Below are 53769 nucleotides of genomic sequence, written 5' to 3' on the forward strand. Positions count from 1 at the left end.
GGCACGCGCAACAAAGGAATGCTCATAGCCGACGATCGCAAAGCCGTCGCTTTGGATGCATTTGATCTTCTGCCAGTCGCCACGCCGGCCGGAGCGATACGGGCTCTCACGGTCTTTCGCGATGATGCCTTCAAGGCCGTGATCGCAGGCAGCAAAATACAGCCGGTCTCCGTCTGCCTCGATCTCCTCCGAAAGCCGGATGACATCATCCCTGCTCTTGATCAGCCCCTCCCAGGAGATGCCGTCGCGCGGTGAATTCCAACGGCCTAAGATCATGGCCGTCGAAATCGAGAAGGTCGAAGGCCATGAAGATCGCTTGGGCCGACCGTGGCACATTCAATTGGCGATCCATCCCAGCGACTTTGACGACATCGCAAACGCCATGATGAAGCTCGACAGAGAACGCGCGCTAAGGGCGTTTGCCAATATTGGAGTAGTTCTCGTTCGCTAGTCCGCCTGTGGAGAAGTCGAACAATGTGCAAAGCGTCAATGCAATCACGGCAGGCAAAAAGATATTGCTGATCTGCACTTGCGACTCGTATGCGTTCATCGTCATCTTCTGATGCAACCCAAAAGGAAACGCGCATGGCTAGATACGCTGTCTATTTGAGGCGCCCGGTTGAACAGGTCGGACATCTCACGATCGAAGACAATCGTTCGATGGCCGATTTGGCAAACACACTTCAGAGTGTCGGCTATATCCTCACAGAGGAAGTCACGACATTGGGTGGAAGACCCGCCAGAGCCAAGCAGTCAACTATATTCCTCCGCGACGTAAGCCGGATTCATCCAGAATAATGAAACGCCTCTCATGCCGTTCGTTTTCAGGACTGGCTCGGGCTAACCTTTGGAGGACGATGTATGAACCAAGACGATGAAGAACTTGCCGCCGTGCTGGCAGAGCACTTTACCCATCGCACCGAGGAGGACATCAAAGAGCAGCTAAGAGTCGTTTGGCAGTCGCGCAATCTTTCTATGACGAGTAAGTAAAATCATTTCTCTTGATCGCTGGCGCCTTCGCATTTCGCGATATGAATTTTTTACCAGATGGACGACACCGCATAGATGAGACACGCGGCAGCAACAGCACAGAGCAACGTGAGGACCGCACGTTCTGCACTGGGAGTCATAGCTGCCACCACATCGGCAGCGAACCCATGACGAAGATCAGTGCCACCAGACTGAGATAGATTGCCCAGATGAGAGCACGGCGGACACGACCAGGCAGCCGAGCCACAGAGCCTTGCAAGCGATATGCAGGGCCTGATCGGGCGAACGGCGTCCGCTCCCTAAACTTTGCCTCATCGATGACGATATCAGCCACTCTGCTAACCCGAGCTAAATGCTACCGGCGACTAACGTACACCGGTGCCCTAAATGCCACATGGGCAATCAGATGATAAACGCCCAGCGGGCCTATTTGTTTGGCAATCGGGGCGGCGCTTGCGCTCAGGCTCCTGTATCACCGTGAGGAGCTGCAACCGGTTTCGACTCCGGCGAACCTTTGAAACGCAGAAAGATAGAAAGCACGACGAGCACGCCGGTCGATAGAAATTCAGACTGCCAATTCTGGAATGATTCGAACCAGAACTGCGCGCTTGCAAGGTGATCAAGCATGGCCACCGTTTCTTGACCATGCCTGATAGCCTCGGCGTTCGCGGCATCTGCACTATATCGCAGGTGCAGGGCAAAGCTGAATATAAAAAGACCGGCAAGGGCGATGCCCAGTGAGTACGAGTAAAGCAATCCGGCCAGTCCGCCAACGCGGATCGGCCAAGGCGCATGTGGATTACCGCACTTGCCAGCTGGATCTTGATCCTGCGAAGCCGGCTCATCCGGGTCCTTCGATTCAGCTGATCCCCGCTGAAACAGCACGGCAGTCAGCATGACGTATGCGGACATCTGGAGGAACTCGCTCTCCCAATTCTCAAAGAGAGACGAAAGAAAGTGACCAGATGCCGCATAAGCGGTGATCGGGATTTGCCTGGTCCCATGTTCGACCAGCTCATGGTTGTACACTCTCCATCCCGTCAGCATCATGCCGACGACTGTCATCAATGTAAGGATGAAGAGCAGTATCGTCAGCCCATTGTCCCTCAAAACACGCATGCAGAACCTCGCCGGCTACATTCCGATGCTATAAACACGCCGGAAGAGCCTGTTGTTCCAGAGCCGCAGCAACAAGCTCGAATTTCGCGCCCGAGCCGAAGCCCCCATCCCTTCCGCACGCCCTCGGTCAATCGCAGGTGATAAGCCAGAAATGGAAAAGCCCCGCGCGATGGCGGGGCCGGCCGTTAGCTGATGAAACCCCTTAGGCAATATACCTTGGGGCAATGCTCCCCAGATCATGGTCTTGTCGCCGGTGGACAAGTCGGAGTTCCCGCTCCGTTCACGAAAGGATTAGGCGGCGGGCCACCATACCGGGAGCGTGGTGACAGCGAAGATCAGCGCCACCAGTATGTTAACCGCGCAGCGTTGTTTGCTCTGAAGAGGCTGCCGGTATAAGGTTGTGCCCATAGGCCAGGAACAAGTGCCGGAATCGCCCAAGGGAGGACTTCGATGCGCTACTTTCTAGCGTCTTTTTGTTTCATCGCACTCGTTATCGGCGCTGGTGAACCTGCCGGTGCCCAGACAGCCCAATCAAGCATAGAGGCGAACAATGCCGACTTCGTCGACAAGTTTGCCGCTAAGGATGCGAAAGGCCTGGGTCAACACTATACCGAAGACGCAGTAGCGTTTCCTCCCAACGAGAACCGGGTCGCCGGCCGCGAAAGCGTTCAGAAGATGTGGCAGACCTGGATTGATGCCGGATTGACCGATTTGACACTGAAATCGGCGCAGGTCGAGGAGAGTGGCAATCTCGCGTATGAGGAGGGCACCTACTCTATCAAGATTCCCGGCAAGGACGGCAAGACCAGCGAAGAAATCGGCAAATACATTGTCGTATGGAAGAAGGGCGACGACGGCGAATGGCGACTGCATCGGGATATCTGGAATACGAACCCTGCTAAGTAGGGTTCGTGCTCGCGTTGCCGCTCGGCTGTGGCATGCAAACGCTTCCTGCGCGTTATGTCAAAGCGATCTAGAGACGCGATGCATACAGTAGGTAGAAATGCGACTGTCTCCGCGTTTCACAAGGGCAGGGTCCGACCCACGCGGGCGCTCGGGTTCACATCGCCATTGCTTGGCTGAAGCTTGGTGCCGGGCTACCCTCCCGGCTCGGCCGCTGGCGCCGGTTGCATGCCCCGGCGCTCCACAAAGTCGGGGCACAGCGGCTTCCCCTCGTATTCCGACCCCCGGCGGGGCCGGATCATAGCGATCGAGGTAGCGACCCTCGAACCCATCCCCAGCCCCTTCTCGCGGGGTTATCCTATGCCGCCTGACGCTTGCGTTCGCGCCGACGGTTTGCCCTCTCCAAGCGTTTCACCAGTTCCGGGAGCCCGGGCTCAGCGGCGTCGGCGATCTGTGCCGCACTTTCCGTCAGGTCTTCAAACCGCAAGGCGCTGTTCTGGTTCATCGAGAATGCTCTCCAATCGATCGTAGATGTAGGTTCGGAGAGTTGCGCGTACTGGCCACGGACGGCGCGCTACGGCCTTTCCGCGCAAGATACCAAGGGGGATAGTGTCGAAAGCTTCCAAGACCTCTGAGGGGCGGTCTAATGCCCAATCCTGACGGTGGATGAGGATATCGGAGATTGCGCCGATCGTCTCGCTCCAAAGCTCGTCGCGGTTGTTGTTTGTCTGCTTGATGCACCGGAGAACGAAGAGATGGCCATCGCCGTATTGGTTGCGAATTTCATGCATCGTTCCCCCGCCTGTTCCGGTGCTGCCTGTCCTTCAACGTTTCGCGCCGAACGATTACGCCAGTCACATCGAGCAGTACGGTGACCGCCTCAAGTTCGGCATGTGGGTAAGCGACGGAAGAAAAACACCAAGGGCCATGTGGATCGCGAGGCTGTCTATGCCTTCGCCAATGGCGCGATCGAGAAAGGGCGTGGGGAATTGGCGGCGGCCGCGGTGAGAGCGGCCCGAGGGACAGGGTCGAGCGCTCTCAAAGCACAAGACTGCGGCGGCCCATCGTGGCTATGCGAAAGAGACGGAAAAGCGCGTCCTGGAAGCCACGAAAAAGCGTTTCCGCCATTCTGAACAGCCGAAAATTATGAATGAAAACAATGTCAGTAAAAAAGAGAAAAAGGCCCGATATGACGGCTCTTATTCAGAACGGTCATTGATTTTATTGGATTTGCAGTCCTCTGCGTCACCACTCCGCCACGAGGCCTCACAGGTTCCAGTAATCGAACCGTGGCGAGCGTTTAGAACCATCCTAGAAAAATCGCAAGAGGCCATTTCTGAAAAAAGTCCCCGACAACTTCTGAACGGTGTTCCGAACCTTTCTTCATACGCTCTTTTCCTTGGCTGCTCCATCAGCCTGCGGACGTGTTCCGTCTGTGCCACCAGATGGAGAATCGGCGGCGCCATCTGCGGGCGAACGGCAGGTCGTGCGAAAGAACGATGAAGCCGAGCGGTATCATCCAGAAGCCGAGAACAGGCAGAAAGCCTAGGATACCGCAGAAGATCAGCAGGACGCCTATGAACACGCGGGCAATCCGCGAGCGCGGCAGAGGGATGTGCAGGGAACCGAGAACGAGCTTTCCCGTTGTATGATTGATGCCGAAGCGCTTTTCGCGCGGGTTTATGCTATTGTCTTTCCCGTCAGTCATGCACAGGAGATGGGGACAAACGACGCAAATGCAAGCGGATGTCATTTTTTTGAAAAAACTGCTTGGCAAATCGAACAAGCATTTGTATTAGCCCACTCACGCCGCGCCAAGCGGTGATCCCTGGTAGCTCAGCGGTAGAGCATTCGACTGTTAATCGACAGGTCGCCGGTTCGAATCCGGCCCGGGGAGCCAGATTTCCAACCTAAGTGGTTGATGCTATTGCAGGAGTCGGTTCTTGATTGAACCGGCTCCTCATTTTATTCCTACTACTTATTTCCTGTTGATGGTTAAACTCCTGCTGTTGGCTCCGATTTTGTGCAGGAATATATCTCGCACGGCCTTCACAAACGTGGCGAAGAACTCAGGACTTTATATCGGCCATCCTCTCGCTCCCTACGCCGGCTGGTTTGAAGCGCCTCAAGCTATGTCGAACGCCAAGGGGACGCTTCTATCGGCCTACATTACCCGAGAACTGCATCGCATAATCTTAACGGCCGCCGGCATTCGCGCCGGCGGCCTGCCGATACATCGTCATCAGCGCTCGTCATTTAGCCCTTAAAAGTATCGTTGCAACCAACCTCGGTGCGACGCGTTCCTTCACGTGCGAAATCCGAGGATCAGTCATGAAACCCATCCTTTTCATTGCAGCCGTTACCTTGACATTGACTGCCGGCGCAAGCTTTGCCCAGCAGCCCACCGACACGCCGCGGCCGCCAGACAACGCAACAGCGGCGCCTGAATCCACTCCGCCCGGTCAGCAAGCAGCTCCCTCAGATGAGAATCGTCCTCGTCTTGGTTGGCGCAGGGGACGAATGCGTGACCGTCCGCCGCCTCCTCCCCCATCAAAGGCCGCGCATTTTCATATCCAGGATGGAGACGTTGAAATCGACATCAAGTGTGCCGATGACGAACCGACAAAGGTCTGCGCCGACCTTCTCTTGCAAATGCTGGACAGGTTGGAAGGGGCATCATCGTCCAGAGGCGATCGTGATGATTACCGGTAGGGGCCCATCTCAGGGTCTGTCCGATATCATTGGCCATCGATATTTCGGCGCCACAGCGGAAAAGCCATCTCCTTAGTACGCATACGCTGACGGCCGCAAGATATTGGGTCGCGGGCATGCTATCATTGGGTCATGGATATCGATGAGGACAAGATCGACGACGCTGTCCTGGCACTACTATGGCTGACGCTGCATGACGGACGTCGGGCGTGAAGGGTTTTGACTGGAATGCAACAGATCGATTGTTCAAGAAGGGCCCGATCGGCGATCCGGCGAGCAAAACGAAGTCATTGATCTTGACGGATGAAGGCCTCCAGCGCTCGGAGGAGCTCTTTCGGGCGTTGTTTACGCGGCCGCCGCGATAGCAGCGTTCACGGTCTCGTTTGCGCATCCGCGGCATCAAATCCGGCGTAGTAGGAGAATAGCGGGGAATCGACGACGCAAAGTTCGCAGTTTCGTTCGGCTCGGGGAGCCAGATTTCATCAGTATCAACCGATCAATTGAATGAGCCGGTTCTTCGTGAGCCGGATCGTCTTCCTTGGCCGCAGGCTGCACTGAGACACGTTACCCCAATCACTCCGCAGGATGCGGTGTCGCCGGATGGTGGCCGGACGAAGGGGGCGGATGCTTCCACCAGCGGGCAGAACGATTCACCAGCCGGAAGTAGAGGCCGTAGGGCATCAGCCGGAGGAGTTTCAGCATATAGGTGAAGCGCTTCGGAAAACTGACTTCAAAGCGATTGGACTTGAGGCCTGCCGCAATCTGTTCGGCGGCTTCCGCTGGCGACACGAGCGGTGGCATCGGGAAGCTGTTCTCGCGCGCTGCCGGGATATCGGCAAAGCCGGGGCAGATGATCTGGATGCGGATGCCCATCTTGTCGAGATCGAATTTCAGGCTTTCGGCCATGTTGATCAGCGCCGCCTCGGTGGCGCCATAGGCCGCGCTCGTGGGCAGGCCGCCATAGCCGGCGGCGGAAGAGACGATGGCGATCTGCCCCTGCCCCTTGGCCTTCATGTGCCGGATCGCAGGCAGGAGGCAATTGACGACACCGCAGAGGTTGACGGCGAAGCTTTTCTCGAAATCCGCGCGGTTCAATTCCTCGGCATGCACTGGCTGGTAAATTCCGGTATTGAAGATCGCCAGGGCGAGCGCGCCGTGCTCGTATTCGATCGAGGCGAGCACATGCTCCATATCCTCGGGATCGGTCACGTCGCCATCGAGAACGACGATGCTGCCGGAAAGGCCGCTTGCTTCGGTCTGAAGTTCGGCCAGCTCTTCATGATTGCCCGCGGTGACGGCGACTTTGTATCCCTCGCCTGCCAGTTTCAGCGCCAATGCCCGCCCGATGCCTGAATTCGCGCCGGAAATCCAGGCGATGCCATGTTCGGGACGGGCGATGAAATCACGCATGATTGACTTCCTCCAGACTGCCGATTCAGCACAAAACCAGGTCCGGAAGTTCCTCGCTGCCTCCCGGATTCATGCCTCTATCATGCTATTGTGGCTCATTTCAGCCGATCGGGCCGCCGATGATCCGGTCGAAGGGTTTTGGTGTGCTTGAGCGGGCAGCCCGACGCAAATTGCAAGTCAAGGGGGATTTTTGAAAGCGGAAGTCTAATTTTATCGTCGCAGGCGGGGCCATGGAATAGCATTTCTTGCCAACCCAGCCTTGTGAAGGGAAAAGACCGTTCCTAAACTACCAGTTCCACAGAGGCAGATTCCATGACCTTCCACCCATCCGTCATCGAGGCGATCGGCAACACTCCGCTCATCAAGCTCAAGGGCGCATCCGAAGCCACCGGCTGCACCATCCTCGGCAAGGCGGAATTCCTGAACCCCGGCCAGTCGGTGAAGGACCGCGCCGCGCTTTACATCATCCGCGATGCCGAGAAGAAGGGGCTACTGAGGCCGGGCGGCGTGATTGTCGAGGGCACCGCCGGCAATACCGGCATCGGGCTGGCGGTCGTCGCCAACGCGCTCGGCTACCGCACGGTGATCGTCATCCCGGAAACGCAGAGCCAGGAGAAGAAGGACGCGCTGAAGTTGCTCGGCGCCGAACTCGTCGAAGTGCCTGCCGTGCCTTACAAGAACCCCAACAACTATGTGAAGGTTTCCGGCCGCCTGGCAGAGCAGCTGGCAAAGTCCGATCCGAACGGCGCCATCTGGGCGAACCAGTTCGACAATGTCGCGAACCGCCAGGCGCACATCGAGACCACGGCCGCGGAAATCTGGAAAGATACCGACGGCAAGGTCGACGGTTTCGTCAGCGCCGTCGGCTCGGGAGGCACGCTTGCGGGCGTCGCGGCCGGCCTCAAGGCGTTCCGCAAGGACGTCAAGATCGGCATCGCCGATCCTGAGGGGGCGGCACTTTACGAGTTCTACAAGAACGGTGAATTGAAATCCTCCGGCTCCTCGATCACCGAGGGCATCGGCCAGGGCCGCATCACGGCCAATCTCGAAGGCTTCACACCGGATTTAGCCTATCAGATTTCCGACGCCGAAGCACTGCCCTATGTCTTCGATCTCGTCGAACACGAAGGGCTCTGCCTCGGCGGTTCGACGGGAATCAATATTGCCGGCGCGGTACGCCTTGCGAAGGATCTTGGCCCGGGTCACACCGTGGTGACGATCCTTTGCGACTACGGCAACCGCTACCAGTCAAAGCTTTTCAACCCCGATTTCCTGACCTCAAAGGGCCTGCCCGTTCCCACGTGGCTGACCACGTCGCAGGACATACAGATACCCTACGAACCAGCAGCGTGAGACCCATGCCAGTCAATGCCCTCTATCGTGACGATTTCTATCTATCGACATGCGAGGCGGTGGTCACCGCCATCCACGAAGGCGGGGGCATCGAGCTGGATCAGACCTGCTTTTATGCAGCGTCCGGCGGCCAACCGGGCGATACCGGCTTTCTCGAGCGCGCCGACGGTTCGAAGATCGAACTTGACCCGACGAAGCACGGGGCGACCAAGGATATCGTCGTCCATGTCCCGTCTGCGGGCCAGCCGCAGCCGGTGATCGGCGAAAGGCTCGTCCTACATGTCGACTGGCCACGCCGTTACCGGCTGATGCGCATGCACACGGCCTGCCACCTGCTTTCTGTTGTCTGTTCCTATCCGATCACGGGTGCCGCTGTTGGCGAGGACGAGAGCCGCGTCGATTTCGACATGAGCGAGACGATCGACAAGGACGAGGTGACGGCGAAGATGATGGAACTCGTTGCCCAGAACTATCCGGTTTATGTCCAGTGGATCACCGACGAAGAGCTGGCTGCGAACCCCGGCATCGTGAAATCGAAGAACGTGCGCCCGCCGATGGGACTTGGCCGCGTCAGTCTCGTCTGCATCGGCGAAAACTCGGCGATTGACAGCCAGCCCTGCGGCGGCACACATGTCTCCGAGACGCAGGAAGTCGGTCAGGTCCACATTGCCAAGATCGAGAAGAAGGGTAAGGAGAACCGCCGCTTCCGCATCCGCTTCGGCGTGCCCGGCAACGAAGCCTAAGACAATCAGGGAGAGATCAGAATGAGCGAAGAGAAGAGCCGTTTCGTCGTCTCGGCCGATTGGCTGCAGGGCGAGCTCGGAAAGCCGGACCTGCGCGTGCTGGATGCCTCCTTCTATCTCCCGGCGCAGAATCGCGACGCGGACGCCGAATATGCAAGTGGCCATATTCCGGACGCGATCCGCTTCGACCAAGACAAGATCGCGGATCATTCCACCGGGCTGCCGCATACCATCCCCTCGCCGGATTATTTCGCCGAAGAAGCCGGCAAGCTCGGCATCAGCGAGACGGACCGTATCGTTGTCTATGATGGTATCGGCATGTTCGCCTCGCCGCGCGTCTGGTGGCTCTTCCGGGTCATGGGCGCGAAAAACGTCTTCGTTCTCGACGGCGGACTTGACGGCTGGAAGGCGGAGGGCCGTCCGCTGAAAACGGATGTCCCGAACTATAAGCCGACGACGTTCAAGACGAATTATGATGCAGGCCGTGTCGTTTCCCTCGAAACCATGCGAGACATCGTTTCCAGCGGCGCGCTGCAGATCGCCGATGCGCGCAGTGCCGGACGTTTCGCCGCCACTGAGCCGGAGCCGCGGGCCGGCATGCGCTCCGGCCATATGCCCGGCGCCCGCAGCCTGCCCTCCGGCGTTTTTGCCAATCAGGGCCGTTTCAAATCGCTGCCGGAACTGAAGCAGACCATCGAAGGTGCCGGGATCGACCTTTCGAAACCGGTCGTTACCTCCTGCGGCTCGGGGATTACGGCCGCGATCATCACGCTGGCGCTCGAATCGATCGGCCATACCGACAACAAGCTTTACGACGGCTCGTGGAGCGAGTGGGGCAGTCGCGACGACACCCCGGTGGTGACCGGCCCGCCCGACCCGATCAAGGTCTGAGACGCATCATGGCGAAGTCCCCCTCCTCGCTCACGGCGCATATCACCCGGCTGGAAATGACGGCGGCGCCCAAGGCAAGCCTACCGGTGCCGGTCAACATCCAGACGGCGATCATGCGTGCGCCGGGCATTCCGCTGCCGTTCTACCGCTATCTCTACCGCCAGGTCGGCGCCCGCTGGCAATGGGTGGACCGGCTGCGGATGAGCGACGAGGCGCTTACGGAAACCCTGCACGACAAGCGCAACAATATCAGCGTGCTCTATGTCAACGGCGCGCCTGCCGGCTTCTACGAGTATTTCTGCGAGGACGAGGATACGATCGAACTTTGCCATTTCGGCCTGATCGAGCATGCGCTCGGCCTCGGCATCGGCAAGTGGTTCCTGCTGCAGGCGCTCTACGCGATCTGGACGCTGAACCCAACGTGCGTCACGACGACGACCAACAACCTCGACCATCCGCGCGCCCTACAACTCTATCAGATGTTCGGCTTCTCTCCCGTCTCAACCGGCACCGGCATCGTCCGGCCGCTCAGCGACAAGGAACTGCTGGAGATTGCCAGGAAGAGCTGAGCCGGCAGGAATCGGGTGGTTTCACCGGTTCGAAAAGCGCATTTCATGGCAATCACGAAGGAGATTTGCCATGTCAGCCATCCGTTTTTCCGCCATGCCGACCGCCGATGCCGAACACCTTTGGACCGGCGGGCGCGATGCCTATGACAATCTGCCGGAAACGATGGTTTCCGATGGACCAGGGCATCCCTGCCGTCATTGCCTGAAGAATATCGATGCCGGCGACTTGCTTCTTGTTTTCGCCTACCGCCCGTTTCCGGAATTGCAGCCCTATGCCGAGACCGGCCCGATCTTCCTGCACAAGAAGCGGTGCGAGCGTTATGAAGCCGAGGAAGAGCTGCCGCCGGTGCTGACGACGAGCCGGGACTTTATCCTGCGCGGCTATGGCGAGAGCAATCGCATTGTCTACGGCACCGGGGCCGTCACCGCCACCGCGGATATTCCGGGTTATGCCGAAGAGCTGCTGCAGCGCCCGGAGATCGCATACGTGCATGTGCGCTCGGCGCGCAACAATTGCTTCCAGTGCCGGATCGACAAGCAAAAGGCGCCGGCCTTCAGCGAGACCAGCGTCTTCATCTAACGCAGCGTGATGCGAACTACGCCACGTTCAATAAGCTTTCCGCTGCATGGGCTTCATAACCCAGCGCGTCGGCGACCGGCTTGTTGGTGATGCGGCCTCTGTGGACGTTGAGACCGTTGCGCAGATGCTTGTCCTCAGCGATGGCGCGCAGGCCGCGGTCGGCAAGCGCCAGGCCATGGACCAGCGTTGCGTTGTTCAGCGCATGCGCGGAAGTGACGGGAACCGCACCCGGCATGTTGGCGACGCAGTAATGCACCACGCCTTCGACCTCGTAGGTCGGCTCGGAATGCGTCGTCGCATGGGAGGTTTCGAAGCAGCCGCCCTGGTCGATCGCCACATCGACGATGACTGAGCCCTTCTTCATGCCCGACAGCATTTCGCGGGTGACGAGCTTTGGCGCGGCCGCACCGGGAATGAGCACGGCGCCGATGACGAGATCGGCGGTGAAGACCTCTTCCTCCAGTGCCTGGATGCTGGAATAACGCGTGTGGATGCGCCCGCCGAAAATGTCGTCGAGCTGGCGCAGGCGCGGCAGCGACTTGTCGAGGATACTGACATCGGCGCCCAGGCCGGCTGCCATCTTGGCCGCATGCAGGCCAACAACGCCGCCGCCGATGATTGCGACCTTGGCCGGCAGCACGCCGGGAACGCCGCCGAGCAGGATGCCGAGGCCGCCATTTGCCTTTTGAAGCGCCGTGGCCCCCGCCTGGATCGACAGGCGTCCCGCGACTTCAGACATCGGGGCAAGCAGCGGCAGCCCGCCGCGCTCGTCGGTAACGGTTTCATAGGCGATCGCGGTGACGCCGGACGCGAGCAGGCCCTTGGTCTGCTCTGGATCGGGCGCGAGGTGGAGATAGGTATAGAGAAGCTGGCCGTCGCGAAGCTGCACCCATTCCGAGGGCTGCGGCTCCTTGACCTTCACGACCATGTCGCACTTCTCGAAGATATCCTTGGCCGAGGCGGCTATCCTCGCGCCAGCGGCGATATAGGAGGCGTCATCGGCACCGATGCCGGCGCCTGCCTTTGTCTCGACCCAGACGTCATGGCCATGGGCGACATATTCACGAACCGAAGCAGGTGTCAGGCCGACACGATATTCATGATTCTTGATTTCCTTCGGGCAACCGACACGCATTCAGCGTTCCTCTCATTTTGTGTCCGCTTGGGCGGAGCGTTATGGATGACCCAAATCCAACCACCGGACGCGCGAAATGTCCTTGCAAAGAGCATTTGCCTGAGAACTATTTTTCGAGGATTATTGCGGAAACCACCCTCTTTTCGAAGGTTCTTCGAATGTCTGAACTCGATACCATCGATCGTGCGATTCTGAAGGCGCTTCAGGCGAACGCCCGCATCACCAATGCCGATCTCGCGAACAAGGTAGGCCTTTCGGCTTCCGCCTGTTCCAGGCGGCTCGACATTCTTGAGAAGAGCGGCGTCATAGGCGGCTATCACGCGCGCCTTTCACACAAGGCACTGGACTACAAGATGATCGCCATCGTGCACATCTCGCTCTCCGGCCAGTTTGCGAAGACCCTTGCGGAATTCGAGGCGGCAGTGAAGCGCTGCCCAAACGTGCTCGTCTGCTATCTGATGTCGGGCGAATACGACTACATTCTGCGCGTGGCCGCGCGCGACCTGGAAGACTACGAGCGCATTCACCGCGACTGGCTCTCCGCCCTGCCCCACGTCGTCAAGATCAATTCCAGCTTCGCGCTCCGGGAAATCATCGACAGGCCGAATGTCGGGCTTTGAGGCCTTGCAAAGCGGCATGAATCCTGGCCTAGCTTCAGTCGTATGCGGGCCTCTCCCGCCTTACGGCAAGGCATGAAATCCAAGACGCAAGGCTATATCTTCGTCCTTTTGGCGATCACCATCTTTTCTGTGCAGGACGGCATCTCGAAGCATCTGGCGAGCACCTATCCGCCGGTTTTCGTGACGATGATCCGCTACTGGGCCTTTGCCATATTCACGATCCTGCTCGCGTCGAGAATGCGCGGCGGCCTGAAGGCGACCGTGCGTACGAACCGGCCTTTGCTTCAGGTCACGCGTGGCGTGCTGCTTGCCGCGCAGGTCGTGCTGGCGATCACCTGTTTCGCGATCATTGGACTTGCGCGCACCCAGGCGATCTTTGCCGGCACTCCGATCCTGATCGCCCTGCTCTCCGTGCCGCTGCTCGGCGAGCGCGTCGGGTGGCGCCGCTGGACGGCAATCTGCGCGGGGCTCGCCGGTGTCCTTTTGATCTTGAAGCCAGAAAGCGGCTTTTTTGATCCGAAACTGCTTCTTGCGGTCTTGGGCTGCTTCCTTTTCGCCTTCTACGTCATCGCCACCCGCCTTGTCAGCCGCGACGATTCTTCGATGACGAGCTTCTTCTATACGGGCGTGGCGGGCGGCATAACGATAACACTCATCGGTCCTTTCTACTGGACCCCGATGTCGGCCAGCGACTGCGGCTGGATGGCCCTTCTCTGCCTAACCGGCATCTCAAGCCACTATTTCCTGATCCGCGCCTATGACATGCTCGATGCCGCAGCCGTTCAGCCGCTTACCTATCTACAGCTCGTCTACGCCTCGATCATCGGCGTCGTCATCTTTGACGAAGCCCTGAGCCTCAACACGATCGCCGGCTCGGTGATCGTCGTCGCTGCCGGCATTTTCACCATCTGGCGTGAGCATGTGGTGGCGCGCAGCGGCGCTGTGCGGAGATAGCCCCATCTCGTAATTTAGCGGTTTCTATAAAAGGATTTTCAATATTTTCGCGATAAGGTGCGCCAAGTATTCTATTGAGGGCTGCATGATGCGTAATCTGAATATCATTACTCGCAAGGCCGAACGCAAGTATTGCCGCATTTTCGGTAAGGTTCGCTATCTCAATAACGAAGTAGACGCCCGCATCCTCAATCTCTCGATAACGGGCGCTGCGGTGGAAATTCGAACGCCGCTTTATGCCGCATCGGGCAGCCGCGTACAAATCCTAGCGGAAGATCTTGGAACGCTAAACGGCATAATCCGGTGGAGCCACAATGGGCGCCTCGGTATCCAGTTCGACCCGAACTCCAACGCCAGGGCTCAGGTCGCATCCTACTTCCGCTTCTTCCACAAGGATGTGAAGCCGGTGTTAACGCGATAACATTCAAGGCCGGTTTGTCATTTTCCGGATGCACTGCCGTGCAAATCATCCTAGGCTCGCCGCCGGTTGAGCCATGCGTCATTTGCGAAGGAGTGTTCAATGTCTTCCATCCTTGATTTGCACCCGATTACCCGCCGGTCATTGCTTGGCGGCATTGCCGCGACGTCGGCGCTTGTTCTGCTCCACCCCTTCACGGCGCGCGCGGCCGCCAATCAAGCGCATCTGCGGCTGATGGAAACTACCGACATCCATGTCAACGTTTTCCCATACGACTACTATGCCGACAAGCCGAACGACACGATGGGTCTGGCGCGCACCGCGACGATCATCGATAACATCCGCGCCGAAGCGGCCAACTCGCTGCTGATCGACAATGGTGACCTGCTGCAGGGCAATCCGATGGGCGATTACATGGCCTATCAGCACGGCATGAAGGATGGCGACGTCCATCCGGTCATCAAGGCGATGAACACGCTTGGCTATACTGTCGGCACGCTTGGAAACCACGAGTTCAACTACGGCCTCGATTTCATGTTCAAGGCACTTGGCGGCGCGAATTTCCCGTTCGTCTGCGCCAACCTGACGAAGGGCCAGCTCGCCTCCGATCCGAAGAAGGACGATCTCTTCTTCAAGCCCTACGTGATCGTCGAAAAGCAGATCAAGGACGGCGCAGGCAACGAGAGCCCGGTCAAGATCGGGTTCATCGGCTTCGTGCCACCGCAGATCATGCTCTGGGACATCAAGAACCTCGAGGGCAAGGCGCAGACCCGCGACATCGTCGAGGCCGCCAAGGCCTGGGTTCCGGCGATGAAGGAGGAAGGTGCCGATATCGTCATCGCGCTTTCCCACTCCGGCATCGACGGCTCCGCCCCTTCCGAGAAAATGGAGAATGCCTCGCTGCATCTTGCCGCCGTGGACGGCATCGATGCAATCTTCTCCGGCCATCAGCACCTTGTCTTCCCCGGTCCGAAGAGTTGGGACGGGATTGCCAACGCCGATCCGGTAAAAGGCACGCTGCACGGCAAGCCGACGGTCATGGCCGGTTTCTGGGGCTCGCATCTCGGCCTCATCGACCTGCTTCTGGAAAAGAACGGCAAGAGCTGGGCGATCGTCGATTTCACCGCCGAGGCCCGGCCGATCTATCACCGCGACGATAAGAAGAAGGTCGTTGCCGACGTGGGCGACAAGAAGGACGTGATCGAAGCCGCAAAGGCCGAGCATGAGGCGACGCTCGCCTATGTCCGCACCCCGGTCGGCAAGACATCGGCGCCGCTCTATTCCTACTTCGCCCTCGTTGCCGACGATCCCTCCGTGCAGATCGTCAGCCAGGCGCAGACCTGGTACATCAAGCAGATGCTGGCTGATACCGAATTTAAGGATCTGCCCGTCCTTTCGGCCGCTGCTCCTTTCAAGGCAGGCGGCCGCGGCGGCGCGGATTACTATACCGACGTTCCGGCGGGCGATGTCGCGATCAAGAATGTCGCCGACCTCTACCTCTATCCGAACACTGTGCAGGCAGTGGTCATTACCGGCGAGCAGGTAAAGAACTGGCTGGAAATGTCGGCCGGAATGTTCAACGAGGTGAAGCCCGGCGCCATAGATGCGGAATTGATCAACGGTGATTTCGCGTCCTACAACTTCGATGTCATCGACGGTGTGACCTACCAGATCGACCTCTCGCAGCCGCGCAAATACGACAATGACGGCAAGGCGATCAATGAAAGATCTAACCGCATCCAGAATCTGCAGTTCGACGGCAAGCCGATCGACCTCAAGCAGAAGTTCGTCGTGGTCACCAACAACTACCGTGCGGGCGGCGGCGGCAAGTTCCCGGAGATCGCAGCCGACAAGGTCGTCTTCCAGGCTCCGGACACCAACCGCGACGTGATCGTCCGCTTCGTTCATGACCAGGGCACGATCAATCCGTCCGCCGACGGCAACTGGACCTTCAAGCCGCTGGCGGGCACGAGCGCCGTTTTCCAGAGCGGGCCGAAGGCCAAGCAATTCCTGGCCGACGTCAAGAGTGTCAAGCTGGAGGATGCCGGCGAAGGCGCGGACGGATTTGCAAAGTTCAGGCTGGTTCTCTAGCCGATGTGAAAGCCAGGCGAGGCGGCAGCGTCTCGCCTATTCCGCTGCAAGCGGCATTTCCGGTCCGCGAATCTCGTTCAACGCCGCCGTGAAATCGGCGTGGTTGGGGCATTGGGAAAGCCTGGTGCGGAATGCATCGATCATCCATGCCGCAGCTGGGCCCGGCGGATTGGCGAGGCGGCGCATGGCATAGATCGGATACTCGCCTTGCTCATAGGCCTCAAGGTCGAGATGCACGAGTGCGCCGCTCGTCAGGTCGTCACGGATGATCGATGCAGGCAGGCCGCCCCAGCCGAGGCCACCGCGGATCAACGCGTGCTTGGTCGCGATGTCGCTGACACGCCAGGTCTTGTAGGAAAGCACGTTGAAATCGCGGCCTTTCGTCAGTCCGGACGCGTCGGTGACGACGAGCTGTACTTCCTCGCGAACATCGCCAAGCGTCAACGGCCGACCTATCTGCGCCAACGGATGATTGCGCGAGGCCACCGGCATCATGAAGGAATGGCCGATCTTTTCCATCAGCATCGAATCGTCCTGCTTCAGGACGGCTCCGCCGATGCCGATCGTCGCCTTGCCGCTCAGGACGGCCTCCATGACCATGCCAAGCTCGCCGACCGTCAGATTGAGCGCAACGGACGGAAATTGTTCACGGAATTCCCGCAACACGTCAACCGTTGCCGGAGAGGGCACCATGACGCTGATCGCCACAGAGACCTCCGCTTCCAATCCTTCCTTCAGCCCTTTGATGCGGGCGCGCATCACCTGCAGATCGGTCAGCAGGCGGCGCGCATCTTCGAGCATGGCCTTGCCCGCATCCGTGAGCTTCGGCTGGCGGGCGCCGGAGCGCTCAAAAAGCGGCATCTCGAGCTGTGCCTCGAGGTTCGCGATCGTGTAGCTGATCACCGACTGCGCGCGGTTGAGCACGCGCGAGGCGGCGGAGAAGCTACCGGTTTCTGCCACGGTAAGGAACACCTGCAACTGATCCAATGTCGGGTTGGGAAGCATCTTCCATCCAATCTATCGATAATTTCGATCGACATTATCCCAGTTTTTTCGATAGCCGGCCAGACCTATTTTTCCTCTGAACGCGGCTCGAACCTCCCAAGCGAGCTCGCAGCACCCCCAATTCGAGAGGAAATTCTATTATGTCGTCCATCCTGCTCCTGACATCCAGCCCGCGCGCTGAATCGCTTTCGACCAGCATTGCCACCGATCTTGCCGGCAAGCTTCAGGCCCAGAAAGAGGGCAGCGTCATCGTCCGCCGCGACCTCGCCGCCAACCCGCTCCCGCACATCGATGACCTATTTACCGCCGCAATCCGTAAGCCTGCCGAAGACCGCACGGCCCAGGAAGCTGAAGCCGTGAAGACCTCCGACGCGCTCATCGACGAACTTCTCGCCGCCGACACCATCGTCATCGGCACCGGTCTCATCAACTTCAATATCTATTCGTCGCTGAAGACCTGGATCGACAACGTCGCCCGGGCCGGCCGCACCTTCAAGTACACCGAAAGCGGCCCGGTCGGGCTTGCAACCGGCAAGAAGGTCTATGTCGTGCTCGCCTCCGGCGGCGTCTACTCGCAGGGTCCTGCCGCCGGAATGAACCATGCCGTTCCGTACCTGAAGTCGGTTCTGGGCTTCCTCGGCATCACCGATATCGAAACCGTCTATGTCGAAGGCCTCGCCTTCGGTCCGGAAGCCGCAGAAAAGGCGATCGGCGCCGCCAAGGCCCGCGCCGAAGAGATCGCTCTCGCCGCCTAACCGCTTAACATCGCCCCAGAAGCGGCCGGCTCTGTCCGGCCGTTTTTTGTTTCCGCTGCGCCATACCCGGCGAGTCTGACGCTTGATATCCTGTCCGGAAAACCTTTTCCGGCCTGTTGCGGACGTTGTAGTTGCTCGGTTCGAATGACGCGAGGATAATGCGTTGGCAGCCCTCGTCAGCACTGACCAGGCGGTGTCAATCAAGCTTTCCCGTGCTTTCATTTTCCTGTTGGGTGCGCCTGATGAAGTCGAGCATGAGAAGTGGCTGGCGGGTTGCCGGGCGTATGTCCGGACTCCTCTCTTGAACCGTCTGGTGTCTAAGCCGAAGCAAGGTTCCAATGGGCGTCGCAACGGCCGATAGGCACTGCCAGGCCAGCACTGCAGACATAGAACAGCCGCTCGAGCACAATCCGGAAGTAACCGTTCTTCCGCTCATGGCCCATTGCATTCGTCGCAGCTTAATTGGCCGGGCGAGCAGGCTCCGGAACCAAGCGTCAGATCAGCTGACTTTGACCAGACCCGTACGGCCGAAGACGCAATTCCGGCCATTCTTCTTCGCTTGGTAGAGCCGGTCATCTGCAGTAGAGAGAACTGTCATGAAGCTCACGCCATCTTCGTCGGCGGTCGCAACGCCGATGCTGACGGTGACCGGTCTTGCATCTGGTGTCCTGACGCTCGTCGCAATTGTCCATCGGAGCCGTTCTGCGACCAACAAGCCCTCCTCATGGTCCGTGCCCGGGCAGATTGCAACGAATTCTTCGCCACCAAAGCGGAACACCCTGTCTGCAGAACGCAGGATCATCACCAGCCGGGCGGCGATCGACTTCAGCACCTCATCACCCTGCAGATGACCGAAGTTGTCGTTGACGTCCTTGAAGTGGTCGGCATCGATGATGATGACGGTTGTGAACTGCCCTTGCCGCAGGGCTTCCCGCATCATGACCGGTGCTTCGAACTCCATACGCGAGCGGTCGTAGACGCCCGTCAGAATGTCCCTGCCCGTCCGCTCCAGAAGATCGTTGTACCGCTCGCGGAATGTCAGGTCGCCGAACAGATCGCTGAGGGAGCGTGCTGCCGCCGGAACGCCGTTTCGATGAATATAGACCCGGTAGAAGGCAAAGAGCGCGGTATAGATGCACACCGCGAACATCTTTGCCCTCCAGCCGTCCCAGAAGGCTGCAAGCGGTACGTCGAGAAAATAGTGCAAGGCGCCGAAGAAGCCGATCTGGTCGAAGGTCAGAAGTGCGAAGCCGCACAGCATGAAACGAAGGATCACCTTGCGCTTCATCCAATGACCAAGGCGTTCGTACAGCAGAATGATACCGAGCGCATCGAGGTAGAGCAGCGCCGTACCCCAGACCATGAGCCAGCCCATCTCCTTCAGGAAGCTGAAATCGGCGGCGTTGCCGGGTGAAATCTCGACGGTTTCATGCAGCTGCAGAACCCACGCGATCGCGACGGTCAGGAGATTGCCGAGGAACAGGCCGTAGATCGGCTGGCGAACCGTCGAAGCATCCTCCGCCAGGTAGAGCATCAGGATCATCATCAGCTTGCCGGCGAAGAAGACCGACGATCCGGGCGAGGCGACGCCGAAAGGCAGCGACACGTAGAATACGGCGGCGAGATAGGTTTCCATGAAATGCATGACGCCGAGCGCCGTCATGAAAACGCCAAGACCCAGCCGGTGGCGGAAATGCAGCAGGCTCACCATCAGCGCGAAGTAGCCGACGGCTTCCACTACAATTAGACCGAGATTGACAATTGCCATCGCGCTTTCCGCTCTCCAACCGCTCCTTCATAGCGCGATACGGTTAAGAAACGGTCGCATGACGTCAGTGTAACGCGCGGTCTCAGGTATGGCAGCCGCCGCAAAGCCGCCCGGCGAAGGCGATGGGGAGAGAGCGGCTAGACCTGCCGCTCCTTTGCGCCGTCGCCGAAAAGCGAGGGGCCGTGCTGATCGATGATCTGGTGCGCTTTGCGCACCGTGCATTCGATCGCATCGTCCGAAGAGGAGAACATGTCGGCGCGGATGAAATTGCGCACCAAGACCTCGCCGCCGACCGTCTTTTCGATGCGGCCTGCCAGGCGGAACTGGCCGCCTTCCTTGCGCGGCTCAGCGTAGATGGTGCAATCGGCGTAAAGCTGCGGCTCGCCCTTCGGGCCTGCGCTCGCCTCGGCGGATTTGCCGCCACCGGAAAACATCGAGAATATGCTGGAAAAGATCGAAGCCATGTTCCGCCTTTAACACGAGCCGCTCGCGCCCGCAAAGTCAAATGATGAGGTTGGCGAGGATGTCGTTCTCGGTGATGTCCTCGAAGCCCATGCCGGCCTGTTCGAAATTCGAAATCAAGGTGGCGAAGTTCTCCGGCGCCTTGGTTTCGATGCCGATCAGGACCGAGCCGAAGTTGCGCGCCGTCTTCTTCAGGTATTCGAAACGCGCGATGTCGTCGTCAGGCCCCAAAAGATTGAGGAAATCGCGAAGCGCGCCGGGGCGCTGCGGCAGCCGCAGGATGAAGTATTTCTTCAGCCCGGCGTACCGCATCGCGCGCTCCTTGACGTCGGGCAGCCGCTCGAAGTCGAAATTGCCGCCGGAGACGACGGCGACGATCGTCTTGCCGCGAATGGTCTGCGGATCCATCGCCGCGATCGCCGTCAAAGACAAAGCGCCTGCCGGCTCCAGCACGACGCCCTCGACATTGAGCATTTCCGAGATCGTAACGCAGATGGCGTTCTCCGGCATCAGCATGACCTGCGCAGCTGCAAAGCCTTTGAGCGCTGAAAAATTCAGGTCGCCGATGCGGGCAACGGCTGCGCCGTCGACAAAATTGTCGACCTTGGAAAGCGTCACCACTTCGCCGGTCTCTATGCTCCGTTTCAGACTCGGCGCGCCTGCCGGCTCGGCGAAGACAAAGGCGGAATTCGGGACCGAGCCCTTGAGATAGCCCGCGATGCCCGCAGCAAGCCCACCGCCGCCGACCGGCAGGACCAGCATGTCCGGCACCCTACCGTCCGGCAGCTGCTGCATGATTTCGGCTGCGACTGTTGCCTGCCCCTCGATGATGTCCGCATGGTCGAAGGGCGGCACCATGACACCTCCGGCCGCCTCCGCATGGTCGCGGGCGGCCTGATAGCATTGATCGAAAAAATCGCCGTAGAGCTTGATGGAGATGAATTCGGCGCCGAACATGCGCGTCTTGTCGATCTTCTGCTGCGGCGTCGTCACAGGCATGAAGACCACACCCTGAACGCCGAAATGGCGGCAGACATAGGCAAAGCCTTGCGCATGGTTGCCCGCCGATGCGCAGATGAAGAGACGCTCGCCGCCCCCTTCGGCAATCGCCTTGCGGAAGAAATTGAAGGCGCCGCGGATCTTGTAAGAACGGACGGGCGACAGATCCTCCCGCTTTAGCCAGATTTCGGCACCGTAGCGCGCCGAAAGATGGTCGTTGAGCTGCAGTGGCGTTGCCGGAAAGAGGCTACGCAGCGCCTCTTCCGCGCGATCTACATCCTGTCTTGTGACGGTCATCGGTCCATTCCTGTCTCAAGACTTCGCTATGGCACAGGTCAGCTGGCAAAAGAAGTCCGTTTAACCGCCGTGCGGTTCGCTCTGCGGAAGCTTTCGTCATCGCGCTTGGCGGATTGCTGCAGCTCCCCCCGTGCGTTCGCTTTGCAATACTGCTAACGTAACGGGATGATGACTTCCCGTTTTATGCGACCGCTCGCTTGGCTGCTGCTTGCCGCCATCATTTTCGTCACCATTTCGCCGATCGGCCTCAGGCCGCATACGATGACCAGCGTCAACGCCGACCGCGCGCTTGCCTATGCCGTCACCGGCTTCGTTTTCGCGCTCGGCTATCCGAAGCAGTGGAAGCTCGTCGCACTGCTGCTGATCTTCGGCGCACTCGCGATCGAGTTCCTGCAATACCTGTCGCCGACACGTCATGCACGCCTGCACGACGCGGTCATCAAGGCAGCCGGCGCCATGCTCGGCATTCTTACCGGCCGCGCTGCCTACCGGCGCGGGCAGATGAAGCCGAGGATAGAGGCCCTTCCCGCTCCTAAGCCGCAAACCGGTGCCGCCGCCGGTGCTCTTGACTGAATCGCTCCGGTCGTTAATTGAGGATCGCGCGCGGGCGTGGCGAAACTGGTAGACGCAAGGGACTTAAAATCCCTCGGAGAAATCCTTACGGGTTCGATCCCCGTCGCCCGCACCAGCACGCAGCCGTGACGCGAAGCTTTTGCGACGCCGGGCAGTCTGCTCACCATTTCATCCGGGGGAAGTGCCAGTAGTCGGAGCCGGTTCGGCGGGAGATGAGCTTCAGCGTTCCATCCGGCTGAACGACGTATCTTTCGTAGATCCGGTATCCGAACTTGTCCGGAAACTCGTGCTTGACGGTGTAGCCCGCTCGCGCGGGAACGTGGACGACTCTGCCATAGGTGAGGCTGCCGCGGATGGGCTCCGGCGGAGCCGTGTTGCATCCGGCAAGGGTAAGGGCGACCAGCAGGGAAGCAATAACAACGCGCATCAAAATCTCCGGTCCGATTGGCACATAGGACGAATTGCAGGCCGCACAGCCGCGGCGGAAAGAACTATGCGTCTACTGGTCTCACCCCACCATCTTTATCAATCCCAATAAATATGATTTTATGCCGGCGTCTGAAAGGCGGCAGGGCTCGAAGGCGCCTTTGCGGATGCACGAATTACAGTGCCACGGTGCGTGTAAGCTTGTCTTGTGGGAGTAAGACGATGGTTTACGATTGGAGTGGAGAAAGGGCGCGGCGTCTCAAGTTTTACAAAACAGCCGCTGCGTGTTTGTTCGGGAGCATGCTTGCCGGGACCATGTTGCTGGTCATAACCCTGCAGTTTCACGGGTAGCGGGCGGCTTGGGCCGCGCGTGACTGCTGCTTCGGTTAAAATCAACGGAATTGCACGAAAGCCCGGCCTGGCGGCCAACCAATGGCGCAGCGATGAGCCGCGCCTTCTCTACCATTTGATCGGAAAGCGTCTTACCCGAGCTTCGCCGCGATCTTTGCGACGTGCGCGCCCTGGTATTTCGCGGCTACCGAAGCGGGTGCCCGCGCCGACGATAATCGCATCGTAGTCGGCAGTTCGTCGACGGTTGCAACAGGAGCTTTCTGATCGCGTTTGAAGCGGACTTTGCGACCTCTTCCGGAACCAGTTTCGGAAGGCGCTTTACGGCAACTTCCGCGCCCGCGGACTTGGCGCCTTCCGCAACGGCATATGCGATGGTTTTGATATGGCCACGGGCGAATACTAAAGAACAAGAATCTTTGTCATGACGAACTCCGCTGTGGCACGCGTTTGAATGGTTGACCACCCGAAATTCTATCAGCGCGCTTCCGTGAGCATACCCTGCCTGCGCAGAACTTAGCGTTCAATGCATGGAGGCGAAAATTCATTTGCCGATTCCATTTCGCCTTCTGCCGCGACCGGGTGCCGCCATTTGCAAGCCGGGAAAACGGCGCTACCTATAGCAAAGCCCCATCATCGGATATTTCTCATGAGCACTGAAACCGTCATCACCGCCGCCATGCTCGCCATCGGCGATGAGCTTCTGTCCGGCCGGACCAAGGACAAGAACATTGGCCATCTGGCGGATATGCTTCAGCTTTCGGGCATCGATCTCAAGGAGGTGCGGATCGTCGCCGATGACGAGGATGCGATCGTCGATGCCCTGAACGCCCTTCGCTGCAAATATGACTACGTCTTCACCTCGGGCGGCATCGGCCCGACGCATGACGATATCACCGCGGACGCAGTCTCGAAGGCTTTTGGCGTTCCCTGCGACCATGATGCAGCCGCCATGACACTGCTCGGTGACATGTACAAGCGCCGTGAGATGGAGTTCACCGAAGCGCGCAAGCGCATGGCGCGCATGCCGCGCGGGGCAGCACATATCGCCAATCGGGTGTCGACTGCGCCCGGCTTTATCATCGACAATGTCTACGTGATGGCGGGCGTGCCGCAGGTGTTCCAGGCCATGGTCGACAATGTGCTGCCGACGCTTCGCACCGGGCAGCGCGTGCTGTCGCTGGCGATCGCCTGTCCTTATGCCGAAGGCGATATCGGCATGCTGCTCGCCGCCATCCAGAAGGCGCACCCGGACACCAGCATCGGCTCCTATCCGCGCTATGTCGGCCAGAAATTCTCGACGGAGATCGTCGTGCGCGGCCGGTCGCAGGCGACTGTCGATGCGGCGGGCGCTGAGGTTCACGCCATGATCGAGAACATTCGCAGGACCAGGGAGATTGACGAAAACCGGTCCGCCGAAGCTTAGAGCAGCAACACACCGCCCCTCGAGCAACCAAGGAACCGTTCCACCGACAACGCATTTCCTGCTTACGAAACCATTTTCAGCCCGCCGAGGAGAATTGATATGCCTTACAAGACCATACTCGCCATTCTCGATACGGCCGACAACAGCCGTGCGGTCTCCGATTTTGCCTTTGCGCTTGCCGCCGAAAACGATGCCCATGTCATCGGTCTCCACGCCGAAAACATCTCGGCCGTGCCGCTGGTCGCTCCGATGGAAATTCCCGATCCAGTCGCCGTTCAGGCGCTGCAGGACATGGCGCATTCCGAGACCATGGAAGTGGAGCGCATCTTCCGCCAGAAAGCCGAAGCGTCCGGCGCATCGTTCGAATGGCGCAGCTTCGCCACCTCGGCGGGCTACGGCTCGGCGCCGCTGATCGAGAGCGCCCGCAGCGCGGACCTCTTGATCGCCTCGCAAGCGGATCCTTCCAAGCCATCTGACAGCCAGGTCGATATCGACAGCTTTCTTTTCGAAAGCGGTCGTCCGGTCCTGATGATCCCCTATATCTTGCGGCAACCGAAAGCGATCAAACGCGTGATGATTGCCTGGAACGGCTCGAAGGAAGCCGCACGCGCGACATTCGATGCCATGCCAATCCTGAAGGCTGCCGACGAAGTCGAGGTCTTTTCCGTCGATCCGGTGGATTCGGCGATGCAGACGGCGGGCCTGGCGGGAGCGGAAATCGCTGCCACGCTTTCCCGCCATGGCGTGAAGGCGACGCTTGCCGTCGCGGAAGGCACCCACAAGAGCGCCTCGAACGTCATCGAAAACCGCCTCTCCGACAGCAGCATCGATCTCCTGGTGATGGGCGCCTACACCCATTCGCGCCTCTGGCAGATGATCTTCGGCGGCACGACGAAGTCGCTCTTGCAGTCGATGACGGCGCTCACCCTCCTCTCCCGTTGACCAAGCACCGGCGGGACTTGCGTTTTGCCCGCAAATCCCGCTAATTGCGGCAACCGGTGACGGGCTCCGGAACTTCGTTTCGCGCGGGGTTGGGCCCCGCGCGCTTTGCGTTTGACGGATTGCGCTTGGTCGCCGGCGGGTTTTCCATTCATGCCGCGGAGCAGTTTCGATGTCTTTTCCCGATAAAGCCTTTCCCGTTTCGTGGGATCAGTTCCATCGCGATGCCCGCGCGCTTGCCTGGCGCATCGCCGGCCTCAACAAGGAATTCAAGGGCATCGTCTGCATCACCCGCGGCGGCCTGGTTCCTGCGGCAATCATCTGCCGCGAACTCGACATCCGCCTGATCGAAACGGTCTGTGTCGCTTCCTATCATGACTATGTGAACCAGGGGGATATGGTGGTGCTGAAGGGCATTGCGCCGGAACTCAAGGAAAATGGCGGCGAAGATATCCTCGTCATCGACGACCTCACCGATACCGGCAAGACGGCGGTGCAAGTGCGCGCCATGCTGCCCAAGGCGCATTTTGCCTGCGTCTACGCAAAGCCGCTCGGCGTGCCGACGGTCGACACCTTCGTCACGGAGGTCAGCCAGGACACCTGGATCTACTTCCCCTGGGACATGGGCTTCACCTATCAGGAGCCGATCGCCAAGGGTCCGCGCTGACAGCGCCGGGCCGTTCAGGCACGAATAAACTCCACGCGGAATTGTCATCTTAGTAATACTGCAGAGGTATGATGCGAGCCTGGCCTGCACGCGCGCATCCGAGCGCCATGCCAAAGGGCCGGGTCACGGATGGCGCGAGGGCGAAAACGCGCGGAGCAAGGAATAGGGGAATGGCATACCGGGGTTGGGTTAGAGCGGTCGTCGCTTCAGGGCTGGCGATCCCCTCTTTGTTGCCCGTGCCGGCCTTTGCCGAACCCGCTTATGTCGCCGTCGTCCGCGAATATGTGGATACCGTCGTCCGGCCGATGGTCAGCACGCCGATGGTTCTCGCTGCGATCAGAGAGCAGAACGCCAAATTGAGTGACGTCAGCAGCGCGGATATCCAGTTCCTTGATTCGACCTACCGATCCGAAGTGGAAACCGGCGCCCTGCAGATGGTGTCCGCCATTCTATCCACGCCCGTTTCGCGCTACCTGAAAGAAAAACAGGATGCGTCGCAGGGCGTTATCGTCGAGTTCTTCATTACCGACAGGAATGGGCTGAATGTCGGCGAGAGCAGAGTGACGACGGATTTCTGGCAGGCCGACGAAAATAAATATCTGCAGACCTTCGCGCGCGATTCGGACGAGACTTTCGTCGATCGCGCCGAGCGTGACGAGACCACGCAGATTCTCGAGGCGCAGGCCAGCTTCACCATCCGCGACGAGGCTGGAGCGGCGATCGGCATTGCCACCGTGACCGTCGCGCTCGATGCGATATGAGGTCTCCCGAATCGCGATGCTGATCCGGGCCGAAAATGCCATCCTTAGATTTGGATTCGGCTAACTTTTTCTTTTCGTCCTCGCTTTTCAGGTGCCTGAAGCCCGCAAAGCCCTGAAATTCAAGGCCTCCAGGCTTTTCCCCAGTCTTCACAGGGCCGTCCACAATATGTTGTGGTGAACGCTTCGTTAAAAACCACCCCTTGACGGAATCGCCCATTTCTCACTTAATGGTTTCCGATGTTGCGGCGGCAGCTGGACCGGGTTTAACGAGGCCGGTTCTCTTCAAAATTCGAGCGTGGAATCAGGGTGTTGCATCCATGATGGATGGCAGCCATGAGGGGACTTCTGCGCGTTTTTTGACCTCCAAAAAAGTGACATCCGGGGCTGGCGATAATAAGCTGTTAATACTATATTTAGTGTTTGCAGCCACCATCACCACAAGATACAGGAAAGACATCTCCGGATGACGCTCCTGTGACGGTACGGAAACGAGAACTGGCTGCGCATCTTCCGGCGCTGCCGGATGAGGAAACTTGCGCCCTGGTCAACGGGGATGGGGCGCGCAAACAGAGGTGCAAGGACATGCGCATAGAACGCCGTTTCACAAAGGCAGGCCAGAGCGCTTACGCGGACATCGAATTCCGCAAGGCGACGAGCGAGATCAAGAACCCCGACGGTTCGATCGTCTTCCGCCTTGAGAACATCGACGTTCCCGCGCAGTTCTCCCAAGTCGCGGCCGACATCCTTGCCCAGAAATATTTCCGCAAGGCCGGCGTTCCGGCAAAGCTGAAGAAGATCGAGGAAAACGACGTTCCCTCCTTCCTGTGGCGTTCGGTTGCGGATGAGGCCGCCCTCAAGGAGCTGCCGAAGGACCAGCAGTACGGCTCCGAAACCGATGCGCGCCAGGTCTTTGACCGTCTGGCCGGCACCTGGACCTACTGGGGCTGGAAGGGCGGCTACTTCTCGTCCGAGGAAGATGCCTCTGCCTTTCGCGACGAACTCGCCTACATGCTCGCCACCCAACGCGTCGCCCCGAACTCCCCGCAGTGGTTCAACACCGGCATGCACTGGGCCTACGGCATTGACGGCCCCGGCCAGGGCCACTTCTATGTCGACCCCTTCACCGGCAAGCTGACGAAGTCCAAGTCGGCCTACGAGCATCCCCAGCCGCATGCCTGCTTCATCCAGTCGGTCGAGGACGATCTCGTCAACGAAGGCGGGATCATGGACCTCTGGGTTCGCGAGGCCCGCCTCTTCAAGTACGGCTCCGGCACCGGCTCCAACTTCTCATATCTGCGCGGCGAAGGCGAAAAGCTTTCCGGCGGCGGCCGCTCCTCCGGCCTGATGAGCTTCCTGAAGATCGGCGACCGCGCGGCGGGCGCCATTAAGTCGGGCGGCACGACGCGCCGTGCGGCCAAGATGGTCGTCGTCGACATCGATCATCCGGATATCGAGGAATACATCAACTGGAAGGTCAAGGAAGAGCAGAAGGTCGCAGCCCTCGTCACCGGTTCGAAGATCGTCGCCAAGCACCTGAAGGCGATCATGAAGGCCTGCTTCAATTGCGAAGGCGGCGCCGATGCGGATTGCTTCGACCCGACCAAGAACCCTGCCCTCAAGCGCGAAATCCGCGCCGCCAAGAAGGACCAGGTTCCGGAAAATTATGTGAGCCGCGTCATCCAGTTCGCCCGCCAGGGCTACAAGGACATGGAGTTCAAGACCTATGACACGGACTGGGATAGTGAAGCCTACCTCACCGTTTCCGGCCAGAACTCCAACAACTCGGTCTCGATCCGCGACGACTTCCTGCGCGCCGTCGAAGCCGATGGCGACTGGAACCTGACGGCCCGCAAGGACGGTAAGGTCATGAAGACGCTGAAGGCCCGCGACCTCTGGGAGACGATCTCCTACGCCGCCTGGGCATCGGCCGATCCGGGCCTGCACTTCAACACGACGATGAACGACTGGCACACCAGCCCGGCCGCCGGCCCGATCCGCGCCTCCAACCCGTGCTCGGAATACATGTTCCTCGACGACACGGCCTGCAACCTTGCCTCGCTGAACCTCATGCAGTTTAAGGATGCGGCGACAAAGCGCATCAACATCGCCGATTACGAGCATGCCGTGCGTCTGTGGAGCGTCGTGCTCGAAATTTCCGTGATGATGGCGCAGTTCCCGTCGCGCCGCATTGCCGAGCTCTCCTACGAATACCGCACGATCGGTCTCGGCTATGCCAATATCGGCGGCCTGCTGATGTCGTCCGGCATTCCTTATGACAGCGACGAAGCTCGCGCCATCGCAGGCTCCCTGACGGCTATCATGACCGGCATTTCCTACGCCACCTCGGCGGAAATGGCCGCCGAACTCGGCCCGTTCCCAATGTTTGCGCCTAACCGCGAGAACATGCTGCGCGTCATCCGCAACCATCGCCGCGCCGCCTATGGCGAGACGTCCGGTTATGAAGGCCTGTCGATCAACCCGGTCGCCCTCATCCACGCCGAAAACCCGGACCAGGATCTCGCCGCGCACGCCAAGAGCGCTTGGGACAAGGCACTGGAACTCGGCGAAAAGCACGGCTACCGCAACGCCCAGGCAACCGTGATTGCGCCGACCGGCACGATCGGCCTCGTCATGGATTGCGACACGACCGGCATCGAGCCCGACTTCGCGCTCGTCAAGTTCAAGAAGCTTGCCGGCGGCGGTTACTTCAAGATCATCAACCGTGCCGTACCGGAAGCGCTGCGCACGCTCGGCTACTCCGAAAGCCAGATTGCCGAGATCGAAGCCTACGCCGTCGGCCACGGCAATCTGAACCAGGCGCCCGCCATCAACCCTTCGACGCTGAAGGCCAGGGGCTTTACCGACGAGAAGGTCGAGGCCGTCAACGCGGCGCTGAAGTCCGCCTTCGACATCAAGTTCGTATTCAACCAGTGGACGCTTGGGCTCGACTTCCTGAAGAGCACGCTGAAGGTCTCCGACGAGCAGCTTGCCGATATGAGCTTCAACCTGCTCGACCACATGGGCTTCTCGAAGAAGGACATCGAGGCTGCAAACATCCATGTTTGCGGTGCGATGACCCTGGAAGGCGCTCCGTTCCTCAAGAACGAGCACCTCGCCGTCTTCGATTGCGCCAATCCCTGCGGCAAGATCGGCAAGCGTTATCTCTCGGTCGAAAGCCACATCCGCATGATGGCGGCTGCCCAGCCCTTCATCTCGGGTGCGATCTCCAAGACCATCAACATGCCGAACGATGCAACCGTCGACGATTGCAAGAGCGCCTACATGCTCTCCTGGAAGCTCGGCCTCAAGGCCAACGCGCTTTACCGCGACGGCTCGAAGCTGTCGCAGCCGCTGAACGCTTCGCTGATCGAGGACGAAGGCGACGAGGACGCGATGGAGGAACTGCTGGCCCAGCCAGCAGCCGCCCAGGCCGTCACCGTCACCGAGAAGATCATCGAGCGGGTAATCGAGAAGGTCGTGCGCAGCCAGGAAAAGCTGCCGGGCCGCCGCAAGGGCTACACGCAGAAGGCAAAGATCGGCGGTCACACGATCTTCCTGCGCACCGGCGAATATGACGACGGCCGCCTCGGCGAGATCTTCCTCGACATGAACAAGGAGGGTTCGGCCCTTCGTGCCTTCATCAACAACTTCGCGATCTCGGTCTCGCTCGGCCTGCAATACGGCGTGCCGCTCGAGGAATATGTTGATGCCTTCACCTTCACGAAGTTCGAGCCGGCGGGCATCGTCACCGGCAACGACGCGATCAAGAATGCGACGTCGATCCTCGACTACGTGTTCCGCGAACTCGCCATCTCCTATCTCGGCCGCCACGATCTGGCGCATGTCGATACGTCCGACTTCAACAACACGGCGCTCGGCCGCGGCGTGTCGGAAGGCAAGGCGGACGTCGTCTCCAAGGGCCTGACTCGCGGCTATAAGCCGACGCTGGTTTCCGGAACCGCGACCGAGCGCCCGGCATCGGAGATCAAGGGTGCTGCAACCGCCGCCCCTGTTCGCGCCTCCTCGGGTGCGACGATCACGGCGATTGCCGGCAACACCGTGCGCAAGCTCGAAGCCGTCGCCTCCTCCTCCGAAGTCGTCGCCTTCAAGCGCGATTACGAAGAACGCGCCAAGGAACTGGCGGAGGAAATCGCCGAAGAGATCGCTGAGGAATCCAGCACGCTCTTCACCGACGCCGCCGCTGCCGACGCAGCCTCTGCCAAGACCGAAGCCAAGAAGGTCGAAGCCGAACGCCGCGCCCGCTCCATCATGCAGGGCTACACGGGCAACATGTGCACCGAGTGCCAGAACTTCACGATGGTACGGAATGGGACCTGCGAGAAATGCGATACGTGTGGCGCGACGAGCGGATGCAGCTGATTTCTGTGAATATCTGATGCTTGTTGAATGACATGACTTTGTCGTTTTGACATGAACTGGGTTGCAAACGGCCCTCACGGCTCACTCCAGGCGTTTCGACGCCTGGAGATGCTTTTCCAGAACAAACCGTGATCATATTTTGTGAGATGGGAGCACTTGCGGACGCAGCGCGTCGTCCGAAAACTCGACCCACTCGTCCTCGTTCTCGGGCAGGCACATGAAAATAGGTACGGCCGGGTACGGCGCCCTGCGAGCTTGTTGTAGGCCTTGGATTTCATGCTCCGGTGGACGTCTTCTCCGACGAATTTCCGTTGCTTCGAACACGTGAGCTGAAAGTCGATCGCGTGTCCCGCTTTGATGAGGTTCTGCTTGCCCGACGCCGCATCGATTTCGACCCTGGCGATCAGATCGAACTGACCGTCGAATCCATAGACGAATTCGACTTTCATGCTGAACCAATACACGGGCGGCCGACGACAGCGCCTGGACGTAGGCACGGCTCAGTCCTTCCTGCGCGTGGTTTTTCGTAAGCAAGATTCCCCGTCCGCCCGCTATGCGATCGGCGGCATGTTCGGTCGAATTCAAATGGCCACAGGTCTAGGGGACGTCTCTTCTCAGCGTCTCGATGAAGCGGATCACGTCGCCCACCATGCTGTCGTTAAAAATGTCGTTGTGACCCGAGCCGTCGTAGATCAGCATTCGCTTGGGTTCGGGAGCGATGCGGTATAACGCCTCGCCCGAAGATAAGGGAATGCTGTCGTCACGTCGACCGTGGATGAACAGCTTCGGTTGTCTCACCTTCGCGATCTTGAGGTCTGAACGGAAGGGATCCTTGATAAGAAGCGCAACCGGAAAGAACGGATAATGCGTCTGCGCCACTGACAGAACCGACAGGTATGGGGACACCAGAATGACGCCGAGGGCCGGCCTCTGCCCGGCCGTATTCACTGCGACGCCGGTGCCAAGCGACCGGCCCAGCACAATGATCTTGCTTTTGGAGCGTACTGAAAGCCAGTCAAACGCGGCGATGCCGTCGGTCAGCAGCCCTTTCTCGCTCGGCGAGCCCGTCGATTCCGGATAGCCCCGGTAGGAAATGGCCAGCATTCCAACGCCTCGTGCGGCCAGCGCCCGCGCGAGAAAGCCGTAATTGTCGACGAGGTCACCGTTTCCGAAAAAGAGCAGCACGCAGGGTTTGTCGAATTCGCCCTGGCTGTAAAGTCCATGAAGCGCCTCTCCGTCGGGCGTCTGGATAGATACGTTCTCACCCCAGCGCGCACGCTCTGGACTAGGTGTGGCGCTGGCACCGGGAAAGAGGAGAGCACGCTGAGAAAAATACACCAAGCCTACAAGGGCCAAGTAGACGAAAGCCGCCATCAGCGGCAGGATCAGTAGCAGTCTTGTGGCGCTCACGGCAGCATGTCCCCGCGTGCCCTTCATTTCATTCGGCCCAAGGCGCCACACCATGCATCGGGCTGATCCGCTCCGCAACCAGAGCCTGCAAGCGCCAGAGGTTGCGGTCGCGGATGCCTTGCTCTTCGAGATGCGCCACTGTGTTGTGGAGATACTCGGCGCCGGAACCCCAGTGACCGCAAGCTTCCGCCAGCACGTCGGCGACCTCCTCAGGTGGCCGTCTGCCCGTGTAGAAGCGCGACTGCCGGTTCATCACGAAGGCGATGGCGCGCAGCGATCCCTTATCCGTTTCGACAGTGACCCAGCGTGGAATGTTGTTGGGCGGCTTCACCGTGATCTCACGCCGCACCAGCTTGTCCAACTGACTTTCCAGATCCTCCGGTGGCAGTCTGAAGACGACGCCCCGACATTGACCGCCCCGGTCGAGCGACATCATCAGTCCCGGCTTGTGCTTGGTGCCCCGGAACCGCTCGATCCGAAAGCAGAAGGAGCGGTGCCACCCTCGGGCCGTAGCGCGGCGTGCCTCCACATGGACGAGCTCAGGTTTCCAGATCAGGGAGCCGTAGGCAAAGAGCCAGGCGTCCCGCCCGCCAGGATGCGAGGCCAGCAGGCCCCGCACGATGGTCTTATAGTCTTGGTCGGCGTGGTAGGACCAAGTTGGGTCCGGACCAGGATCCTCCAAGATGCGATGAACCTGAGCCAGATGCTCTGGTGTGAGCGCCATTTGACGGGTTCGCATTAGATCATCCCGCTAAAGTGACTGTTGCTGACAAATGATACTTCCAAGCAAAGCCCGTGTCGCGAGTTAATGCTTCGTCAGTAAGCATAAGCATCTTTCACCTCCAGATTCACGATGAAGGTTACTCTCGAACTCAAGTTGGATTGAGGTCAATAGGGGGCGATCGCGAAAATTCAGGATCATGTCGACGACGCGACGGCCAACGGTGTGGCCATAGTGGTCGATGGCAAGCTACGGTCCGGTCTATTCTATGAACCCACGGTCCTTCGCGACGCCACAGTTGCAATGAAGATCGCCAGGGAGGAGACCTTCGGTCCGGTTGCCCCGCTGTTCCGGTTTTCGACTGAAGATCAGGCTGTTGCAATGTCGAACGATACCCCGTTCGGTCTGGCATCCTATCTCTTCACGCGCGACATCTCACGCGCCTTCAGAGTGGCCGAAGCCCTTGAATTCGGAATGGTTGAATCAATCCTGGCTCGGTCTCGACAACTGCGGCGCCGTTCGGAGGCATCAAAGGGTCCGGTCTCGGCCGCGAGGGCTCTCACCATGGCCTTGAAGAATTCCTTGAGCTGAAGATGCTTCACCTCGGGGAGATGGAGTGAACGGGGATGGATCAACGACTTCCCCGCCTGATTACGAGGACCGGCCGAAATTGACAGCAAGAGGCCAGCTTGTCGCGGCGGTAGCGTTTGCGGCCTTCTGCCTCTCTGCAATTGCATTCATCGTGTGGCTTCAGTCATAGCCGCCTCGACTAAAGTTCAGTCCCCACAAGCATCCTATCGGGGGACTAATCGCGTGTGAGACAATGGTAGGCTTGCCGCAACGGCTCCTGCCGCTATTCGGTAGCAACCATTCAATCCGGCAATCCGGCCATGCGATAGCCTTCGACGAAGCGCTGGACTATCTCCATGTCGCGAGCGGGTTGTGCAACGGCCCAGTGAGAAATCCTGAAATTTGGCGTCGACGCCATAAAAAGAGCTGCCTCACGCATCGCCTCGTCTCCGCGTCCGAGCTGGGCAAGGCTAGCCGCCAGTATGCGGCGCGAGGCGCTGCGATAGGTTGCCTCCATGCGCAAAATCTTGACGGCTTCTTCATATTGGCCCGCCGCATAGTGAGCGAGCCCAAGCTCCCAATAATACCACCCTGCGGGATGCGGATTTAATCGAAGCGCCCTCTGGGTCAGTTCGATCGCTTCCGATGCGCGGCCAGCGTACGCCGCAAGCTCCGACCACATGACCAAGGCATCCGCATGATTTGGTTCCAGCGTGAAGGCGGCTGCGAACTCTTCATCAGACTCGGGCCAGCGCTTTTCATAGGCCAACAAATATCCGAGTATCCAACGACCGGCAGCGTCGTTCTCGTCCAATGCTACCGCCTTGCGGGCTAGTTCGACGGCTCTCGATCGGTTCTCTTCCGTCACGTCGATGCTGTGTGCCCACAATTGCCAATAAACAAAGGCCAGCCAGCGAAATGCCTCCGCATATTCGGGGTCGATCGACACTGCCTGGTTCAACAGGATCCGAGCCTCTCGGATCGCGTCTGGAAAGCTGGTGAACGCTGTGATTAGACTTCGCCCACGAACACAGATGTCATAAGCCTCCAGGCTCTTCGGGCGATTGCGTGCCGGTAACGACGCCAGCCGTCCGACAAGCGCCTCGACGATCTTATTTGTGACTTCGTCCTGAACGCCGAAGATGTCTTCGAGGTTTCGGTCGAAGCGTTCGGCCCAGAGGTGATCTCCGCCAACGGCGTCGATGAGCTGAACGTTGATGCGCACGCGACCCGCGGCGCGGCGGGCACTGCCCTCCAGGAGGTAGCGGACGCCCAAATCGCGTGCAATCAATCGAACGTCGACCGATTTTCCCTTGTAGGCAAAGGTCGAATGGCGCGCGATAACAAACAGGCCGGGATTTCTTGAAAGGTCGGTAATCAGGTCTTCGGTCAACCCGTCGGTGAAAACGTTCTGCTCGGCTTCCCCGCTCAAGTTGGTGAACGGCAACACGGCGATTGATGGCTTGGCAGGCAGCGGAAGCGCCGCTTGTCCTTCTCGACCCGTCGTGGCGGCGGGTTCATAGAGTACGCGATAGACATGAACCGGTTCGGCGATGTTTTTCAGAGATTTCGGTCCAAGATCGTCGAAGTCAAGTGCAAGCTTGCGTTTGACTTGATCACGGATGCCCGCCGACACGTAGATATCACCCGGCTCGGCCAGACTTTGTAGCCGTGCGGCGATGTTGAGCCGTCGCCATAGAGATCGCTGCCGTCTACGACGACATCGCCGAGATTGATCCCGATTCGCAAGAGGATACGGCGCGCCTCCGACAGGGCAGCATTTGAATCCTCCATCTTCCGCTGCAACTCGATCGCTCCGGACATGGCGTTGACCGCGCTTGGGAACTCCAGGAGAACCCCGTCTCCCATCACTTTGACGATGCGGCCGCCATGCGCGCGCACGATAGGCTGGAGAATTTTGGTCCGGCGCTCCTTCAGCACCGCCAGCGTCGCAACCTCGTCCTCCTCCATCAAACGCGAGTAGCCAACGACGTCCGCGACGACGATTGCTGCAAGACGGCGCTGGACGCGTTCTTCGGCCATTTGGGCAATTATACCCGAGGAGGTGGAACTGCGCCTATCGTATTTCCGCCTTACGTAGAAGTCCACTGAGCCGCTTCAGATCTGGAGATCCGGTTCCACCGTCAAGCGAAACTCCGACGTCGGTCCGCTGCCCCATGGATCGCAGCGTGCGAGGTTCGAGAACCGCGAGGTGATTGTCGGGGCGACGACATTCACGACTCATGCATGAGGGCAGTCGCTCGCTGTCGACGGCGCCGTCGCCATGACAAGGGCACAAATCTGAACAAGCTTCGTCAGAAAATCGGCATCGTCTTCCAGCAGTGGATTCGTTTTCCCACCCTACGACGTTGGAGGACGTCGCACTCGCGCCCCGCTTTGTGAAGACATGGGCCAAAGCGAATGCCGAGGGATGGCGGAAAAGCAGCTCAAGCATGTAGGTCTCGGCGAAAAGCTTGACGCCTTCCACCCTTGAGCTTTCCGGAGGCAGCAACGTTTGGCGATCGCGCGAGCGCTGGCGATGGAGCCTAGCTACATGCTTTTCGACGAAGCCGCCTCGGCTCTGGATCCGGAACCTGCCGGCGAGGTTCTCGATACTATTGCGTGCTCGCCTCACCGCCTTCAAATCGTCGGATGGGAAAGGACCCTCCGTTGTTGAGTTAGACCAAACCCTTGGGTCTCATACCAGACGATCGCGGCGAAACCTCTTTCAATCCTTTGGGCGGTGGGTGCCTCCGCTTTTGACGAGTCGCTCCACGAGACGAGCCGCCTCCTCTGCGAGGGCCGGTATGGTGCCTGATTGCCGCGTCGATCCGAAATCGAGGCCGGCGAAGTAGAGGCCTGGAACAGCACCGACTCCGTCGGCGTGGACAGGCTGGCCGGCTGCATCGAGCGCGCCGGGAAGGTGGACCCAAGTGAAGTCGCCGGTGAAGCCGGTGCACCACACCACCGATCTGATGCCGCACGCCCTCCAGTCCATGGAACGGATCAGAGGATCAGGTATGCGCGGTTCGACCGTCTCGGCTGGATCGCCCTCGGCTGGCGGCGCATCAAGGCCGACGCGCTCAATGTACTCGTCAACGAGGCGCTTGGTGTTTGCGGAGACTTCGTCGGCAAATCGTATATGGGCGTGGAGCTCATCGCTGAAAACGAGACTGTCGTTCTCCACGCCTTGGAAGCGGCCGAGCAAGACGACGCCTTGTGCGCTCAGCGATTGAAGGCTGATCGTGTGCGTCGCACCGACAAGCGCGCGGGCCGGCACCTTGCCGGAAGGGAGGACGAGTTCCTTGCGCGGGACGTCGAGAAACCCGGACAGCGTCAGCCAATTAAGTATGTTGCCTCCGCGATAGCGTCGCACCCAACGGCCGTTGCGGCTGGTCGCCAGAAACACGACGCGTCCAGCGAGCGCCAGATCCTCAGCAATCTGGCCGCCCGACTGACCGCTGCCGACGACCAGCACCGCGCCATGCTCAAGCTGGGCCGCGTTGCGATAGGCCGAAGAGTCCACCTGGCAAAGTTCGACCGGCAAATCCGCCGACGCCGGCGGCCGGACCTGTCGATTCTGGTCGCCAGTGGCGATCACAACGTTGCGCGCCAGAAGAACGCCGGGAGCCGTCGTTAGCCGAAACAGCCCATTTTCTCGCGTCAGTTCCTTCACCGAGGTTTGAGTGCATACCGGCAAGCAGTGTCGNTCCGCATAGTCTTCGAGGTAAGAGACGAACTCGTGGTGGGTTATCGNGCCCCAAGGGTCCGGTCCCCGATAGGAATCGCCGGGCAATACGGAGCGGATAGTCGGCGAGTTCAGTCGAAACGAGTCCCATCGCTGCGTTCGCCACGTCTCACCGATTCGACCTCCATCAAGCACCTTGTGTTCGCGGGCTTCGCGCTTCAGGAAGTAGCTGATGCCGAGCCCAGTCGAGCCAGCGCCAATCACGACTACGTCGAGAACTTCGCCCATGCGTCCCCCGCCTAAAGGTCTGGTGCATCCTACGCCTCGGATTCAGGCGAGACTAGAGGTCCGGCTAAAGGTTCCTTCAGAGGCCCCATGGTGGCAAAGCGTGATCGATTCTCAGGGTCTGCTTGGGGGGTCGTGACGGGACCTTCGTGGCATCAATATCCAAGTACTGGATGTGGCTCGAAGCGAGCCAATCTCAAAATAGCTCGTAGCATTTGCTACCGAATTCTGGAAAAATCTAATGCGATAGCCTCACGTTCGTCGGCAGATATGGGGCTGAGTCGTGGACACGAACGCATAGGTTTCACGCTTGGATCCTGGACACGCCGGTCGTCGGTTCTATCGTCGGTCCGGGGGCAATCCTCTCCGTGGTGGCGGCGGTCGCGATCTTCCGGTTCAAGGCCTCGGTGATCACGACGCTGCTGTGCTGGCGCCCTGGCCGGCATGATCTGGACGCTTGCGAGGTGAAGCTGGCGTCGATGCTACGACGCTTGGAGGGATTAGATCGTGACAGCGTCCTTGGCGAAACGAGCATACTCTCTTGTCTCGCTTCCCGCGAGCGCGGATCCGATCGCCGGTCGCCTCCTCGCGTCGCGTGGAATGCGCGCGTTTGCGGACGGCCTCGTCAGCCTTTCATTGCCGATCTACCTCGCGTCCATCGGCTTCGATCTGTTCGAGGTAGGTGTGCTGACCACCGCGACGCTCGCCGGGTCGGCCATCCTCACTTTGGCGGTGGGCATGCTCTCGCACCATTTCTCCCAGCGCCGGATGCTACTGTCAGCCGCGATGCTGATGACGCTGACGGGTCTCGCATTTTTCCTTGTGAAGGACTTCTGGCCGCTGGTGATCGTGGCGTTCGTCGGAACGCTGAATCCGTCTTCCGGCGACGTGAGCGTCTTCCTGCCTCTGGAGCATGCTAGGCTCGCTCATAGTGTTTCAGACAGGGACCGCACCGCAATGTTCGCGCGCTATAGCCTGGTCGGCTCGCTGTTTGGAGCTCTCGGAGCCCTCGCTGCGGGACTACCGGAGCTTCTCCAGATCGTGATGGGACTTAGCGTCGGACAGGCCTTGCAGCCCGTGTTCCTGCTCTACGCCGCCGTGGGACTTGCGTCGTTTCTGTTGTATCGGCGCGTGCCGCGCGAGCGGGCCGACGTCCAGCCATCCCCGCCACAGCCGCTGCACAAATCGAGGACGCTCGTCCTGACGCTAGCAGCCCTCTTCAGCATCGACGCCTTCGCCGGCGGTCTGATCGTGCAGTCTCTTCTGGCCATATGGCTTTATCATCGGTTCGGGCTGTCTCTTGCGGCGACCGGAGCGATCTTCTTCTGGTCCGGAGTTCTTTCGGCGGCTTCCTACCTGATCGCGGTCCGCCTCTCCAATAGGATCGGACTCGTGAACACGATGGTCTTCACCCACCTGCCTTCAAGCCTCTGCCTTTTGCTGATCCCCTTCGTTCCCGATCTTTCGACGACCATCGTTCTGTTTCTTATTAGAAGCGCCCTGTCACAGATGGACGTTCCGACCCGCACCTCCTACGTCATGGCGATCGTCACCCCAGGTGAACGGGCGGCGGCTGCAAGCGTCACGTCCGTTCCACGGAGCCTGGCCGCAGCGTCGAGTCCCCTTCTTGCAGGCTGGCTGATGTCCGTTTCCAGTTTCGGCTGGCCGCTTGTCGCCGCAGCGGCACTGAAGATCCTCTACGACATCCTGCTGCTCTTCATGTTCCGGAAGCATCGTCCGCCGGAGGAGCGCTGACTGCATCAATCGCCTTGAACCGACCAATTAGCTTCATGCCAGGGACGAGCGCTGTCGTCCAAGCCCCATGGCGTTACATACATCATTGCCGTCGATATAAGCGGCCTCGAAGGCAGCTTCTGCCACCCAGGCCCGCTTCGTGATCAGACGCCGTCGGGAGGCGCAAAAAAACAGTTCATATGGTACCGTCCACCCCGTCCTATCCCATCCGCCTCATTGGGGTCGTCCGTCGGCTGAAGGCAGATGTGAAAATCACCGTCCCCCGATGGCTTCTCATCTCCATAAGGGATCAGGAACAACTGGTTTCTCGTCACCAGGTGATGGTCTCCCGGATGAAGTATGACCGAGAATCCGCCGGCGCCCTTTCTCACCTGAGATTTGGGTATGGCCTCGCAGTCTCCACCGAAATCTTGACCGTTGCAGCACCATGGCGGGTATGACCAAGCGCTGCGGGATTGGTGGGCATCGCTCTGTGTGAAAAGACCCGCCGATATAACTGCGAAAGACACGATAGAGGCTGTTGAAGGTGTGAAAGTCATCGACGCCTCCGAACGAACATTTCGCCACCAGCAAAGAATTATACGCCGATTACTTAGACATGGACGGAAAACATCCATGTCTTCAGGGCTGCCACTTGGAGCAAAGTCGGGTCTGCCGGAAGGCAGGGATTTAGGACGCGACCTTTTACAATTGGCGGGGAGAGTTATGCCGGACTGCTGCCCTAGGAGATGAAGCGCTCACGCCAGCTCGAAGGAGAGAATGCCAAGCTCAAGCGCATCGTCGCCGATCTCAGTCTCGACAAGGCCATACTTCAGGACGTCTGTAAAAAAGCTGTGCAGCCTATTTGCAGGCGCCAGCTTGTCGACGAGATAAAATCGGTCTGAGAGTGTCGGCGCGTCCGGCGTGTTCGACGCTCAGGATTGATCGAGCTCTCTACGAGGGCCGCGTGCAGGCACGGCGGCCGTTTCAGCTATCGAAATAAAGGGCGCAAGGCTGCCAGACGCGGTACAGGCATACTCGGACGTGGAAGCGCCGGCGAAAACTTGATTGTTCGCTGGGAACTTTTTTGCGCAGCCTTGACGCACGGAGCTGCGCGCGCAAGGGCTTCTGCATTGCCCTGGCACGCTAATGTGGTGCATTCACGAAAGTGCGTTACGCCCGCAAGGCATCGACGATGACTCTGAAGGCTGGCGAATTCTGTCGCCTGCTTGGATAGTAGAGATAGTAGCCGGAAAATAGCGGCGACCAGTCATCAAGCACCTGGACCAGCTTACCAGACCCGAATCCTTCTCGACGATGTCTTCGGGCACGTAGGCAATGCCGTGTCCGGCTCAAGGAGGGCGTCGACCATCGCGTAACTCGCGCTGAACGTCAGTTGCCCTTCTACACGCACCCGAAGTTCTCGATTGTCTTTGGCGAATTCCCATGCATAGAGGCCGCCTGACACAGGTCTAGGGGATGTCTCTTCTCAGCGTCTCGATGAAGCGGATCACGTCGCCCACCATGCTGTCGTTAAAAAGCAGGGTGCTCTCGACGAAGAAATGGGCGGCAAGACGCGGAGCCGTGCCCTCATAGTTGCCTTGAATCTTCGACTGCACTCAGCTGAGGTACCAAGTTTCTCGAGCGGGTGTTCAGTTGAGTTCGAGCAGCACGATCTCAGGCGGCGCCATAAGGCGGAGCGGTAAACCCGTGCAACCGAGACCCCTGGAAATTATCATGTGCCTGCCATTCTCTACGACATGTCCCCCGACGTAACGCGAGCCAAAGTTTGATGGCACGATCGGCCTCCAGCCGAAGATATTCACTTGGCCACCGTGTGTGTGTCCACAAAGCGTGATCGAGACGCGGTCTGTAACCAATGGAAAGATGTCTGGTTCATGAGCCAATAAAATAATGGGCGCGGCGTCAGTAATCTGTGAGAGCGTACCGGGAAGGTCGTCGATCCCCAATTTCACGGCAAGCAAGTCGCCAAGACCGGCTAGCCAAAAGGGATTTCCATTCTTCTCGAGGCGGATGGATTTATTCACGTAGACCGGAATGCCCACCTTGGTCAGTGCTGTTTGCGCGAGCGGTTCCACTGAGGTATCGCGTTGGAACGCGGCGTCATGCCAGTAGTCATGATTGCCAAGGATCGCGTGGACACCGAGCGGTGCTCTTAGACCAGACAGTGCAGGCGCCCAATCGTCCGGCGCAATTGTGTTTGTCAGCATCCGCATCGCTGTCGAGAAATCACCCAGCAGCAAAATGATGTCGGGGTTCAGCGCATTGGTCTGCTCGCATATTTCGCGTATCCGATCGACCGTCATCCATGGACTGGCGGCATGTAGGTCTGCGAGTAGTGCCGCTCGGAGGCTAAGGCCAGGAGTCCATCCAGGTGGTTTCAATCGATAACTGGCAACGATCGGTCGAGCCATCGCTTCGCCTACGGGGTAGCTCAGAAACGCCGCAGCAGCCGTTGCTCCTCCTAAAGCAAATTTCAGAAATTCACGCCGGCTTAACATCGATCCCGCCTTAATAGTGCGCGCCGCGCACAGAACCTTTCCCGATTACAAGTTGACCACATGTTCATAAGAAAAAGCGTAGCCCTTTTAAGATCGGCATATCCCGCGCGCCTTCAGTATGAAACGATGGTGAACTGAATTTAAATAGAGCTCAAATTGAGACAGAAATAGGATAGATAACCCTTCCAGTCATAAGCTTTTCGAAGTAGTTCAATATCAGATTTATCAACTGGAAAAGTTACAGCTTTTTTCTTTACTCAAACTCTCCGGGCGGGTCAGAGGCGGTCGCATCCGAGGAAGATTCGGATCGACACGCCCCGCCCAGGTGACGCGCACCCGTCCTCATCTTCGAGGGCCGCCGCGCTCCCGCCTCAGCGTGAGCGCTGACCGTTTGCGCTTCGTCCGCTCACAAGGGCGGTAGGCAATAGCTGTCAGTGGCTGTTGTAAAGCGGCGGCGACACGTCTTCGGCGGCCAGATCGGGATAGAGTCTGCGCCTGATGCGTTCCAGCTCCTCCACGTTCCGACGCTCCCGCTCCATCACCTCGATCGTCACATTGCGCCATGGGGCGCCGGCCGGCTGGTCCCATACCGTTCCGCCGGATGCAATGAACTCGCAGAACCTCCTGCCTGATCTGATACGGCTGGTGATCTCTACGTAGTGGTTGAGACGGTGATCCATGGAAGCCTCTCACGCTCGTCCATGCCAAACGGTCGCTCTTAAAGATGACGAGATGATGACGCATCCGGTCAACGCTATTCGTCGATCAGCAACAAGCCTCGCTTTTTGTCACCATCCATGGTGTCCATCGCAGAAAAAAGGCGCTCGCGCTCGATCAGCCAGGGCTTGAAGTCTTCATTCACATCGAGAACGAACACCATGTCCTCGGTTTCCAGATAGCCGCCGATTGGCGAGTGGTGGCCGACGCCCGCGCCAAAAATCCTCTCACGGCTGAAATTGATGATGTAGCGGCGACCGGGATCGTTGGCTCGCCTCATATGCTCGTGAAACGCCTCGCTCGTAAGGTCGCGGAGGACCGAAACGTCCCTTGTAGTCTGTGCCTTTGCGACTTCGGCGAGCTCATCAAGCGTCAGCCCCATGACGCAGATGCCCGTCCAGCATTTTCCGGTGCCGTCGAGGACCTCGGCTTCCGTCGTCTCCTCCTCGCCGATCGATCGGAACACATTCGCCACGCTCGCCGGGCCGCAACGCGAACCGTTCGATTGCCATGTGACGTTCGACTTGAAAGCGGCGGCTACCGGGAGCATCCAGGCGCGGTTGATCAGATCTGGCGCTTGGGTGACCGAGGCATGGATCGCATCAGGCGAAACCCTGGACGGGCTGATGAGATACAGCGCGGCTGCGGCCGACAGGCCGACGCCAGCAAGCAAACCGAAAATCCATCCGCGCTTCATCGCCGAACCTCGCCGTGGATGAGCACCAGACGATACTTCAGAGCAGCCGCAACAGCAACGAGACGCTAGAGGCAGGCAAGCCGTGGCTGCCCAAATGCGCGGAAATTTGCCGAACGTACTTCAATTTTTGCTCGCGGTAGCCTAACATCAGGCGGTGACTCCAGTTCCCCTGGGAAGACCTCCCAACCTTGGCCCGCTCCGGCGGGCTTCTTCTTGTCCCGGCTGTCCGGCTTGCGATGGCCGCTCCGGGCTGCGTCGCACGCCGTCAGCCGCCGCAGTTTACGCGGGCGGTGAAGCGCCCTAGATAACGAAAACGGCGGCGGTTCTTCAGTGCGGAGAGGCGAGCATGGATGCCGACACAGTCTGCCTGACCTTCAATGCCGGATCATCGACGCTCAAGATCGGCATCTTCGATGCCGGCAAAGGCGCCGCCCGGCCGATCGGCAAGGGAAAGATCGACTTCGACGACAGCGCGCTCGTCCTGCGCTATTCGCTGGGGGACGACAGCTTCGAGCGCCCGCTTTCGGGCAACAATGGCGAGCGGTTTGCCGAGGTCATCGAAGGGACGCTGGATCACCTGCTGGCTCAACTTCCGCCCGGCTCCCTGAAGCTCGCCTCCCATCGCGTCGTCCATGGCGGCCTTCGGTTTCGTGGGGCCGCAGCGCTCGACGCGCAGACGATCTGCGAGATCGAGGCGATGGTTCCGCTAGCCCCACTGCACCAGCCGCAGGCGCTGCGGGTGATCCGCGCGCTGCAGGATCTGCGACCCGACATGCTGCAAACGGCATCGTTCGACACCGCCTTCCACGCGACGCAGGCCGATCTCGTCCGGCGCCTGGCGATCCCGCGATCGCTGCATGACGAAGGCGTGCGCCGCTACGGCTTCCACGGCCTGTCTTACAAATTCATCGCCGGCGCGCTCAAGCGGCAGGCGCCTGAGGTGGCCGGCGGAAAGGTCGTGGCCGCCCATCTGGGCAGCGGAGCCAGCCTCTGCGCCCTGCAGGGCGGCGTCAGCCGCGATTGCAGCATGGGGTTCTCGGCCCTTGACGGCATCCCAATGGCAACGCGGCCAGGGTGGCTCGATCCAGGCGCCCTCCTCTATCTGATGCGGAAGGTAGCGCGCGATCCCAGCGAGCTGGAACACTTCCTCTATCATGCCTGCGGTATGCTGGGCGTCTCCGGCATCAGCGGGGATGCCCGGGATCTACTGAGGGACGAGTGGCCGGAAGCTGCCCAGGCCATCGACCTCTTCTGCCTCCGCATCGCCGGCGAGATCGGCCGCATGTCGGTGACGCTCGGTGGCCTGGACGCGATCGTTTTCACCGCCGGCATCGGCGAAAACCAGCCGGAGATCAGGCGCCGCGTCGCCGCCCATCTGCGCTGGATGGGCCTTCATCTCGACGATGGCCGGAACGAGGCTGCCGGCATGACGGTCATCAGCACGCCGGACAGCAGGATTGCCGCGCTCGTCATTCCCACGGACGAGGAGCAGGTTATTGCCGACGAGGCGCTCGCTATCCTTCGTGCGGGGTGATCCAGATCAAGAATCGGCCCGGCGCAAGCCGCTAGAATTGAACTCGAACACGTTTCGAACGGGTGAAATCCATGGAACAGCACGCCTCGAACACCGCCCCTTCCACGCTTTCCGACGCCGACCTCGCTTTGCTCGACCGCTACTGGCGGGCCGCCAATTATCTTTCCGTCGGCCAGATCTACCTCTTGGATAACCCGCTTTTACGCGAACCGCTGAAGCCCGAGCATATCAAGCCGCGTCTGCTCGGCCACTGGGGCACGACGCCGGGACTGAACTTCATCTATGTGCACCTCAACCGCATGATCCGTGCCCGCGACCTCGACATCATCTACCTGTGCGGACCCGGCCATGGCGGGCCGGGCATGGTCGCCAACACCTATCTCGAAGGCACCTATAGCGAGATCTATCCGGATATTTCCGAGGATGCGGACGGGATGCGCAAGCTCTTCCGCCAGTTTTCCTTTCCCGGCGGCATTCCAAGCCATGCAGCACCCGAAACGCCCGGCTCGATCCATGAAGGCGGCGAGCTCGGCTATGCCCTCGTCCACGCCTATGGCGCCGTCTTCGACAATCCGGAGCTGATCGTCGCCTGTGTCGTCGGCGACGGCGAGGCCGAAACCGGCCCGCTTGCCGCCAGCTGGCATTCGAACAAGTTCCTGAACCCTGCCCGCGACGGCGCGGTACTGCCGATCCTGCATCTCAACGGCTACAAGATTGCCAACCCCACGTTTCTTGCCCGCGCCAGCAACGATGATCTGCGAGATCTCTTCCAGGGATATGGCTACCAGCCCTTCTTCGTCGAGGGACACGAGCCGGCCGACATGCACCGCAAGATGGCGGCCACCTTCGACGCGGTGTTCGACCGGATCAGGGACATCCAGGCGAAAGCGCGCTCAGGCGGCGCCGGCATGCCGCGCTGGCCGATGATCGTGCTGCGCAGCCCGAAAGGCTGGACGGGGCCCAAGGAAGTCGACGGCAAAAAGGTCGAGGGCTTCTGGCGCGCCCACCAGGTGCCGGTCTCCAACTGCCGCGGCGACGACGGCCATCGGAAGATCCTCGAGGACTGGATGCGCAGCTACGAGCCGGAAAACCTGTTCGATGCGGACGGACGCCTGAAGGACGACCTGCAGGCGCTGGCGCCCGAGGGCAACCGCCGGATGGGGGCTAACCCGCACGCCAATGGCGGCCTGCTGCGCATGGAGCTCTCCGTCCCCGATATCCGCGATTACGAGATCAAGATCGGGGACCGCGGCAGCCAGGCCGTGCAGTCGACCGAGATTTTCGGTCAGTACCTGCGCGATGTGCTGAAGCTCAATGCCAAGAACGCGAATTTCCGCATCTTCGGCCCCGATGAAACGGAATCGAACCGCCTCGGCAAAGTCTTCGAGGCGACCGACCGCGTCTGGATGGAGAACATCGAGTCCTATGACGTGCATCTTTCCCGCGACGGCCGCGTCATGGAGGTCTTGAGCGAACATCTCTGCCAGGGCTGGCTGGAGGGCTACCTTCTGACCGGTCGGCACGGCCTGTTCTCGTGCTACGAAGCCTTCATCCACATCATCGATTCGATGTTCAACCAGCACGCCAAATGGCTGAAGGTCACCCGCGAACTGGAGTGGCGAAAGCCGATATCCTCGCTCAACTACCTGCTCACCTCGCATGTGTGGCGGCAGGATCACAACGGCTTTTCTCATCAGGATCCGGGCTTCGTCGATCTCGTCGCCAACAAGAAGGCCGATACTGTCCGCATCTACCTGCCGTCGGATGCGAACACACTGCTCTGGGTCGGCGATCATTGCTTGAAGACCTACGACCGCGTCAACGTCATCGTCGCAGGCAAGCAGCCGGAGCCGCAATATCTGCCGATGGATGAGGCGATCGAGCACTGCAAGGCCGGGATCGGCATCTGGGAATGGGCCAGCAACGAGGACAACACGATCGCGCCCGACGTGATCATGGCCTGCGCCGGCGACGTGCCGACGATGGAAACGCTTGCCGCCGTCAGCCTCCTTCGCGAGATGATCCCCGAACTGAAAATGCGCGTCGTCAACGTTGTCGACCTTTTGGCGCTGCAGGCCAAGGAGCAACATCCGCACGGCCTGGAGCACGATGAATTCGACCGCATCTTCACAAAGGACAAGCCGGTGATCTTCGCCTATCACGGCTATCCCTATCTCATCCACCGGTTGACCTACAAACGCACAAACCACGAAAACATCCACGTGCGCGGCTTCATAGAGGAAGGAACGACGACGACGCCTTTCGACATGACGGTGCTGAACCAGCTCGACCGCTTCCATCTCGCCATCGAAGCCATCGAGCGCGTGCCGGGATTGAAGGAGAAGGTGCCGGACGTTCTCGACCGGCTGCATGTGAAACTCGCCGAACACCACGCCTACGTCCGGGAGTATGGCGAGGACATGCCCGAGGTCAGAAACTGGAAATGGCCGGCGTCATGAGCCGGGCGGCGGCGCCTGCCATTTTGAGGCTCCGCCGAACGTCAAGGCACGCCGGCGTGCACAAAGACCGTCTCGCAGATTGCCGTCCGCGTTTTTCCGCCTATCCTTCTTGCATCATAGAGGAGGATCAAGCCATGCCCTTCATCCACACCCCCGATGCGTCCGCCAGCGAGAAGACCGCGTCCATGTACGCGTCCGCCGAGTCGAATTACGGCTATCTGCCAAACATGTACCGCGCCTTCGGGCACCGGCCCGAGGTGATGGAGAACTGGGGTGCCCTGCTTTCCAGCATCCGCAGTCATATGAGCCCCAGGCGCTACGAGCTGGTGACGCTGGCGGCGGCAAAGGAGCTCAAGTCCTCGTATTGCATGCTGGCACACGGTTCCGTCCTGTTGCGCGAGGGCTTCACCAATGACGGACTGGCGGCCGTTGCGAACGAGACGGAAAAGGCGCCGATCGATGCCGTCGAGCGCGCCGTCATGGCCTTTGCCGCCAAAGTGGTGCGCGACGCGACCTCGGTGACGCAGCAGGATGTCGACGGGCTGAAAAAGCACCAGCTCACCGATGCCGAGATCTTCGACATCACCGCGGCGGCGGCAGCCCGTTGCTTCTTCTCGAAGATGCTGGATGCGCTGGGTGCGGCACCGGACCATGTCTATGCCGAACGGCTCGACCCCAATCTCCGAAAGGCACTCACCGTCGGCCGCCCGGTTACAGGGCTCGCCTGAGGCAACCTGCAATCGCCCCGCCGCTTTACACAACCAGCCGCCTGCAACCGTTTGGTCCGCAATGGCACGGCTGGCCAACATCGGATGACGAGGAAAAGCCCTCGAAATCGGCGGGGCAGACTCGCCGGCACCATCGAGGGCAGCGCGCATGAGCCGCCGCTCTCTCCTCTTTCCAGCTGACTTGATGAGGTCACCGCGGCAAAACGTGCCCCCGAACCCAGAACCCCTAGCGCTATTCCGCCTTCATCGCTTCGATCACTGCCCTGAACCCCGCCGGCATGTGGCGCCGGCTGGGGTAGTAGAGGTAGAGCGGCTCTTCCGGCTGGCACCAGTCGTCGAGGACCTGGATGAGTTCGCCGGCCGCGATGATCTTCTCCACGCGGTCTTCCCAGACATAGGCGAGCGCCACGCCGCCAAGGGCCGCTTGGGTCATCAGCTCGTGGTCGTCGAGCGAAAGCGGGCCGGCCGGGTGGAAGGTAATCGCCTGCCCGTCCTTCTCGAAATCCCATGGGTAACGCGCGCCGGAGGGAAACATATTCTGGATACAGAGATGGCGCTTCAGGTCGTGCGGTGTCACCGGCTTCGGCCGCCGCTCGAAATAGGCGGGTGAACCGACGACCACCAGGCGCAGCCGAGGCTTGATGCGCAAGGCGATCATGCCCTCCGTCACCCGCTCCCCAAACCTTATCCCGCCATCGAAACCCTCCTCGACAATATCGATCAGGCGGTCGGTGGCACTGATTTCGAGCTGCAGGTTCGGGTTCTTTTCGAGCAGCGGGCCGATCACCCGGCCGATCACGAAAGGCGCGATCGAATTCGGAACGTTGATCTTGACCTTGCCAAAGGGCGTGTCACGAAACCGGTTCAGTGCGTCGAGCGCTGCGGTGATCTCACCGAAGGCCGGATCGAGATGCGACATCAGGAGTTCGCCCGCCTCCGTCAGCGAAACGCTTCGCGTCGTGCGGTTCAAAAGCCGGACGCCGATCCTGTCCTCGAGATTGAGGACCGCATGGCTGACGGCGGAGGCCGTCACGCCCCTCTCCTCGCCCGCCTTTCTGAAGCTCCGGTGCCGGGCAACGGCGGCAAAAGCTGCCAGTTCGGAAAGCTCGGTGGCGCGCATTGCTGAATTCCACTCATCATCGTTTCGATAATAACAAATCTTATACAGCAGCGCATTTTCGGTCAAATTCCTTTCGTCGGCACAGAGATGCAGACACCAAGAACCTAAAGAGCCTGAAAGGAACGTGTCATGAAAGTCTGGTTCATCACCGGTGCATCCCGCGGCTTCGGCGCGCTGATGACGAAGGAAGCGCTTGCCGCCGGCGATGCGGTCGTCGCCACAGCCCGCAATCCGAAAAGCGTCACCGACAAGTTCGGCGAACACCCGAACCTTATCGCCGTCGCCCTTGACGTCACCAATGAGGGACAAGCGAAGGAGGCCGCAGCAAAGGCCGTCGAACGCTTCGGCCGCATCGACGTCCTCGCTAACAATGCGGGTTACGGCCTGCTCGGCGCCGTGGAGGAAGCAACCGCCGAGGAAGTCGAAAGGCTTTACGCCACCAATGTCTTCGGCCTCCTAAAGGTCACCCGTGCCGTCCTGCCCTACATGCGCCGCCAGCGTTCGGGACACATCCTGAACTTTTCCTCGATCGGCGGCTATTTCGGCTATCCCGGCTGGGGCGTCTATGGTTCGACCAAGTTCGCCGTCGAAGGCCTGTCGGAATCCCTGGCCGCCGAGCTCGAGCCCTTCGGCATCAAGGTGACAATCGTCGAGCCCGGCTTCTTCCGCACAGATTTCCTCGCCGACAACTCACTGGCGGTCAGCCCGGCCTCGATCCCGGACTATATCGGCACGCCGGCCGGCAACATGCGCGATTTCGCAGCCGATGCAAACCATGCCCAGCCGGGCGACCCGGCAAGGCTCGCAGCCGGCATCATCACTCTTGCGAACGCGGCAAACCCGCCGCTCCGCATGCCCTTCGGAAGCGATACAGTCGCGAAGATCGAGGAGCAGAATGCGAGCGTTGCCAAAGAGCTTGCCGAATGGCGCGAACTCGCCGTCTCGACGGATTTTCAACGAGACGCGGCCGCTTGACGGAACTGCTGCCAGTAATTTTGCTCCGCCTGCCGAAAAGCCGCGGGCGGAGCAAAATCGCGTCTTATTGAAGCGTGCGCGTATGGATCTGCTGAGCGGCGGCATCCGGTGCCGATGCGGAGAGCTCAGCGTCAAGGCCCGTTGCGACGACGGACACGCGGAACTTGCCGTCGAGATTGCGGTCGAAGATCGCGCCGACGACGATGTCGGCGTCGTCCTGCACCTCGTCGCGGATGCGGCTTGCGGCCTCGTCCACTTCGAAGAGCGTCATGTCCGAACCGCCGGAAATCGAGATCAGCACGCCCTTGGCGCCCTTCATCGAGATGTCATCGAGCAAGGGATTGGCGATCGCCGCTTCGGCCGCCTTCAGAGCGCGCTCGTCGCCGGATGACTCACCCGTCCCCATCATCGCCCGGCCCATGCCGCGCATCACGGATTTGACGTCGGCGAAGTCGAGATTGATCAGGCCTTCCTTGACGATCAGGTCGGTGATGCAGCCGACACCGGCAAAGAGTACACGGTCGGCGGTCATGAAGGCGTCGGCGAAGGTAGTCTTCGCATCCGCGATGCGGAAAAGGTTCTGGTTGGGAATGACAATCACCGTGTCGGCCGCCTGGCGCAGCGCCTCGATGCCGATATCGGCCGTCCTCAGGCGCCGGTTGCCCTCGAAGGTGAAGGGCTTGGTGACGACGCCGACCGTCAGGATACCGGCCGAGCGTGCCGCATGCGCGATCACCGGCGCAGCACCCGTGCCCGTGCCACCGCCCATGCCGGCGGTGACGAAGCACATATGCGAGCCTGCCAGGTGATCCATGATCTCGTCGATCGATTCTTCGGCCGCTGCACGGCCGACTTCCGGCAGCGATCCGGCACCGAGCCCCTCGGTCACGTGCGCACCGAGCTGGATGCGGCGCGACGCCTTGGACGTCGCCAGCACCTGGGCATCCGTATTGGCGGCGATGAAGTCGACACCTTCCAGATTCTCGGAGATCATGTTGTTGATCGCATTGCCGCCGCCGCCGCCAACGCCGATCACCGTGATCCGCGGCCGCAATCCCGAAATCCCGCTCTTGGCGTCCGTCATCATATTCTCCTTTGATGCCATCTCTCGTCCCCGCCCTCGTTGCGGCAAACCGAATCGAGTGTCAGGCTAAGCGAGCAACAAGGCAGAGGCAGGGCGAAAGAACAAGCCGTATGCTTTCTGAAATACCCCATGGAACTTTTTTCCTGGGGGCATAGTTGTATTGATTCATGAATCATTTGCCGGGAGGAGAACTGCTGAGATGCCTTTGTCAGCCGCAAGCCAGACTATCGCCTCGCCGCGCGAGCATATTCTGACAGTCCAGGAAGCGCTGGAGCCGCTCTTTCTGGCCCTGGAGCAGGAGGTGGAGGTGAAGATGATCGCCGCCGCGGTCCGCGCCGGATGGTCGGCAAAGGACGCCGTTGCAGCGATCGATGAGCTCCGCCGCCATGAGCTTGTTGCGGACGTCACGTCCCATTGATGCGGGCGTCAAAAATCGGTTCAGTAAGATAATTTCGCTCGCCATCCCATAAGGGCGTCCTAAGTCTAGCGCGACAGCAATGATCGCGGAGCCTTCTCTATGCCTTTCAGGACCATCTGTATCTATGGCGCAGGCGCGCTTGGCGGCGCCATGGCGGTGAAGCTTGCAGCCGGACTCGGCACCGGAGCGACGATATCCGTGGTGGCGCGAGGCGCCCATCTCGATGCGATGAGGAAGAATGGCCTTGACCTCTTCGAAGCCGGCTCCGAGACGCCGATCAACGCCCGCATCACCGCAACGGATGATCCATCGGCGCTTCCGCCGCAGGATCTGATCGTTACGGGCCTTAAGGGCCATCAGCTTGGCCCGGCAGCCAAAGGCATCGCGAACCTGTTGAAGGACGGCACGCGTGTCGTCATGATCTTGAACGGCATTCCGTGGTGGTATTTTCACCGCGACAGGCAAAGCCCGCATGCCGAACTGCAGTTGGAGGAACTCGATCCGGGCGGCCGGCTCTGGCGCCTGATCGGTCCGCAACGCGTCATCGGCTGCGTTGCCTATCAGGGCGCGGAAGTGATCAATCCCGGCCAGGTGAAGCTCTCGAACGATGGCCGCTTCATCCTGGGCGAGCCGTCCGGTGAACCATCCGCCGACCTCGAAGCGATTGGAGCGCTCTTCTCCCGCGCCGGCCTCAGTATTACGGTCACGCAGCGCATCCGCGACGAAATCTGGAACAAGCTCACTGGCAACGCCGCCTTCAATCCGATCAGCGCCCTGACGCGAGCCCTGATGACCGACATCATGACCAATCCGGCGCTTGCCGAAACCGTCGGCAAGGTGATGACCGAAGTGCGCACCGTCGGCCGCGCGCTTGGCGCCCGCTTTGACAGCACCATCGAAGAGCGGCTCGAGCAATCCCGACACGTAGGCGCAGTGCGCACCTCGATGCTGCAGGATCTTTTGGCTGGAAAGCCGCTCGAAATCGTGCCCCTCACAGGCATGATCGTCACGCTGGGACGGCTTGTGTCGGTGCCGACGCCGATCTCCGAAACGGTATTCGCGCTGGTCTCGCAGCTCGATCGGGAGAACCAGCGCTAGACTGTTCCGCCACCTGCCAGGCGTCTTTATGACATTCTTATATCTTCGCCCGTGAGCGCGAATGGATTTCCTATCCGCATCGGCGGTAGCCTTTGGCATCATGCAAAGGTGAAATGCCATGCGTCTGATGTTTCCGCCCTTTTCGTTTCCTCCTTCGCGCCACAAGACCGGAGCGCGCCAGATGCGCGAACGCCGCACGGCGCAAATCCTGATGATCTTCAGCATCGTGCTTGCTTTTGTCGAACTCTACGTCGTCATCGCCAATCTCTGGCCGTTGTCGTGAGGTACCCGAAGGACTGACTGCGCTGTTCCCGCAGTCTTAGCGCGGGAGCGTCCAGCACTTCACACCCTGGCGCAGCCCAACTCTTCCTTAACCGGCGTCCCCTAACATTAGCGGCAAGAGACATTTAATCCACAAAGACCGATGCCGAAACCGAACTTCCGCTTTACCCATTATGATCTTCACGAGCAGCGCGCCGGAACCGTTATCGAGGTGACGCTGAATGCTGTGAACAATGTGCGGCTGATGACGGCGCCGAACTATCAGCGCTTCACCGAGGTTCTCGATTTCAAGTATATCGGCGGAGTTGCCAAGAAATCGCCCATCAGGGTCGTCCTTCCCGAAAGCGGCCACTGGCATCTGATCGTGGACATGGAAGGCCATCACGGGCTTGCCGAATCCGCAGTGAAGGTGATCGCTGCGCCGGCGGGCCAG

At 59.9% G+C, this 53769-nt stretch carries 54 protein-coding genes, 2 tRNA genes and 7 pseudogenes (1 of these 63 only partly in view); 37 read left to right on the forward strand and 26 right to left on the reverse strand.

Annotated features, from left to right (window positions below; genetic code table 11):
• Positions 1 to 325 (reverse strand): annotated as a pseudogene (locus A3C3_RS39620) (ATP-dependent DNA ligase); the annotation flags it as partial.
• Between A3C3_RS39620 and A3C3_RS46265 the strand changes: the two are divergent.
• The gene (locus tag A3C3_RS46265; RefSeq protein WP_022718304.1) at positions 275 to 451 is read left to right on the forward strand and encodes a hypothetical protein; all 177 of its coding nucleotides are present in this window, start codon (positions 275 to 277) and stop codon (positions 449 to 451) included. The pseudogene A3C3_RS39620 and the gene A3C3_RS46265 sit on opposite strands and share 51 nt — an antisense overlap.
• A 410-nt stretch (positions 452 to 861) precedes the next feature.
• Positions 862 to 990 carry a hypothetical protein gene (locus A3C3_RS48010; RefSeq protein ID WP_022718307.1) on the forward strand — a complete coding sequence of 43 codons (129 nt, stop codon included), beginning with the start codon at positions 862 to 864 and terminating at the stop codon, positions 988 to 990.
• A gap of 136 nt (positions 991 to 1126) precedes the next feature.
• Here the strand turns inward: A3C3_RS48010 and A3C3_RS45575 are convergent, their stop codons facing one another.
• Together A3C3_RS45575 and A3C3_RS0130210 are read right to left on the reverse strand one after the other, a co-directional pair.
• Positions 1127 to 1324 (reverse strand): hypothetical protein, encoded by a 198-nt coding sequence (locus tag A3C3_RS45575; protein WP_145611858.1) that lies wholly within the window; start codon positions 1322 to 1324, stop codon positions 1127 to 1129.
• A gap of 125 nt (positions 1325 to 1449) precedes the next feature.
• On the reverse strand, positions 1450 to 2109 hold the full coding sequence (locus A3C3_RS0130210) for a DUF6766 family protein (protein ID WP_022718308.1): 660 nt from the start codon (positions 2107 to 2109) through the stop codon (positions 1450 to 1452).
• Between the two features lie 450 nt (positions 2110 to 2559).
• On the opposite strand from A3C3_RS0130210, the gene A3C3_RS0130215 reads away from it, so the two are divergent.
• A complete protein-coding gene (locus A3C3_RS0130215) occupies positions 2560 to 3015 on the forward strand; it encodes a YybH family protein (RefSeq protein WP_022718309.1) in 456 nt (151 codons plus the stop codon).
• Positions 3016 to 3370: 355 nt separating this feature from the next.
• Here A3C3_RS0130215 and A3C3_RS45580 read toward each other — a convergent pair whose 3' ends face one another.
• The 3 genes from A3C3_RS45580 to A3C3_RS0130235 form a co-directional block, all read right to left on the reverse strand.
• A complete protein-coding gene (locus tag A3C3_RS45580) occupies positions 3371 to 3517 on the reverse strand; it encodes a hypothetical protein (protein ID WP_022718310.1) in 147 nt (48 codons plus the stop codon).
• Positions 3489 to 3803 carry a hypothetical protein gene (locus A3C3_RS39625; protein WP_022718311.1) on the reverse strand — a complete coding sequence of 105 codons (315 nt, stop codon included), beginning with the start codon at positions 3801 to 3803 and terminating at the stop codon, positions 3489 to 3491. Before A3C3_RS39625 ends, A3C3_RS45580 begins: the two co-directional genes overlap by 29 nt.
• Positions 3804 to 4423: 620 nt before the next feature.
• Positions 4424 to 4720 (reverse strand): hypothetical protein, encoded by a 297-nt coding sequence (locus A3C3_RS0130235; protein WP_022718312.1) that lies wholly within the window; start codon positions 4718 to 4720, stop codon positions 4424 to 4426.
• On the opposite strand from A3C3_RS0130235, the gene A3C3_RS46270 reads away from it, so the two are divergent.
• The 5 genes and pseudogenes from A3C3_RS46270 (at position 4661) to A3C3_RS47400 (ending at position 6089) form a co-directional block, all read left to right on the forward strand.
• A complete protein-coding gene (locus A3C3_RS46270; protein WP_167521935.1) occupies positions 4661 to 4837 on the forward strand; it encodes a hypothetical protein in 177 nt (58 codons plus the stop codon). The two genes, A3C3_RS0130235 and A3C3_RS46270, sit on opposite strands and share 60 nt — an antisense overlap.
• Positions 4838 to 4912 (forward strand) — tRNA-Asn (locus tag A3C3_RS0130240). It begins immediately after the preceding gene.
• A gap of 43 nt (positions 4913 to 4955) precedes the next feature.
• Complete coding sequence (locus A3C3_RS45585; protein WP_145611859.1) at positions 4956 to 5279, forward strand: hypothetical protein; 324 nt, start codon at positions 4956 to 4958, stop codon at positions 5277 to 5279.
• A 64-nt stretch (positions 5280 to 5343) separates the two neighbouring features.
• Positions 5344 to 5724: a hypothetical protein gene (locus A3C3_RS44105; RefSeq protein ID WP_084797071.1), complete on the forward strand. Its 381-nt coding sequence runs from the start codon at positions 5344 to 5346 to the stop codon at positions 5722 to 5724.
• Between the two features lie 132 nt (positions 5725 to 5856).
• Positions 5857 to 6089 (forward strand): annotated as a pseudogene (locus tag A3C3_RS47400) (DUF6429 family protein).
• Positions 6090 to 6297: 208 nt separating this feature from the next.
• On the opposite strand, the gene A3C3_RS0130260 reads toward A3C3_RS47400, so the two are convergent.
• A complete protein-coding gene (locus A3C3_RS0130260; RefSeq protein WP_022718315.1) occupies positions 6298 to 7134 on the reverse strand; it encodes an SDR family NAD(P)-dependent oxidoreductase in 837 nt (278 codons plus the stop codon).
• Between the two features lie 312 nt (positions 7135 to 7446).
• Between A3C3_RS0130260 and A3C3_RS0130270 the strand changes: the two genes are divergently transcribed.
• From A3C3_RS0130270 to A3C3_RS0130290, 5 genes are all read left to right on the forward strand, one after another.
• Positions 7447 to 8487, forward strand: coding sequence for a cysteine synthase A (locus A3C3_RS0130270; RefSeq protein ID WP_022718317.1), 1041 nt, complete (start codon positions 7447 to 7449; stop codon positions 8485 to 8487).
• 5 nt (positions 8488 to 8492) lie between these two features.
• Positions 8493 to 9230, forward strand: a complete 738-nt coding sequence (locus A3C3_RS0130275; protein ID WP_022718318.1) for an alanyl-tRNA editing protein — start codon at positions 8493 to 8495, stop codon at positions 9228 to 9230.
• A gap of 21 nt (positions 9231 to 9251) precedes the next feature.
• Positions 9252 to 10121 (forward strand): 3-mercaptopyruvate sulfurtransferase, encoded by an 870-nt coding sequence (gene sseA / locus A3C3_RS0130280; RefSeq protein WP_028740133.1) that lies wholly within the window; start codon positions 9252 to 9254, stop codon positions 10119 to 10121.
• Between the two features lie 8 nt (positions 10122 to 10129).
• The gene (locus A3C3_RS0130285; RefSeq protein WP_028740134.1) at positions 10130 to 10690 is read left to right on the forward strand and encodes a GNAT family N-acetyltransferase; all 561 of its coding nucleotides are present in this window, start codon (positions 10130 to 10132) and stop codon (positions 10688 to 10690) included.
• Between the two features lie 70 nt (positions 10691 to 10760).
• On the forward strand, positions 10761 to 11270 hold the full coding sequence (locus A3C3_RS0130290) for a DUF1203 domain-containing protein (protein ID WP_022718319.1): 510 nt from the start codon (positions 10761 to 10763) through the stop codon (positions 11268 to 11270).
• Positions 11271 to 11286: 16 nt separating this feature from the next.
• Here the strand turns inward: A3C3_RS0130290 and ald are convergent, their stop codons facing one another.
• Entirely contained in the window at positions 11287 to 12405 is a 1119-nt protein-coding gene (gene ald / locus A3C3_RS0130295) for an alanine dehydrogenase (protein ID WP_022718320.1), read from the reverse strand.
• Between the two features lie 158 nt (positions 12406 to 12563).
• Between ald and A3C3_RS0130300 the strand changes: the two genes are divergently transcribed.
• The 4 genes from A3C3_RS0130300 to A3C3_RS0130315 all read left to right on the forward strand — a co-directional run bounded on the left by A3C3_RS0130300 (position 12564) and on the right by A3C3_RS0130315 (position 16488).
• On the forward strand, positions 12564 to 13025 hold the full coding sequence (locus A3C3_RS0130300) for an Lrp/AsnC family transcriptional regulator (RefSeq protein WP_022718321.1): 462 nt from the start codon (positions 12564 to 12566) through the stop codon (positions 13023 to 13025).
• A gap of 72 nt (positions 13026 to 13097) precedes the next feature.
• Positions 13098 to 13979: a DMT family transporter gene (locus A3C3_RS0130305; RefSeq protein WP_022718322.1), complete on the forward strand. Its 882-nt coding sequence runs from the start codon at positions 13098 to 13100 to the stop codon at positions 13977 to 13979.
• Positions 13980 to 14064: 85 nt separating this feature from the next.
• Positions 14065 to 14400 (forward strand): PilZ domain-containing protein, encoded by a 336-nt coding sequence (locus A3C3_RS0130310; protein ID WP_022718323.1) that lies wholly within the window; start codon positions 14065 to 14067, stop codon positions 14398 to 14400.
• A gap of 99 nt (positions 14401 to 14499) precedes the next feature.
• Positions 14500 to 16488 carry a bifunctional 2',3'-cyclic-nucleotide 2'-phosphodiesterase/3'-nucleotidase gene (locus A3C3_RS0130315; protein ID WP_022718324.1) on the forward strand — a complete coding sequence of 663 codons (1989 nt, stop codon included), beginning with the start codon at positions 14500 to 14502 and terminating at the stop codon, positions 16486 to 16488.
• Positions 16489 to 16524: 36 nt separating this feature from the next.
• Here A3C3_RS0130315 and A3C3_RS0130320 read toward each other — a convergent pair whose 3' ends face one another.
• On the reverse strand, positions 16525 to 17493 hold the full coding sequence (locus tag A3C3_RS0130320) for a LysR family transcriptional regulator (RefSeq protein WP_022718325.1): 969 nt from the start codon (positions 17491 to 17493) through the stop codon (positions 16525 to 16527).
• Positions 17494 to 17633: 140 nt separating this feature from the next.
• Between A3C3_RS0130320 and A3C3_RS0130325 the strand changes: the two genes are divergently transcribed.
• Positions 17634 to 18248 carry an FMN-dependent NADH-azoreductase gene (locus A3C3_RS0130325; protein ID WP_022718326.1) on the forward strand — a complete coding sequence of 205 codons (615 nt, stop codon included), beginning with the start codon at positions 17634 to 17636 and terminating at the stop codon, positions 18246 to 18248.
• A 499-nt stretch (positions 18249 to 18747) separates the two neighbouring features.
• On the opposite strand, the gene A3C3_RS0130330 is transcribed toward A3C3_RS0130325, so the two are convergent.
• The 3 genes from A3C3_RS0130330 to ilvA form a co-directional block, all read right to left on the reverse strand.
• The gene (locus A3C3_RS0130330; protein WP_022718327.1) at positions 18748 to 20016 is read right to left on the reverse strand and encodes a GGDEF domain-containing protein; all 1269 of its coding nucleotides are present in this window, start codon (positions 20014 to 20016) and stop codon (positions 18748 to 18750) included.
• Positions 20017 to 20153: 137 nt separating this feature from the next.
• Complete coding sequence (locus A3C3_RS0130335; RefSeq protein WP_022718328.1) at positions 20154 to 20480, reverse strand: HlyU family transcriptional regulator; 327 nt, start codon at positions 20478 to 20480, stop codon at positions 20154 to 20156.
• Between the two features lie 37 nt (positions 20481 to 20517).
• Positions 20518 to 21774 carry a threonine ammonia-lyase gene (gene ilvA / locus A3C3_RS0130340; RefSeq protein ID WP_022718329.1) on the reverse strand — a complete coding sequence of 419 codons (1257 nt, stop codon included), beginning with the start codon at positions 21772 to 21774 and terminating at the stop codon, positions 20518 to 20520.
• Positions 21775 to 21939: 165 nt separating this feature from the next.
• Here ilvA and A3C3_RS39635 point away from each other — a divergent pair, with 165 nt between their 5' ends.
• Together A3C3_RS39635 and A3C3_RS0130350 are read left to right on the forward strand one after the other, a co-directional pair.
• Complete coding sequence (locus A3C3_RS39635; RefSeq protein WP_022718330.1) at positions 21940 to 22347, forward strand: VanZ family protein; 408 nt, start codon at positions 21940 to 21942, stop codon at positions 22345 to 22347.
• A 30-nt stretch (positions 22348 to 22377) separates the two neighbouring features.
• Positions 22378 to 22462, forward strand: a tRNA-Leu gene (locus tag A3C3_RS0130350).
• A gap of 45 nt (positions 22463 to 22507) precedes the next feature.
• Here the strand turns inward: A3C3_RS0130350 and A3C3_RS0130355 are convergent.
• Positions 22508 to 22774: a hypothetical protein gene (locus A3C3_RS0130355; RefSeq protein WP_022718331.1), complete on the reverse strand. Its 267-nt coding sequence runs from the start codon at positions 22772 to 22774 to the stop codon at positions 22508 to 22510.
• Between the two features lie 533 nt (positions 22775 to 23307).
• Positions 23308 to 23547: pseudogene (locus A3C3_RS44110) on the reverse strand (NADPH-dependent FMN reductase family protein); the annotation flags it as partial.
• A 223-nt stretch (positions 23548 to 23770) separates the two neighbouring features.
• On the opposite strand from A3C3_RS44110, the gene A3C3_RS0130365 reads away from it, so the two are divergent.
• From A3C3_RS0130365 to A3C3_RS0130390, 5 genes are all read left to right on the forward strand, one after another.
• Positions 23771 to 24547, forward strand: a complete 777-nt coding sequence (locus A3C3_RS0130365) for a competence/damage-inducible protein A (protein WP_022718333.1) — start codon at positions 23771 to 23773, stop codon at positions 24545 to 24547.
• 99 nt (positions 24548 to 24646) lie between these two features.
• On the forward strand, positions 24647 to 25489 hold the full coding sequence (locus A3C3_RS0130370; RefSeq protein ID WP_022718334.1) for a universal stress protein: 843 nt from the start codon (positions 24647 to 24649) through the stop codon (positions 25487 to 25489).
• A gap of 169 nt (positions 25490 to 25658) precedes the next feature.
• Positions 25659 to 26153 carry a xanthine phosphoribosyltransferase gene (gene gpt, locus A3C3_RS0130380; RefSeq protein WP_022718336.1) on the forward strand — a complete coding sequence of 165 codons (495 nt, stop codon included), beginning with the start codon at positions 25659 to 25661 and terminating at the stop codon, positions 26151 to 26153.
• 170 nt (positions 26154 to 26323) lie between these two features.
• Complete coding sequence (locus tag A3C3_RS0130385; protein ID WP_028740135.1) at positions 26324 to 26914, forward strand: hypothetical protein; 591 nt, start codon at positions 26324 to 26326, stop codon at positions 26912 to 26914.
• Between the two features lie 582 nt (positions 26915 to 27496).
• Positions 27497 to 31294 (forward strand): vitamin B12-dependent ribonucleotide reductase, encoded by a 3798-nt coding sequence (locus tag A3C3_RS0130390; protein WP_028740136.1) that lies wholly within the window; start codon positions 27497 to 27499, stop codon positions 31292 to 31294.
• 597 nt (positions 31295 to 31891) lie between these two features.
• Here A3C3_RS0130390 and A3C3_RS0130400 read toward each other — a convergent pair.
• Complete coding sequence (locus A3C3_RS0130400; protein WP_028740137.1) at positions 31892 to 32704, reverse strand: alpha/beta hydrolase; 813 nt, start codon at positions 32702 to 32704, stop codon at positions 31892 to 31894.
• A 28-nt stretch (positions 32705 to 32732) separates the two neighbouring features.
• Entirely contained in the window at positions 32733 to 33443 is a 711-nt protein-coding gene (locus A3C3_RS0130405) for a gamma-glutamylcyclotransferase (RefSeq protein WP_022718341.1), read from the reverse strand.
• A gap of 159 nt (positions 33444 to 33602) precedes the next feature.
• Here A3C3_RS0130405 and A3C3_RS0130410 point away from each other — a divergent pair.
• Positions 33603 to 34045, forward strand: a pseudogene (locus A3C3_RS0130410) (aldehyde dehydrogenase family protein); the annotation flags it as partial.
• 251 nt (positions 34046 to 34296) lie between these two features.
• Here A3C3_RS0130410 and A3C3_RS39640 read toward each other — a convergent pair.
• Together A3C3_RS39640 and A3C3_RS44120 are read right to left on the reverse strand one after the other, a co-directional pair.
• Entirely contained in the window at positions 34297 to 35631 is a 1335-nt protein-coding gene (locus tag A3C3_RS39640) for a tetratricopeptide repeat protein (RefSeq protein WP_084797072.1), read from the reverse strand.
• Positions 35556 to 36038 (reverse strand): adenylate/guanylate cyclase domain-containing protein, encoded by a 483-nt coding sequence (locus A3C3_RS44120; RefSeq protein WP_028740139.1) that lies wholly within the window; start codon positions 36036 to 36038, stop codon positions 35556 to 35558. The genes A3C3_RS39640 and A3C3_RS44120 overlap by 76 nt, the downstream gene beginning before the upstream one ends.
• A gap of 240 nt (positions 36039 to 36278) precedes the next feature.
• On the opposite strand from A3C3_RS44120, the pseudogene A3C3_RS48015 reads away from it, so the two are divergent.
• Positions 36279 to 36615 (forward strand): annotated as a pseudogene (locus tag A3C3_RS48015) (ATP-binding cassette domain-containing protein); the annotation flags it as partial.
• Between the two features lie 108 nt (positions 36616 to 36723).
• On the opposite strand, the gene A3C3_RS0130435 reads toward A3C3_RS48015, so the two are convergent.
• A complete protein-coding gene (locus tag A3C3_RS0130435) occupies positions 36724 to 37971 on the reverse strand; it encodes a flavin-containing monooxygenase (RefSeq protein ID WP_022718345.1) in 1248 nt (415 codons plus the stop codon).
• Between the two features lie 314 nt (positions 37972 to 38285).
• Between A3C3_RS0130435 and A3C3_RS48690 the strand changes: the two are divergent.
• Together A3C3_RS48690 and A3C3_RS0130440 are read left to right on the forward strand one after the other, a co-directional pair.
• A pseudogene (locus tag A3C3_RS48690) lies at positions 38286 to 38436 on the forward strand (chromate transporter); the annotation flags it as partial.
• 132 nt (positions 38437 to 38568) lie between these two features.
• Complete coding sequence (locus tag A3C3_RS0130440; RefSeq protein ID WP_084797074.1) at positions 38569 to 39723, forward strand: MFS transporter; 1155 nt, start codon at positions 38569 to 38571, stop codon at positions 39721 to 39723.
• Positions 39724 to 40875: 1152 nt separating this feature from the next.
• Here the strand turns inward: A3C3_RS0130440 and A3C3_RS47410 are convergent.
• From A3C3_RS47410 to A3C3_RS0130470, 5 genes and pseudogenes are all read right to left on the reverse strand, one after another.
• A pseudogene (locus A3C3_RS47410) lies at positions 40876 to 41164 on the reverse strand (LysR substrate-binding domain-containing protein); the annotation flags it as partial.
• A 10-nt stretch (positions 41165 to 41174) separates the two neighbouring features.
• A complete protein-coding gene (locus A3C3_RS45595; protein ID WP_022718348.1) occupies positions 41175 to 41321 on the reverse strand; it encodes a hypothetical protein in 147 nt (48 codons plus the stop codon).
• Positions 41322 to 41354: 33 nt separating this feature from the next.
• Positions 41355 to 42224 carry a metallophosphoesterase gene (locus tag A3C3_RS0130460; protein ID WP_022718349.1) on the reverse strand — a complete coding sequence of 290 codons (870 nt, stop codon included), beginning with the start codon at positions 42222 to 42224 and terminating at the stop codon, positions 41355 to 41357.
• Between the two features lie 431 nt (positions 42225 to 42655).
• Positions 42656 to 42904: a hypothetical protein gene (locus A3C3_RS0130465; RefSeq protein WP_022718350.1), complete on the reverse strand. Its 249-nt coding sequence runs from the start codon at positions 42902 to 42904 to the stop codon at positions 42656 to 42658.
• A 74-nt stretch (positions 42905 to 42978) separates the two neighbouring features.
• Positions 42979 to 43638: a phytochelatin synthase family protein gene (locus tag A3C3_RS0130470; RefSeq protein ID WP_022718351.1), complete on the reverse strand. Its 660-nt coding sequence runs from the start codon at positions 43636 to 43638 to the stop codon at positions 42979 to 42981.
• Between the two features lie 346 nt (positions 43639 to 43984).
• On the opposite strand from A3C3_RS0130470, the gene A3C3_RS0130475 reads away from it, so the two are divergent.
• The 3 genes from A3C3_RS0130475 (at position 43985) to A3C3_RS0130485 (ending at position 48359) form a co-directional block, all read left to right on the forward strand.
• Positions 43985 to 45172: an acetate/propionate family kinase gene (locus A3C3_RS0130475; protein WP_022718352.1), complete on the forward strand. Its 1188-nt coding sequence runs from the start codon at positions 43985 to 43987 to the stop codon at positions 45170 to 45172.
• Positions 45173 to 45243: 71 nt separating this feature from the next.
• A complete protein-coding gene (locus A3C3_RS0130480; RefSeq protein WP_022718353.1) occupies positions 45244 to 47631 on the forward strand; it encodes a phosphoketolase family protein in 2388 nt (795 codons plus the stop codon).
• A gap of 134 nt (positions 47632 to 47765) precedes the next feature.
• A complete protein-coding gene (locus tag A3C3_RS0130485; protein ID WP_028740140.1) occupies positions 47766 to 48359 on the forward strand; it encodes a carboxymuconolactone decarboxylase family protein in 594 nt (197 codons plus the stop codon).
• A gap of 232 nt (positions 48360 to 48591) precedes the next feature.
• Here A3C3_RS0130485 and A3C3_RS0130490 read toward each other — a convergent pair whose 3' ends face one another.
• Complete coding sequence (locus A3C3_RS0130490) at positions 48592 to 49479, reverse strand: LysR family transcriptional regulator (RefSeq protein ID WP_028740141.1); 888 nt, start codon at positions 49477 to 49479, stop codon at positions 48592 to 48594.
• 129 nt (positions 49480 to 49608) lie between these two features.
• Between A3C3_RS0130490 and A3C3_RS0130495 the strand changes: the two genes are divergently transcribed.
• A complete protein-coding gene (locus A3C3_RS0130495; protein ID WP_022718356.1) occupies positions 49609 to 50454 on the forward strand; it encodes an oxidoreductase in 846 nt (281 codons plus the stop codon).
• Positions 50455 to 50518: 64 nt separating this feature from the next.
• Here A3C3_RS0130495 and ftsZ read toward each other — a convergent pair whose 3' ends face one another.
• Positions 50519 to 51538, reverse strand: a complete 1020-nt coding sequence (gene ftsZ, locus A3C3_RS0130500) for a cell division protein FtsZ (protein ID WP_022718357.1) — start codon at positions 51536 to 51538, stop codon at positions 50519 to 50521.
• 199 nt (positions 51539 to 51737) lie between these two features.
• On the opposite strand from ftsZ, the gene A3C3_RS0130505 reads away from it, so the two are divergent.
• From A3C3_RS0130505 to A3C3_RS0130520, 4 genes are all read left to right on the forward strand, one after another.
• Positions 51738 to 51956, forward strand: a complete 219-nt coding sequence (locus A3C3_RS0130505; protein WP_022718358.1) for a hypothetical protein — start codon at positions 51738 to 51740, stop codon at positions 51954 to 51956.
• Between the two features lie 99 nt (positions 51957 to 52055).
• Complete coding sequence (locus tag A3C3_RS0130510) at positions 52056 to 53054, forward strand: ketopantoate reductase family protein (protein ID WP_022718359.1); 999 nt, start codon at positions 52056 to 52058, stop codon at positions 53052 to 53054.
• A gap of 118 nt (positions 53055 to 53172) precedes the next feature.
• A complete protein-coding gene (locus A3C3_RS45600; protein WP_022718360.1) occupies positions 53173 to 53337 on the forward strand; it encodes a hypothetical protein in 165 nt (54 codons plus the stop codon).
• Positions 53338 to 53478: 141 nt separating this feature from the next.
• Positions 53479 to 53769 carry the 5' portion of a DUF1883 domain-containing protein gene (locus A3C3_RS0130520; RefSeq protein WP_022718361.1) on the forward strand. Its footprint extends 15 nt past the window's final position, so the window shows 291 of its 306 coding nt (coding positions 1–291); it begins with the start codon at positions 53479 to 53481; its stop codon lies beyond the right edge, outside the window.

The organism is Rhizobium mongolense USDA 1844 (genome assembly GCF_000419765.1).
GTDB lineage: Bacteria > Pseudomonadota > Alphaproteobacteria > Rhizobiales > Rhizobiaceae > Rhizobium > Rhizobium mongolense.

Excerpts from the sequence above, each read along its gene's own strand:
- A3C3_RS0130285 (WP_028740134.1), top strand. The coding sequence starts at position 10,130 with ATGGCGAAGTCCCCCTCCTCGCTCACGGCGCATATCACCCGGCTGGAA.
- A3C3_RS0130270 (WP_022718317.1), top strand. The coding sequence starts at position 7,447 with ATGACCTTCCACCCATCCGTCATCGAGGCGATCGGCAACACTCCGCTC.
- A3C3_RS44120 (WP_028740139.1), bottom strand. The coding sequence starts at position 36,038 with ATGGCCGAAGAACGCGTCCAGCGCCGTCTTGCAGCAATCGTCGTCGCG.
- A3C3_RS0130485 (WP_028740140.1), top strand. The coding sequence starts at position 47,766 with ATGCCCTTCATCCACACCCCCGATGCGTCCGCCAGCGAGAAGACCGCG.
- ilvA (WP_022718329.1), bottom strand. The coding sequence starts at position 21,774 with ATGACCGTCACAAGACAGGATGTAGATCGCGCGGAAGAGGCGCTGCGT.
- A3C3_RS0130470 (WP_022718351.1), bottom strand. The coding sequence starts at position 43,638 with ATGAAGCGCGGATGGATTTTCGGTTTGCTTGCTGGCGTCGGCCTGTCG.
- A3C3_RS0130505 (WP_022718358.1), top strand. The coding sequence starts at position 51,738 with ATGCCTTTGTCAGCCGCAAGCCAGACTATCGCCTCGCCGCGCGAGCAT.
- A3C3_RS0130330 (WP_022718327.1), bottom strand. The coding sequence starts at position 20,016 with ATGGCAATTGTCAATCTCGGTCTAATTGTAGTGGAAGCCGTCGGCTAC.
- sseA (WP_028740133.1), top strand. The coding sequence starts at position 9,252 with ATGAGCGAAGAGAAGAGCCGTTTCGTCGTCTCGGCCGATTGGCTGCAG.
- A3C3_RS0130300 (WP_022718321.1), top strand. The coding sequence starts at position 12,564 with ATGTCTGAACTCGATACCATCGATCGTGCGATTCTGAAGGCGCTTCAG.
- A3C3_RS0130365 (WP_022718333.1), top strand. The coding sequence starts at position 23,771 with ATGAGCACTGAAACCGTCATCACCGCCGCCATGCTCGCCATCGGCGAT.
- A3C3_RS0130290 (WP_022718319.1), top strand. The coding sequence starts at position 10,761 with ATGTCAGCCATCCGTTTTTCCGCCATGCCGACCGCCGATGCCGAACAC.
- A3C3_RS0130310 (WP_022718323.1), top strand. The coding sequence starts at position 14,065 with ATGATGCGTAATCTGAATATCATTACTCGCAAGGCCGAACGCAAGTAT.
- A3C3_RS39635 (WP_022718330.1), top strand. The coding sequence starts at position 21,940 with ATGATGACTTCCCGTTTTATGCGACCGCTCGCTTGGCTGCTGCTTGCC.
- A3C3_RS0130385 (WP_028740135.1), top strand. The coding sequence starts at position 26,324 with ATGGCATACCGGGGTTGGGTTAGAGCGGTCGTCGCTTCAGGGCTGGCG.
- A3C3_RS0130405 (WP_022718341.1), bottom strand. The coding sequence starts at position 33,443 with ATGCGAACCCGTCAAATGGCGCTCACACCAGAGCATCTGGCTCAGGTT.
- A3C3_RS48010 (WP_022718307.1), top strand. The coding sequence starts at position 862 with ATGAACCAAGACGATGAAGAACTTGCCGCCGTGCTGGCAGAGCACTTT.
- A3C3_RS0130260 (WP_022718315.1), bottom strand. The coding sequence starts at position 7,134 with ATGCGTGATTTCATCGCCCGTCCCGAACATGGCATCGCCTGGATTTCC.
- A3C3_RS39625 (WP_022718311.1), bottom strand. The coding sequence starts at position 3,803 with ATGCATGAAATTCGCAACCAATACGGCGATGGCCATCTCTTCGTTCTC.
- A3C3_RS44105 (WP_084797071.1), top strand. The coding sequence starts at position 5,344 with ATGAAACCCATCCTTTTCATTGCAGCCGTTACCTTGACATTGACTGCC.
- ftsZ (WP_022718357.1), bottom strand. The coding sequence starts at position 51,538 with ATGACGGACGCCAAGAGCGGGATTTCGGGATTGCGGCCGCGGATCACG.
- A3C3_RS0130460 (WP_022718349.1), bottom strand. The coding sequence starts at position 42,224 with ATGTTAAGCCGGCGTGAATTTCTGAAATTTGCTTTAGGAGGAGCAACG.
- A3C3_RS0130325 (WP_022718326.1), top strand. The coding sequence starts at position 17,634 with ATGTCGTCCATCCTGCTCCTGACATCCAGCCCGCGCGCTGAATCGCTT.
- A3C3_RS0130390 (WP_028740136.1), top strand. The coding sequence starts at position 27,497 with ATGCGCATAGAACGCCGTTTCACAAAGGCAGGCCAGAGCGCTTACGCG.
- A3C3_RS45600 (WP_022718360.1), top strand. The coding sequence starts at position 53,173 with ATGCGTCTGATGTTTCCGCCCTTTTCGTTTCCTCCTTCGCGCCACAAG.
- A3C3_RS0130370 (WP_022718334.1), top strand. The coding sequence starts at position 24,647 with ATGCCTTACAAGACCATACTCGCCATTCTCGATACGGCCGACAACAGC.
- ald (WP_022718320.1), bottom strand. The coding sequence starts at position 12,405 with ATGCGTGTCGGTTGCCCGAAGGAAATCAAGAATCATGAATATCGTGTC.
- A3C3_RS0130355 (WP_022718331.1), bottom strand. The coding sequence starts at position 22,774 with ATGCGCGTTGTTATTGCTTCCCTGCTGGTCGCCCTTACCCTTGCCGGA.
- A3C3_RS0130275 (WP_022718318.1), top strand. The coding sequence starts at position 8,493 with ATGCCAGTCAATGCCCTCTATCGTGACGATTTCTATCTATCGACATGC.
- A3C3_RS0130495 (WP_022718356.1), top strand. The coding sequence starts at position 49,609 with ATGAAAGTCTGGTTCATCACCGGTGCATCCCGCGGCTTCGGCGCGCTG.
- A3C3_RS0130320 (WP_022718325.1), bottom strand. The coding sequence starts at position 17,493 with ATGCTTCCCAACCCGACATTGGATCAGTTGCAGGTGTTCCTTACCGTG.
- A3C3_RS0130305 (WP_022718322.1), top strand. The coding sequence starts at position 13,098 with ATGAAATCCAAGACGCAAGGCTATATCTTCGTCCTTTTGGCGATCACC.
- A3C3_RS0130315 (WP_022718324.1), top strand. The coding sequence starts at position 14,500 with ATGTCTTCCATCCTTGATTTGCACCCGATTACCCGCCGGTCATTGCTT.
- A3C3_RS0130475 (WP_022718352.1), top strand. The coding sequence starts at position 43,985 with ATGGATGCCGACACAGTCTGCCTGACCTTCAATGCCGGATCATCGACG.
- A3C3_RS46265 (WP_022718304.1), top strand. The coding sequence starts at position 275 with ATGGCCGTCGAAATCGAGAAGGTCGAAGGCCATGAAGATCGCTTGGGC.
- A3C3_RS46270 (WP_167521935.1), top strand. The coding sequence starts at position 4,661 with ATGATTGATGCCGAAGCGCTTTTCGCGCGGGTTTATGCTATTGTCTTT.
- A3C3_RS0130465 (WP_022718350.1), bottom strand. The coding sequence starts at position 42,904 with ATGGATCACCGTCTCAACCACTACGTAGAGATCACCAGCCGTATCAGA.
- A3C3_RS0130335 (WP_022718328.1), bottom strand. The coding sequence starts at position 20,480 with ATGGCTTCGATCTTTTCCAGCATATTCTCGATGTTTTCCGGTGGCGGC.
- A3C3_RS0130480 (WP_022718353.1), top strand. The coding sequence starts at position 45,244 with ATGGAACAGCACGCCTCGAACACCGCCCCTTCCACGCTTTCCGACGCC.
- gpt (WP_022718336.1), top strand. The coding sequence starts at position 25,659 with ATGTCTTTTCCCGATAAAGCCTTTCCCGTTTCGTGGGATCAGTTCCAT.
- A3C3_RS0130440 (WP_084797074.1), top strand. The coding sequence starts at position 38,569 with ATGCGCGCGTTTGCGGACGGCCTCGTCAGCCTTTCATTGCCGATCTAC.
- A3C3_RS0130510 (WP_022718359.1), top strand. The coding sequence starts at position 52,056 with ATGCCTTTCAGGACCATCTGTATCTATGGCGCAGGCGCGCTTGGCGGC.
- A3C3_RS0130490 (WP_028740141.1), bottom strand. The coding sequence starts at position 49,479 with ATGCGCGCCACCGAGCTTTCCGAACTGGCAGCTTTTGCCGCCGTTGCC.
- A3C3_RS0130215 (WP_022718309.1), top strand. The coding sequence starts at position 2,560 with ATGCGCTACTTTCTAGCGTCTTTTTGTTTCATCGCACTCGTTATCGGC.
- A3C3_RS45580 (WP_022718310.1), bottom strand. The coding sequence starts at position 3,517 with ATGAACCAGAACAGCGCCTTGCGGTTTGAAGACCTGACGGAAAGTGCG.
- A3C3_RS0130235 (WP_022718312.1), bottom strand. The coding sequence starts at position 4,720 with ATGACTGACGGGAAAGACAATAGCATAAACCCGCGCGAAAAGCGCTTC.
- A3C3_RS0130210 (WP_022718308.1), bottom strand. The coding sequence starts at position 2,109 with ATGCGTGTTTTGAGGGACAATGGGCTGACGATACTGCTCTTCATCCTT.